Source organism: Clostridium sp. (genome assembly GCF_032576335.1).
Classification (GTDB): domain Bacteria; phylum Bacillota; class Clostridia; order Oscillospirales; family Acutalibacteraceae; genus Faecalispora.
Genome location: NZ_JAWFXC010000004.1, coordinates 1 through 56,950, shown reverse-complemented (window position 1 = coordinate 56,950; position 56,950 = coordinate 1). Strand labels below are relative to the sequence as shown.

At 45.0% G+C, this 56,950-nt stretch carries 60 protein-coding genes and 1 riboswitch (1 of these 61 cut by a window edge); of the genes, 23 read left to right on the top strand and 37 right to left on the bottom strand.

The features are described from left to right. The 4 genes from mutS to E7L17_RS05430 form a co-directional block, all read right to left on the bottom strand. Nucleotides 1-704, bottom strand: the start of a protein-coding gene (gene mutS, locus E7L17_RS05445) for a DNA mismatch repair protein MutS (RefSeq protein ID WP_316322249.1). The gene continues 1,912 nt to the left of window position 1, outside the view; only the first 704 of its 2,616 coding nucleotides appear in the window; it begins with the start codon at nt 702-704; its stop codon lies off the left edge, out of view. 101 nt (nt 705-805) lie between these two features. Beyond that, nucleotides 806-1,216 carry a YlbF family regulator gene (locus E7L17_RS05440; protein ID WP_316322248.1) on the bottom strand — a complete coding sequence of 137 codons (411 nt, stop codon included), beginning with the start codon at nt 1,214-1,216 and terminating at the stop codon, nt 806-808. 218 nt (nt 1,217-1,434) lie between these two features. Next, nucleotides 1,435-2,850, bottom strand: a complete 1,416-nt coding sequence (miaB, locus tag E7L17_RS05435) for a tRNA (N6-isopentenyl adenosine(37)-C2)-methylthiotransferase MiaB (RefSeq protein WP_316322247.1) — start codon at nt 2,848-2,850, stop codon at nt 1,435-1,437. A 165-nt stretch (nt 2,851-3,015) separates the two neighbouring features. Next, nucleotides 3,016-3,963 (bottom strand): glycosyltransferase family 2 protein, encoded by a 948-nt coding sequence (locus E7L17_RS05430; protein WP_316322481.1) that lies wholly within the window; start codon nt 3,961-3,963, stop codon nt 3,016-3,018. Between the two features lie 557 nt (nt 3,964-4,520). Here E7L17_RS05430 and E7L17_RS05425 point away from each other — a divergent pair. The 5 genes from E7L17_RS05425 to thiE all read left to right on the top strand — a co-directional run bounded on the left by E7L17_RS05425 (nt 4,521) and on the right by thiE (nt 9,846). Beyond that, nucleotides 4,521-5,228, top strand: coding sequence for a response regulator transcription factor (locus tag E7L17_RS05425; protein ID WP_316322246.1), 708 nt, complete (start codon nt 4,521-4,523; stop codon nt 5,226-5,228). After that, nucleotides 5,194-7,347 carry a HAMP domain-containing sensor histidine kinase gene (locus E7L17_RS05420; RefSeq protein ID WP_316322245.1) on the top strand — a complete coding sequence of 718 codons (2,154 nt, stop codon included), beginning with the start codon at nt 5,194-5,196 and terminating at the stop codon, nt 7,345-7,347. The genes E7L17_RS05425 and E7L17_RS05420 overlap by 35 nt, the downstream gene beginning before the upstream one ends. Nucleotides 7,348-7,398: 51 nt before the next feature. Beyond that, nucleotides 7,399-7,505, top strand: a riboswitch (TPP riboswitch). Between the two features lie 335 nt (nt 7,506-7,840). Then, nucleotides 7,841-8,392 carry an energy coupling factor transporter S component ThiW gene (gene thiW / locus E7L17_RS05415; RefSeq protein WP_316322244.1) on the top strand — a complete coding sequence of 184 codons (552 nt, stop codon included), beginning with the start codon at nt 7,841-7,843 and terminating at the stop codon, nt 8,390-8,392. Beyond that, complete coding sequence (gene thiM / locus E7L17_RS05410; protein ID WP_316322243.1) at nt 8,355-9,218, top strand: hydroxyethylthiazole kinase; 864 nt, start codon at nt 8,355-8,357, stop codon at nt 9,216-9,218. The genes thiW and thiM overlap by 38 nt, the downstream gene beginning before the upstream one ends. Beyond that, nucleotides 9,211-9,846: a thiamine phosphate synthase gene (gene thiE / locus E7L17_RS05405; RefSeq protein ID WP_316322242.1), complete on the top strand. Its 636-nt coding sequence runs from the start codon at nt 9,211-9,213 to the stop codon at nt 9,844-9,846. Before thiM ends, thiE begins: the two co-directional genes overlap by 8 nt. A gap of 110 nt (nt 9,847-9,956) precedes the next feature. Here the strand turns inward: thiE and prmA are convergent, their stop codons facing one another. Further along, a complete protein-coding gene (prmA, locus tag E7L17_RS05400; RefSeq protein WP_316322241.1) occupies nt 9,957-10,877 on the bottom strand; it encodes a 50S ribosomal protein L11 methyltransferase in 921 nt (306 codons plus the stop codon). Between the two features lie 138 nt (nt 10,878-11,015). On the opposite strand from prmA, the gene E7L17_RS05395 reads away from it, so the two are divergent. The 6 genes from E7L17_RS05395 to E7L17_RS05370 all read left to right on the top strand — a co-directional run bounded on the left by E7L17_RS05395 (nt 11,016) and on the right by E7L17_RS05370 (nt 18,260). Further along, nucleotides 11,016-12,575 (top strand): oligosaccharide flippase family protein, encoded by a 1,560-nt coding sequence (locus tag E7L17_RS05395; RefSeq protein WP_316322240.1) that lies wholly within the window; start codon nt 11,016-11,018, stop codon nt 12,573-12,575. Nucleotides 12,576-12,647: 72 nt separating this feature from the next. Beyond that, nucleotides 12,648-13,649 (top strand): putative ABC transporter permease, encoded by a 1,002-nt coding sequence (locus tag E7L17_RS05390; RefSeq protein ID WP_316322239.1) that lies wholly within the window; start codon nt 12,648-12,650, stop codon nt 13,647-13,649. A 254-nt stretch (nt 13,650-13,903) separates the two neighbouring features. After that, nucleotides 13,904-15,199 carry an O-acetylhomoserine aminocarboxypropyltransferase/cysteine synthase family protein gene (locus E7L17_RS05385; RefSeq protein WP_316322238.1) on the top strand — a complete coding sequence of 432 codons (1,296 nt, stop codon included), beginning with the start codon at nt 13,904-13,906 and terminating at the stop codon, nt 15,197-15,199. 290 nt (nt 15,200-15,489) lie between these two features. Further along, nucleotides 15,490-16,392 (top strand): AraC family transcriptional regulator, encoded by a 903-nt coding sequence (locus tag E7L17_RS05380; protein WP_316322237.1) that lies wholly within the window; start codon nt 15,490-15,492, stop codon nt 16,390-16,392. Nucleotides 16,393-16,613: 221 nt separating this feature from the next. Further along, the gene (gene catA / locus E7L17_RS05375) at nt 16,614-17,261 is read left to right on the top strand and encodes a type A chloramphenicol O-acetyltransferase (protein ID WP_316322236.1); all 648 of its coding nucleotides are present in this window, start codon (nt 16,614-16,616) and stop codon (nt 17,259-17,261) included. Nucleotides 17,262-17,336: 75 nt separating this feature from the next. After that, entirely contained in the window at nt 17,337-18,260 is a 924-nt protein-coding gene (locus tag E7L17_RS05370) for an alpha/beta hydrolase (protein WP_316322235.1), read from the top strand. A gap of 142 nt (nt 18,261-18,402) precedes the next feature. Here E7L17_RS05370 and E7L17_RS05365 read toward each other — a convergent pair whose 3' ends face one another. The 11 genes from E7L17_RS05365 to E7L17_RS05315 all read right to left on the bottom strand — a co-directional run bounded on the left by E7L17_RS05365 (nt 18,403) and on the right by E7L17_RS05315 (nt 26,744). Continuing rightward, nucleotides 18,403-19,257 carry a MerR family transcriptional regulator gene (locus E7L17_RS05365; RefSeq protein WP_316322234.1) on the bottom strand — a complete coding sequence of 285 codons (855 nt, stop codon included), beginning with the start codon at nt 19,255-19,257 and terminating at the stop codon, nt 18,403-18,405. Nucleotides 19,258-19,547: 290 nt separating this feature from the next. Continuing rightward, nucleotides 19,548-19,982, bottom strand: a complete 435-nt coding sequence (locus tag E7L17_RS05360; protein ID WP_316322233.1) for a DUF3887 domain-containing protein — start codon at nt 19,980-19,982, stop codon at nt 19,548-19,550. Next, nucleotides 19,957-20,610 (bottom strand): YhfC family glutamic-type intramembrane protease, encoded by a 654-nt coding sequence (locus E7L17_RS05355; protein WP_316322232.1) that lies wholly within the window; start codon nt 20,608-20,610, stop codon nt 19,957-19,959. The genes E7L17_RS05360 and E7L17_RS05355 overlap by 26 nt, the downstream gene beginning before the upstream one ends. 243 nt (nt 20,611-20,853) lie before the next feature. Further along, nucleotides 20,854-21,384 (bottom strand): inorganic diphosphatase, encoded by a 531-nt coding sequence (locus E7L17_RS05350; RefSeq protein WP_316322231.1) that lies wholly within the window; start codon nt 21,382-21,384, stop codon nt 20,854-20,856. Then, nucleotides 21,381-21,803, bottom strand: coding sequence for an aspartate carbamoyltransferase regulatory subunit (locus E7L17_RS05345; protein WP_316322230.1), 423 nt, complete (start codon nt 21,801-21,803; stop codon nt 21,381-21,383). The genes E7L17_RS05350 and E7L17_RS05345 overlap by 4 nt, the downstream gene beginning before the upstream one ends. Further along, nucleotides 21,797-22,717 carry an aspartate carbamoyltransferase gene (gene pyrB / locus E7L17_RS05340; protein ID WP_316322229.1) on the bottom strand — a complete coding sequence of 307 codons (921 nt, stop codon included), beginning with the start codon at nt 22,715-22,717 and terminating at the stop codon, nt 21,797-21,799. The genes E7L17_RS05345 and pyrB overlap by 7 nt, the downstream gene beginning before the upstream one ends. 162 nt (nt 22,718-22,879) lie before the next feature. Continuing rightward, complete coding sequence (locus E7L17_RS05335; RefSeq protein ID WP_316322228.1) at nt 22,880-23,356, bottom strand: MarR family winged helix-turn-helix transcriptional regulator; 477 nt, start codon at nt 23,354-23,356, stop codon at nt 22,880-22,882. Nucleotides 23,357-23,569: 213 nt separating this feature from the next. After that, nucleotides 23,570-24,529, bottom strand: a complete 960-nt coding sequence (locus tag E7L17_RS05330; protein WP_316322227.1) for an NAD(P)H-dependent glycerol-3-phosphate dehydrogenase — start codon at nt 24,527-24,529, stop codon at nt 23,570-23,572. Nucleotides 24,530-24,667: 138 nt separating this feature from the next. Continuing rightward, the gene (locus E7L17_RS05325) at nt 24,668-25,651 is read right to left on the bottom strand and encodes a DUF6179 domain-containing protein (protein ID WP_316322226.1); all 984 of its coding nucleotides are present in this window, start codon (nt 25,649-25,651) and stop codon (nt 24,668-24,670) included. Next, nucleotides 25,629-26,132 (bottom strand): DUF6323 family protein, encoded by a 504-nt coding sequence (locus tag E7L17_RS05320; RefSeq protein ID WP_316322225.1) that lies wholly within the window; start codon nt 26,130-26,132, stop codon nt 25,629-25,631. Before E7L17_RS05320 ends, E7L17_RS05325 begins: the two co-directional genes overlap by 23 nt. A gap of 6 nt (nt 26,133-26,138) precedes the next feature. Beyond that, nucleotides 26,139-26,744, bottom strand: coding sequence for a TetR/AcrR family transcriptional regulator (locus E7L17_RS05315; protein WP_316322224.1), 606 nt, complete (start codon nt 26,742-26,744; stop codon nt 26,139-26,141). A gap of 161 nt (nt 26,745-26,905) precedes the next feature. Between E7L17_RS05315 and E7L17_RS05310 the strand changes: the two genes are divergently transcribed. Together E7L17_RS05310 and E7L17_RS05305 are read left to right on the top strand one after the other, a co-directional pair. Further along, entirely contained in the window at nt 26,906-27,949 is a 1,044-nt protein-coding gene (locus E7L17_RS05310) for a DUF4272 domain-containing protein (protein WP_316322223.1), read from the top strand. A gap of 124 nt (nt 27,950-28,073) precedes the next feature. Continuing rightward, nucleotides 28,074-29,342, top strand: coding sequence for an O-acetylhomoserine aminocarboxypropyltransferase/cysteine synthase family protein (locus tag E7L17_RS05305; protein ID WP_316322222.1), 1,269 nt, complete (start codon nt 28,074-28,076; stop codon nt 29,340-29,342). A gap of 120 nt (nt 29,343-29,462) precedes the next feature. Here the strand turns inward: E7L17_RS05305 and E7L17_RS05300 are convergent, their stop codons facing one another. From E7L17_RS05300 to E7L17_RS05270, 7 genes are all read right to left on the bottom strand, one after another. Then, nucleotides 29,463-29,888, bottom strand: a complete 426-nt coding sequence (locus E7L17_RS05300) for an HIT family protein (protein ID WP_316322221.1) — start codon at nt 29,886-29,888, stop codon at nt 29,463-29,465. 155 nt (nt 29,889-30,043) lie between these two features. Then, nucleotides 30,044-32,704 carry a translation factor GTPase family protein gene (locus E7L17_RS05295; protein ID WP_316322220.1) on the bottom strand — a complete coding sequence of 887 codons (2,661 nt, stop codon included), beginning with the start codon at nt 32,702-32,704 and terminating at the stop codon, nt 30,044-30,046. Between the two features lie 176 nt (nt 32,705-32,880). Next, a complete protein-coding gene (locus tag E7L17_RS05290) occupies nt 32,881-33,855 on the bottom strand; it encodes a WYL domain-containing protein (protein ID WP_316322219.1) in 975 nt (324 codons plus the stop codon). Nucleotides 33,856-34,030: 175 nt separating this feature from the next. Next, nucleotides 34,031-34,900 carry an SPL family radical SAM protein gene (locus E7L17_RS05285; protein WP_316322218.1) on the bottom strand — a complete coding sequence of 290 codons (870 nt, stop codon included), beginning with the start codon at nt 34,898-34,900 and terminating at the stop codon, nt 34,031-34,033. A gap of 64 nt (nt 34,901-34,964) precedes the next feature. After that, entirely contained in the window at nt 34,965-35,231 is a 267-nt protein-coding gene (locus tag E7L17_RS05280) for a zinc ribbon domain-containing protein (RefSeq protein ID WP_316322217.1), read from the bottom strand. Between the two features lie 67 nt (nt 35,232-35,298). Beyond that, nucleotides 35,299-36,207: a YafY family protein gene (locus E7L17_RS05275; RefSeq protein WP_316322216.1), complete on the bottom strand. Its 909-nt coding sequence runs from the start codon at nt 36,205-36,207 to the stop codon at nt 35,299-35,301. 81 nt (nt 36,208-36,288) lie between these two features. Further along, nucleotides 36,289-37,299 (bottom strand): C45 family peptidase, encoded by a 1,011-nt coding sequence (locus tag E7L17_RS05270; protein ID WP_316322215.1) that lies wholly within the window; start codon nt 37,297-37,299, stop codon nt 36,289-36,291. A gap of 413 nt (nt 37,300-37,712) precedes the next feature. Here E7L17_RS05270 and E7L17_RS05265 point away from each other — a divergent pair, with 413 nt between their 5' ends. Genes E7L17_RS05265 through E7L17_RS05255 form a run of 3 tightly spaced genes read left to right on the top strand, consistent with a single transcriptional unit; the run spans nt 37,713 to nt 39,509 of the window. Further along, entirely contained in the window at nt 37,713-38,273 is a 561-nt protein-coding gene (locus E7L17_RS05265) for a PadR family transcriptional regulator (RefSeq protein WP_316322214.1), read from the top strand. Beyond that, nucleotides 38,270-38,659 carry a DUF4180 domain-containing protein gene (locus tag E7L17_RS05260; protein ID WP_316322213.1) on the top strand — a complete coding sequence of 130 codons (390 nt, stop codon included), beginning with the start codon at nt 38,270-38,272 and terminating at the stop codon, nt 38,657-38,659. Before E7L17_RS05265 ends, E7L17_RS05260 begins: the two co-directional genes overlap by 4 nt. Continuing rightward, entirely contained in the window at nt 38,652-39,509 is an 858-nt protein-coding gene (locus E7L17_RS05255; RefSeq protein WP_316322212.1) for an alpha/beta hydrolase, read from the top strand. Before E7L17_RS05260 ends, E7L17_RS05255 begins: the two co-directional genes overlap by 8 nt. Nucleotides 39,510-39,599: 90 nt before the next feature. Here E7L17_RS05255 and E7L17_RS05250 read toward each other — a convergent pair whose 3' ends face one another. Continuing rightward, nucleotides 39,600-40,247, bottom strand: a complete 648-nt coding sequence (locus E7L17_RS05250; RefSeq protein WP_316322211.1) for a class I SAM-dependent methyltransferase — start codon at nt 40,245-40,247, stop codon at nt 39,600-39,602. After that, nucleotides 40,247-40,789 (bottom strand): PadR family transcriptional regulator, encoded by a 543-nt coding sequence (locus tag E7L17_RS05245; RefSeq protein WP_316322210.1) that lies wholly within the window; start codon nt 40,787-40,789, stop codon nt 40,247-40,249. The genes E7L17_RS05250 and E7L17_RS05245 overlap by 1 nt, the downstream gene beginning before the upstream one ends. A gap of 100 nt (nt 40,790-40,889) precedes the next feature. On the opposite strand from E7L17_RS05245, the gene E7L17_RS05240 reads away from it, so the two are divergent. Further along, complete coding sequence (locus E7L17_RS05240) at nt 40,890-41,483, top strand: PadR family transcriptional regulator (RefSeq protein ID WP_316322209.1); 594 nt, start codon at nt 40,890-40,892, stop codon at nt 41,481-41,483. 118 nt (nt 41,484-41,601) lie between these two features. Continuing rightward, nucleotides 41,602-42,078 (top strand): flavodoxin family protein, encoded by a 477-nt coding sequence (locus E7L17_RS05235; RefSeq protein WP_316322208.1) that lies wholly within the window; start codon nt 41,602-41,604, stop codon nt 42,076-42,078. Nucleotides 42,079-42,111: 33 nt separating this feature from the next. On the opposite strand, the gene E7L17_RS05230 is transcribed toward E7L17_RS05235, so the two are convergent. Then, complete coding sequence (locus E7L17_RS05230; RefSeq protein WP_316322207.1) at nt 42,112-42,936, bottom strand: MerR family transcriptional regulator; 825 nt, start codon at nt 42,934-42,936, stop codon at nt 42,112-42,114. An 88-nt stretch (nt 42,937-43,024) separates the two neighbouring features. Here E7L17_RS05230 and E7L17_RS05225 point away from each other — a divergent pair, with 88 nt between their 5' ends. The 3 genes from E7L17_RS05225 (at nt 43,025) to E7L17_RS05215 (ending at nt 47,789) form a co-directional block, all read left to right on the top strand. Next, a complete protein-coding gene (locus E7L17_RS05225) occupies nt 43,025-44,773 on the top strand; it encodes an ABC transporter ATP-binding protein (RefSeq protein WP_316322206.1) in 1,749 nt (582 codons plus the stop codon). Continuing rightward, nucleotides 44,766-46,619, top strand: coding sequence for an ABC transporter ATP-binding protein (locus tag E7L17_RS05220; protein WP_316322205.1), 1,854 nt, complete (start codon nt 44,766-44,768; stop codon nt 46,617-46,619). The genes E7L17_RS05225 and E7L17_RS05220 overlap by 8 nt, the downstream gene beginning before the upstream one ends. 195 nt (nt 46,620-46,814) lie before the next feature. Next, a complete protein-coding gene (locus E7L17_RS05215; RefSeq protein WP_316322204.1) occupies nt 46,815-47,789 on the top strand; it encodes a serine hydrolase in 975 nt (324 codons plus the stop codon). Nucleotides 47,790-47,874: 85 nt separating this feature from the next. Here E7L17_RS05215 and E7L17_RS05210 read toward each other — a convergent pair whose 3' ends face one another. From E7L17_RS05210 to E7L17_RS05200, 3 genes are all read right to left on the bottom strand, one after another. After that, complete coding sequence (locus E7L17_RS05210) at nt 47,875-48,549, bottom strand: NAD(P)H-dependent oxidoreductase (protein ID WP_316322203.1); 675 nt, start codon at nt 48,547-48,549, stop codon at nt 47,875-47,877. Next, nucleotides 48,546-49,028: a flavodoxin family protein gene (locus tag E7L17_RS05205; protein WP_316322202.1), complete on the bottom strand. Its 483-nt coding sequence runs from the start codon at nt 49,026-49,028 to the stop codon at nt 48,546-48,548. Before E7L17_RS05205 ends, E7L17_RS05210 begins: the two co-directional genes overlap by 4 nt. A 198-nt stretch (nt 49,029-49,226) precedes the next feature. After that, nucleotides 49,227-49,691 (bottom strand): pyridoxamine 5'-phosphate oxidase family protein, encoded by a 465-nt coding sequence (locus tag E7L17_RS05200; protein WP_316322201.1) that lies wholly within the window; start codon nt 49,689-49,691, stop codon nt 49,227-49,229. Between the two features lie 199 nt (nt 49,692-49,890). Here E7L17_RS05200 and E7L17_RS05195 point away from each other — a divergent pair, with 199 nt between their 5' ends. Beyond that, nucleotides 49,891-50,379 carry a low molecular weight protein-tyrosine-phosphatase gene (locus tag E7L17_RS05195; protein ID WP_316322200.1) on the top strand — a complete coding sequence of 163 codons (489 nt, stop codon included), beginning with the start codon at nt 49,891-49,893 and terminating at the stop codon, nt 50,377-50,379. Nucleotides 50,380-50,434: 55 nt separating this feature from the next. Here the strand turns inward: E7L17_RS05195 and E7L17_RS05190 are convergent, their stop codons facing one another. The 5 genes from E7L17_RS05190 to E7L17_RS05170 form a co-directional block, all read right to left on the bottom strand. Beyond that, entirely contained in the window at nt 50,435-50,653 is a 219-nt protein-coding gene (locus E7L17_RS05190; protein ID WP_316322199.1) for a DUF1653 domain-containing protein, read from the bottom strand. A gap of 30 nt (nt 50,654-50,683) precedes the next feature. Next, nucleotides 50,684-51,595: a GNAT family N-acetyltransferase gene (locus E7L17_RS05185; protein ID WP_316322198.1), complete on the bottom strand. Its 912-nt coding sequence runs from the start codon at nt 51,593-51,595 to the stop codon at nt 50,684-50,686. Nucleotides 51,596-51,686: 91 nt separating this feature from the next. Beyond that, the gene (locus E7L17_RS05180) at nt 51,687-52,124 is read right to left on the bottom strand and encodes a YaiI/YqxD family protein (RefSeq protein WP_316322197.1); all 438 of its coding nucleotides are present in this window, start codon (nt 52,122-52,124) and stop codon (nt 51,687-51,689) included. Then, complete coding sequence (locus E7L17_RS05175; protein ID WP_316322196.1) at nt 52,121-52,516, bottom strand: MmcQ/YjbR family DNA-binding protein; 396 nt, start codon at nt 52,514-52,516, stop codon at nt 52,121-52,123. The genes E7L17_RS05180 and E7L17_RS05175 overlap by 4 nt, the downstream gene beginning before the upstream one ends. Nucleotides 52,517-52,549: 33 nt before the next feature. Continuing rightward, nucleotides 52,550-53,896, bottom strand: a complete 1,347-nt coding sequence (locus tag E7L17_RS05170) for a hypothetical protein (RefSeq protein ID WP_316322195.1) — start codon at nt 53,894-53,896, stop codon at nt 52,550-52,552. Between the two features lie 176 nt (nt 53,897-54,072). Here E7L17_RS05170 and E7L17_RS05165 point away from each other — a divergent pair, with 176 nt between their 5' ends. Then, nucleotides 54,073-54,603, top strand: coding sequence for a superoxide dismutase family protein (locus E7L17_RS05165; RefSeq protein ID WP_316322194.1), 531 nt, complete (start codon nt 54,073-54,075; stop codon nt 54,601-54,603). Between the two features lie 103 nt (nt 54,604-54,706). On the opposite strand, the gene E7L17_RS05160 is transcribed toward E7L17_RS05165, so the two are convergent. Genes E7L17_RS05160 through E7L17_RS05150 form a run of 3 tightly spaced genes read right to left on the bottom strand, consistent with a single transcriptional unit; the run spans nt 54,707 to nt 56,612 of the window. Continuing rightward, nucleotides 54,707-55,012 (bottom strand): hypothetical protein, encoded by a 306-nt coding sequence (locus E7L17_RS05160; RefSeq protein WP_316322193.1) that lies wholly within the window; start codon nt 55,010-55,012, stop codon nt 54,707-54,709. A 6-nt stretch (nt 55,013-55,018) separates the two neighbouring features. Further along, a complete protein-coding gene (gene rsmA, locus E7L17_RS05155) occupies nt 55,019-55,882 on the bottom strand; it encodes a 16S rRNA (adenine(1518)-N(6)/adenine(1519)-N(6))-dimethyltransferase RsmA (protein WP_316322192.1) in 864 nt (287 codons plus the stop codon). A 52-nt stretch (nt 55,883-55,934) separates the two neighbouring features. Further along, nucleotides 55,935-56,612: a Crp/Fnr family transcriptional regulator gene (locus E7L17_RS05150; RefSeq protein ID WP_316322191.1), complete on the bottom strand. Its 678-nt coding sequence runs from the start codon at nt 56,610-56,612 to the stop codon at nt 55,935-55,937. Nucleotides 56,613-56,950: the final 338 nt, after the last annotated feature.

The window sequence follows — 56,950 nt, the reverse complement described above, 5'->3', positions numbered from 1 at the left end:
GGATACGATAGAATATCCGAATCACCGAGCCGCTCCGGTGAAAATTGTGCTTTGAGCAGTTCTTCGGTGCCTTTTGTTTCATCCTGCGGTAAGCACTCCAGCGATGCGCTAAGCTTGTCTTTTACAAACTTGCCAAGACCGGTTAATTGCAGCGCCTCTGGGTTAATGAGTATTTCTCGGGGAGAAAAGCGTGCCAGCTCGTTCATTACCTGTGTTTCAAGCTCACGAAGCGAACCTGCCGCAAGCTCTGTGGTATGCAGTTCACCGGTAGAAATATCGGCAAAGCAAGTGCCTGCATTTGTATCCCCAACAAAAACAGAACAAATAAAATTGTTTTTTGCTTCATCGAGCATACTGCTTTCCATTACCGTACCGGGAGTAATAACGCGGATTACCGCACGTTTTACAAGCCCCTTTGCCGCCGAGGGGTCTTCCATCTGCTCGCAGATGGCTACCTTGTAGCCTTTTGCTACGAGACGCGCTATGTAGTTTTCAGCACTGTGAAACGGTACGCCGCACATCGGCGCGCGTTCTTCCTGCCCACAGTCTCGCCCTGTTAAAGTTAATTCCAGTTCCCTAGAAGCCAGCTTTGCATCCTCAAAGAACATCTCATAAAAATCACCCAGCCGAAAAAACAGCAGGGTATCCGGATTTTGTTCCTTAATCTCAAAGTATTGCTTCATCATAGGCGAAAGGTCCGCCATTTTCCCATCCCCCGTCTGTTTGACTGATTCTTAAAAGTAATGCTGTGGAACACTTCCCCCCGCTAAAAAGCGGGGGGAAGTGTTTTCAGCAAAGCGTATGATTAGTGGCAGCCAGAGCAGCCGGAGCAACCACCGGAGCTGCATCCGCCGGCTTGGTAGTCTGCCAAATCGGGGTCTTCTCCATCCGCAGAGGCATTAATAATGGCGCTGATGCGCTGAAGCATCAAATCCATATCTTCCTTGGCAAGGTTAAAATCCATCATAGCAGAGTGGTTCATCACGCTGTCGTAAGCGGTGCGCAGTTCTTCATTGAGCTGCTGCATTTTATCCTCGTCACGGTCAGCCTTACTGCCTTCTTGGCTAATGGCAATTCTCTTGAGGTTAAAGTCAGCAATCATCTGCTGCAGCTCCTCATTTTCTTCACTCTCTTTACGAGCCTTTTGAAAATCAAGGTATCTTTCATCCTTTTGAATCTCTTTGCCGAGCTGGCGTGCCATCTCAATAACATCCATGGTATTGTACCTCCTAAAATCTTAATCACTGTTTTGCGTCGCCGAAAGGCGGCTGTATCCATACCGAAAACACTTCCAAAAAGCTCTGCTTCTCACCCCTGCAAAAGCATGTTTAAAGCTTATTAGGGAATCGATACTAGCATGCCCATAAAAAGCGCAATCGCAGAATCATTCATTAATGTATAACTAAAATTCACCGATACTTAAGAGTAATGTAATTATACCAATTCACCACTCAAAAGCCAAATTCGAGCAGCCGTTACCCGCACTTGGCAGAACTGGCCAATCAACTCATCCCCACCAGCGAATTCCACCATAATATTTCCACCGCTGCGCCCAGCCAAAAGGCCGGTTTTGGGGTTTCTTTCTTCTGCCAAAACCCGCTGTACGGTACCAACCATCACCGCACAGCGCTTCTCTGCAATTTCTTCCTGCACAGAAAGAAGCTCGCGAAGCCAGTGGGATTTATCTTCGTAGGGAATCGGGTCCGGCATTTCTGCTGCACGGGTACCCACACGGGGCGAATAGATAAAGGTATACAAAGAGGTAAACTCCACCTCTTTAATCAGGCTAACAGTCTCGCAGAACTCCTCATAGGTTTCCCCCGGGAAGCCCACAATAATATCGGAGGTCAGCGATAAATCCGGAATTTTCTCTTTTGCGTAGGCCACCAAATCCAAGTATTTTTCACGCGTATAGCTGCGATTCATTGCTTTTAGTACCCGGTTGCTGCCAGACTGGAACGGCAGGTGCACATGGTGCGAGATATGCCGGCTCTGCGCAATGGTATCAATTAACTCATGCGTAGCATCCTTTGGGTGAGAAGTCATGAAGCGGAGCTGAAAATCCCCTTCAATTTCATCTAACTGCCGCAGAAGCTCAGCAAAGCTTACGGAAGGAGTTAACTCTTTTCCATAAGAATTTACATTTTGGCCCAACAAAGTAATATCTCGGTAGCCTGCACTTACGAGCGTGCGTACCTCTTCGAGAATTGCCTCGGGCTTACGGCTGCGTTCTCGACCGCGCACATAAGGAACGATGCAGTAGGTACAGAAGTTGTTGCAACCATACATTACGGTCACCCACGCCTTAAAAGAACCGTCACGACGGATGGGCAAACCCTCTATAATCGTTTTATCCTCACTTTCATCGCCGCGTTCAAAAACACGCCGACCATCTGTGAGAGTGCGATACATTAACTCCGGTAGTTTATGAATCACATGGGTGCCGAACACCAAATTAACAAACGGGAAGCTTTTCTTCATCTTCTCCGCTATATGCTCCTGCTCCATCATACAACCGCAAACCGCTATAAGTAAAGACGGATTCCGGTGCTTTACGTTCTTTAAAGCACCCACATTGCCAAACACACGGTCTTCCGCATGCTCGCGCACCGCACAGGTGTTAAAGAGAATCAAATCTGCCTCTTCTTCATTCTCTGTAAAAGAGAAGCCCATTTGTTCCAATTGTCCTTTTATTTTTTCTCCGTCTGCCACATTCTGTTGGCAGCCGTAGGTTCGCACGCACGCCATTGGTACTGCACCGCGGGCACGGATGGACATAATCTGCGCCACTTCTTCTATATGCTGCTCGCGGGTCAATTCCCGCGTAGTCTCAATCAGCTTCTCTGTCAAAAAAAGCAACCTCCTATGCTACGGTATCCATAGAGTATAACATATTCTGCGCTTTGCGGCAAGACATGTGAGGGTCTGGAACGCCTTAAAAACAGGGGCGAAAAAGCCGCCTAAACCGGCGCGAGAAAACGAACTCGCACGAGCTTAGCGGCTCCAAATTTTTATTCAAATGAGTACGGATGGACGGTACATCCACGGCAGCAGTTTCCACAATCGAATGCGAGCGCGCAAAGCCCGGCTGGTTCTTTTACCCTGCACCAATAGCCGGTCGTACCCCTCTACCCGCAAGTAACCACGTACCGCATTATAGCCTAAACCTTCCCGCAGAAGAATATCTACACAATTCATTACCGTTTCGGGCAGCTTTTGCTCTTCAAAGCTATCGCACAGTTCGTGATTCTCTGGGCAGCGGTTTTCAATTACCGCTTGAACTCGCAGCATTGCTTCAATTGCCTGAAAAATTTCGCGACCCGCAGGCGTTGCCTTTGGGCGCCACAGCTCCAGCTCACTCTTGCGCTTGAGAAGTATCGGAACCTTAGCCGTCTTCGCTCCGGAAAGCAAACAGCAATACATAAATTCCTCACTATAACCGTGCCTACAGCTTTCTTGAAAATAAAGCTTTTGCTGCTTTAAAAACCCTTTTCGAACCATTAGTGCAGCAATATCAATCCGCTGGCGGCCCTGTACCATCTGCAGTACAGTAGAAAGATTGTCTGCTTCGGAAAGCTTCCCTTTTCCCTCGGTGGCCTCCATGCTGCCGTAAATAAAATCGGCCTTTGTTTCCTGCGCCGCTGCAATATAAGAAGCAAGGTAACCGCTGTACAGCCGCCGTGCAAACACAAAGGTAAGGTATTCCCCGGCTGCCTTTTGCATCCCGGTATTCAGTGCGGCAGAAACACTTTCCCTGCCATTTTGAATAACAAAGCCATGCAGTCGTTCTTCCTTAATATATTGCACCGCGCGCAGCACCGTCATATCTTCTGAACCCATATCCACAATAATCCACTCTGCTGCCGTGTCGCCAACTTGCTCCGCTATGGAGCGTAAAATCCCAGGTAATTCTATTTCAACATCCCGTACGGGCAGGATCAAAGAAAGCTCGGGTGTTTGCATGCGCAATACACACTCCTGACTTATGCATGAATTTGGAACCAGAACGCCATTGTTCCGGTCTAATACCACTCTTATTCTTTTATTGCAGCACAACAAACTGCCTGCCGCAATTATACCATATTTGGGGTGGGATAAAAGATGTAAAAGTAACAGAAGCTTTCTCTGTATAAAAATACTTTTGTTTCTTTTCCCGAATACTCGAATACAATGATTTTATCATTACCAAAAAACGCCGGGATGACACAGAAAGCCATGCTGTGCTATAATTATTTTACACGAGTTTTCACTTAAGAAAGAAATATAGCAAATCAGCTTAATCTCATCAAACCATTTTCTTTCGTGTATGGGAAGTCCCTTAGGACAATCGTAAGAGAGCTGTAAGAAAACTGCTTTATTTTTGTCAGGTTTTTGTATTATGATTAATATGTACCATGCTATTTTTGCTTACATACAGGACGCTTTACCGTAAATAGATACATAGCGCAAGGTCAAAACCGCTATACAACGGTAAGCCCATTCTCTATACCAATGTGATTCAGTCTGGAGGAATATCAGAGATGGAAAAACAATGTATTCTGGTAGTGGATGACGACAAAGAAATCGTTCGTGCCATTTCCATTTATTTAGAAAAAGAAGGCTACGAAGTTCTGTGCGCCTACGACGGCATTCAGGCGGTAGAGCTTGCCATGAGCCGGAACATTCACTTAATTTTAATCGATGTAATGATGCCGCGGCAGAACGGGTTAGCCGCCATATTAAAAATCCGCGAGAGTCGCAATCTACCCATCATTGTGCTCTCAGCCAAATCGGAAGACAGCGATAAAATATTAGGGCTCTCTATGGGTGCAGATGACTACGTTACAAAGCCCTTTAATCCGCAGGAGCTGGTTGCCCGGGTGAAATCGCAGCTACGCCGTTACACCTCACTGGGCGATATTCACTCTACGTCGCAAAACCTAATCTCAATTGGCCGCCTTACCTTTGATGCGGACAACCACACCCTAACGGCTGACGGAGAACCGGTTCGCCTAACCGCTACCGAAACAAAAATTGTGGAACTATTAATGAAGAACGCCGGGCGGATTTTCCCGGCAGAAGAGATTTACCGGCGGGTTTGGAATGAACCTGCTTTTTCGGCAGAAAATACGGTGATGGTTCACATACGCCGCATTCGTGAAAAAATAGAAATTAACCCGAAGGAACCCGAATATTTAAAGGTGGTGTGGGGGATTGGATACAAAATCGACAAACCGGAAAAGCAGTAATCTCTTTATTTGGTTTTGCTTTCTACTGAGCGTTAGCATTGCGTTTACTGCGGTAAGTGCCGCTGTACAAACCGTGTTGGCAGGCAGTACGGCTGTGGCACAAGCCAAGCAGTCTTTGACTACCGCGATTGACAACAACCCCCAAGAAACCGAGGCTTTCCGCAAAGATGTAAGCGAAATTGCATATGCCGCTCTTATGGATTTAGCAGACGACGAGCAGCGGGGTACCTTTTCAAAATCGTACCCCAATTTAAAATGGGAAAGCGCAAATATACTGCTGTTTGCACAGGAGAACTCCCGCAATACCTTAAGCAACACCGGCTCTACCGACCCAGAAAGCGCCCGCAATGCTCGGCTGCTGCAAAGCTACCTAATGGGCGCTCCCGACGGCTATAATTTTATGCTGTTGTTTGATGGTGACAGCCTCGTCATTGAGCGGGGCGGTACTCGTGTATACGACACAGACGCAATGATTGATACCGACGGTTACCGTTCTTATTTTTCTGAGCTTGCCGATAAAGACGGGGATTTGTGGTCGGATTACCCCAAGCTTTCCGACCTTTCACTGATTATGGTCGTTTCCCCCAATCTTCGCACGGACCGCACCTCTGCTGTATTATCGAACGCAACCGATGAACTCTTCTCGCTTCAAGTGCTTTGGTTTGGCGGCGCTGCGGCAATCGTTCTTGCTTTGCTTTTATTTGTACTTTACCTATTTAATCGGAATAAAAAGAGTCAGGTGGACCGCCAAATCGCCCAAATAAGCAAAGGGGTTTGGTTCGAAATCAAAATGCTGTTTTTTGCTTGGGCAATCTATACTTGTGCCGTACCGCTTTGGGAAAAGCACAATATGAAATCAACCCTCTTCCCCTTACTGCTTCTTTTTTGGACACTGCTGTTTTTGGTAAATGATTTGCATTATAACCCCGAAGTTTACCTGAACAACAGTTACCGCAGTACAAAAAGCTGGTACCTATCGCACCAGATGAAAAAGCACTTTCAGCAGCGCATGTTTAGCGGGTTTGTTTTATTTGCCGTTACCGAGGGTGTTTTATTCTGGGCATTTCGCATCGTTACTTCTTCCTTTGGTTCCTGGATTATCGCAGCCGGCGCACTCGTAATATTGCTGCTGTACACTCGATTTTTCTCAAGCATGTTGGCCGATTTTGCAAAGCTGACAGACCGTATTTCCGAAATGAAAGCTGGCGCCGAAACACCGCCGCTTCTGCTCCGTGAAGATTCTGCTCTTGCCCCCGCGGCGGAAGACCTGAACTTGATTCAGTCCGGCATCAGTCATGCAGTAGAAGATCAGGTGCGGGCAGAGCGCATGAAAATCGAGCTGATTACGAATGTATCGCACGACATTAAAACGCCGCTCACCTCAATTATCAACTACATTGGCCTCCTGCGGCAGGAAAGTGACTTGCCGGAGCATGTGCAGGATTATATTGAAATTCTGGCAGGCAAGGCAGACCGCCTGAAAAAGATGGTACAAGATATTTTCGAGGTATCCAAAGCCAGCACGGGCAACATTGAGCTGCACCCCGAGCCGTTGATTATGCAGAAGCTCATTGAGCAGACCCTCGCCGATATGGAGGAATCCGTTGCCGCCGCACACTTGGCTCTTCGTTTGGATTTACCGCAGGAACCGGTTTATATATTAACGGACGGCAACCGCATGTACCGTGTGTTCCAAAATCTGATTCGCAACGCTTTGCAGTATTCCTTGGAGGGCTCCCGCGTTTTTATTCAGCTTTCCGTAAAGGACGGCAATGCAATCACACAGGTAAAAAATACCTCTCGCTATATTTTAGAGAATCTACCAGATGTAACCGAACGCTTTGTGCGGGGAGATGACTCTCGCAGTACAGACGGCTCCGGCCTGGGTCTTTCAATTGCCAAGAGCTTTACCGAGGCCTGCGGCGGCAGCTTTGCCGTCCACACAGATGCCGACTTGTTCTGTGCCTCCATTACATTCCCGCTTTTGCCAACCCCCGAACCGGAGGAGACAATTCATTCGAACGAAGTAAATGAAGATTCGAACGAAAGCTTGTTAGAGCCTACGCCTCCCTTGCAGGAGTCTTCCGCCGATGTACCGGATGAGGATTCCCTACTGTAATAAATGAGAAAATTTAATTTGACAGCCCCGAAGGGCTGTGCTATACTGAAGCGGAAATAACAGGGGAGCCCGTGTTTCGGGCTGAGAAAAGGAATGAACCTGATACCCTCAAACCTGATTTGGATTATGCCAACGTAGGGAGTTATACTGTTACCACAACATGTGATACGGGCGGCGCCTTACTTGGCGCCGCCCGTTTTGATTCGCCGCAAAATGGAGAACTCCAAACCAAGAACCCCGGCAGAGGGGGAGCGCCCTATGCCGGTAAAAAAGACAATGAAATAGCGAGGGAGCCCGTGTTTCGGGCTGAGAGGAAGCAATTGAGCTTCGACCGGCCAATATTGCGTTGGTGCCGTACCGGCTTGCTATTTCTTAGTCTTTTTTTGCGCCCATACGAGCCGAAACGCCGCTGAATTCCGCAATATGGTCTTATCTGTATTTCATCAAATGAAACTGAAATACGTGCTGTATTCTATGTTGAGGAGAATGATGTATGAAAGAAAATCCACGTTTTTTAAAGCTGGTTATGCTCGCTATGATGGTCTCCATCGGAGTTGTTATCTCCCCCATTCTGCGCATTGAGGGAATGTGCCCCATGGCTCACCTCATCAATATTGTGTGTGCCGTTTTTCTAGGGCCGGGATATGCGTTTGCGTGTGCCTTTACCATTGGTATTTTGCGCATGACGCTGATGGGTATACCGCCGCTCGCTCTTACCGGCGCAATATTCGGCGCAGCTCTTTCCGGCATTTTGTACCGGCTCTCTGGCGGCAAGCTCATCTTCGCCGTGATTGGCGAGATTATTGGAACGGGAATCATTGGTTCTCTTGCCTCTTACCCGGTAATGACACTGCTGGTAGGCAAGCAGGGAATCGGCTGGGCATTTTACATTCCTCTGTTCTTGGGTGGAACACTAATCGGCGGCAGTATTGCCTTTGTATTTTTAAGTGCTTTAGCGAAAACAGGGATGCTCACCGTGATACAAAAACAATTGGGGGCGAAAGTGTATGATAAATCGCACAAAACCAACATTCGAAACCTCTGAGCTGCTGCAAATCAGGCACCGGGTGCAACAGCAAAAACCGCTAATTCACTGCATAACACACCCCATCGTTATAAAAGACTGTGCCAATGCCTTGCTGTCTGTTTCTGCACGACCCATTATGGCGGAATACCCGCCGGAGGTCACGCAGATTACAAGTCAGGCTCAAGCACTTAGCATTAATTTAGGGAATATCAATGCGGTGCGTATGCAGGCGATGATGCTCTCCGGCAAAGCCGCTCTCGAAAACAACATACCCTGTGTGCTCGATGCAGTGGGCGTTGCATGCAGTGAACCGCGCCTTGCATTTGCACATGATTTCATTCGCGAATGCCGCCCGTGCGTCATTAAGGGCAACAGTTCAGAACTAAAGGCTCTTTCCGGTTTAGAAAGCCATGCCAAGGGCGTTGATGCAGGGGAGCAAGACCGCATTCGTGAAGAAATGCTGGAAGAACACATTGCCGCGCTCCAACAGCTTTCCATTGCTACCGGAGCGGTAATCGCCTGCACCGGTGCGATTGACATTGTAACGAACGGCACAACTGTGGCCATTCTAAAAAATGGCTGCGAAAGCATGTCCCTACTCACGGGAACGGGATGTATGCTCGGTGCACTCACCGCCGGATTTCTTTCCGGGGGGGAGCCTTTTGCCGCTGCGATATTTGCCATCTCGTACCTGAACATTTGCGGAGAGTTGGCACAGGAAGGGCGACCGGGGCCGTCGAGCTTTTTTCTTCGTTTCATGGACTTACTGTACCTTGTTACCGACCAGCAGCTTGAAAACGCAATAAATATAATCATTCAGAAAGGGAGAACACAACATGCTTGATCTCACTGTTTATTTGGTCACCGACAGCACCGGGCTGGATGAATCCATCTTCCTTAAAAAGATTGAACTTGCTTGCCAAGGAGGAGTTACCCTGCTCCAAATACGCGAGAAAGAAAAAACGAGCCGCGAATTCTACCATTTGGCGCAAAAAGTGAAAACGATAAGTGACCGCTATGGCATTCCGCTCCTGATTAACGACAGGGCAGACATCGCCGCGGCCGTGGATGCGGCAGGAGTGCATGTAGGGCAAAGTGACCTTCCGGTTTCCTGCGCTCGTGCGATTCTTGGCTCCGGTAAAATTGTGGGTGCAACCGCAAAAACGGTGGAGCAGGCACAGCAAGCCGCCAAAGAAGGAGCCGATTACCTTGGAGTTGGTGCAATCTACCCCACCACTACAAAGGTTAAAACCGTTTTGACACCCGTTCGCACACTCGATGATATTTGCCGCAGTGTTTCTATCCCTGTGGTGGCAATCGGCGGGCTGAATGCCGATAACTGCGACGTTTTAAAAGGCGTGCCAATTGCCGGTATTTCGGTTGTATCTGCCATTATGAAAGCACCAGATCCCCTGCGAGCCGCCGCAGAGCTTAAAGAGAAATCGTTAGAGTTACGGAGTATACAAATTTAGTTTCGCAATTCAATTAGCACAATTATACAAAATGTATAAAAGGCACGTTTCTATTACTAGAAACGTGCCTTTTTCATTTGAATTCTACTACGAGTAACGATTCGTGAAAGTTATTCTTTTGCTCGAAGAGCCATAGCGACCCATCCTTTTTCTTCCCGGCGCTGAAGAATTTCAAAATCCTTTTCAATGGCGGCAAGAACATCCTGCTCGCGCGTATCAATAATGCCACTGATAAGATACACCGCACCGGGCTTCAGAAACTGGCGAATATCGTTCGTGAGCAAAATGATTACATCCGCTACAATGTTGGCAGCAACTACATCAAATGTACCGCTTACCTTATCCGTCAGGTTTCCATGAATACCGGTAAAGCGGCCATCCATACCATTTATGCGTGCATTCTCTATTGCGGTGCGAACGCCCGCCTCATCAATATCTACACCGATTGCGCGCTTTGCTCCTAGTAAAAGTGCAGCAATCGATAAAATTCCGCTGCCGCAGCCAACGTCGAGCATTTCACTGCCGGGTGTAATATAATCCTCCAGCAGCTCCATGCACAGCCGCGTGGTTTCGTGTGTTCCGGTACCAAACGCAACACCGGGCTCAAGGTGCAGTACCGCACGGTCACCGGCATCGTATTCGTCTTCCCAAGTAGGGCGAATTAACAGGCGGTTCCCCACCGGCATTGGCTTAAAGTATTTCTTCCAATTGTTAATCCAGTCCTCTTCGAGGCACGAACTGGTATCAATGGTAAAATCGATTCCTTCCGCATGGTAGCGCTCGCTTAAAAATGCAACGGCTTCCGAGGGGTTGTCCTTCGGGTCAATATACACATGCACCAGTGCCTTGGTGCGGTCTTTCTTCAATAATTCTTCATCAATCAGGTCTATGTGGGCAATATCCCACGCCTCCTGCTCTAGGTTCGAATAATCTTCAATATAAATACCGTAGGGCACCACCATTTGGGCAATGTCGCCTGCCAAATCCACAGAATCGGCTGGCACGGTAATGGTTACTTCTGTCCATTCCATTTTATACGGCTCCCCTTTCTGTTCTGCACCTTATTGTACACGATTGTGCAGAAATTGTACATATTTTTCCCGGGCGAACGAATACATTTGACCATACGCCTATGGAATTTATGGAGAACAGGATTGGTGCTTTGCCTTATGAATAAACGCAAGTTTCTAATTAACACATTAATCTTAACAGCCGGTTCCCTCTTTATGCGGATGCTGAACATTGGCTACCGCGTTTTTATCACAGACCGCATTGGGGCGGCAGGGCTTGGTCTTTACCAGCTTATTTTCTCTGTATTTATTTTAGCGATTACCATTTCTACCTCCGGCATCAGCCTAGCTGTTACCCGGCTGGTGGCCGAAGCCATGGCAAAGGAAGACCCTGGCTACGCAAAGGGCGCTGTGCGAAAAGGAATTGCCTGCTCGCTTACCTTAAGCCTTGCCGCCATGTCGGTATTATTATTCCTCGCTGAGCCCATTGCCGTGTTTTTGCTCAATGAACCAGCTGCTGCCCGACCGCTGCAAATGCTGGCACCCGGCCTGCCCTTTATGGCTATCTCTGCTAGCTTGCGTGGCTATTTTATTGCTAGGCGCAAGGCACTGCGGCCTGCTACGGCAGAGATTTTAGAACAACTCGCCACCATTGGCATTGCCGTAGCACTTTTTGCCCTGCTGGCTCCGCAAACATTGGAAGGGGCCTGCCTCATTTTAATGTTGGGTTCCACTGCGGGTGAAATGATATCTTGCCTATTTAACGGGATTCTTTACTTTTGGGACATTCGCCGCCTGCGCCACCACCGGGCACGCGGCAAAGGAGCTTTGTGGGGAATTTTACGCATTGCTCTCCCCTCCATGACCGGCTATACAGCCCGCAATATTTTAAGTGCGGTAGAAAACCTGCTTATTCCATCTGGACTACGGAAAAACGGCTCAAATGCGTTGAGTGCAATGGCACAGTACGGTGTCATTCAAGGAATGGTGATGCCAGTTCTGTACTTCCCCGCGGCGCTTCTCTCTGCACTGGCGGCACTGCTGATTCCTGAAATGGCAGAAGCGAATGCCTCTGGAAAAGAACGCACCATTGCCCGTGCGACTGGGCGTGCAATGCAAATGACCTTACTCTTCTCCTTTTTAATCATGGGCATTTTTCTCGGCTTTTCACGCGATATTGGCCTTACCTTTTATAAAAATGAGCAGACTGGTATTTTATTGCGTATTTTAGCACCATTGGTGCCGCTCATGTACCTCGACGGTATTGTAGACAGCATTTTAAAGGGTCTCGACCAACAAATGAGCTCTCTCAAATACAATTTATCCGATTCCGCCCTGCGCGTGGTGCTCATTTACTCACTCATTCCTGTTTGGGGTATGAAAGGGTACATAGGCGTCGTATTTTTCAGCACGATTTTTAATGCAAGCCTTAGCATTCACCGCCTGATTAAAGTTACGCAAGTGCCGATTCAAATGATAGACTGGGTGTTAAAACCAATATTATGTACTTCCCTTTCCGTTTTGCTCGTCACACTTTTGCTCAAGCTATCCCCCTTTATCTTCTTTCTTCCCTACCAGTGCGTGCTCTTACAGGTGTTTGTAACGCCCCTGCTGTATACTTTATTTCTTATTTTGTGCGGCAGCCTTGGCAAGGATGATATTCGCTGGGTGCATTCCTTAACCGGCCGCAACGCACTACCCACAACAAATTCCAATTGACAAACTAGGAGCAAGTCCCTAAACTGAAATTCAGAATCTATTTTTAGAATCTCGGCAGAAAGAGGGCTCTCCATGCAAACGTTTGTAACGTTAACACTTTATTTCTCTGTTTACAGCATGATCGGCTGGCTATGTGAAAGCATTTATTGCTCGATACCCAAAAAAAGATGGATTAACCGGGGCTTTTTAAATGGCCCGTTTTGCCCTGTTTATGGGTTTGGCGCACTGATTATTTTAGGGGCACTAATGCCTCTGCAAGGTGTTTTTTCTTTTCCAAGTGAACTGGTCGTGGTGTTTTTCTCTGCTATACTACTTACCTCTGTTTTAGAATATCTCACCAGTGTTCTGCTAGAAAAACTGTTTCACACCTCCTGGTGGGATTATTCCAATCACAAATACCAAATTAACGGGCGTGTTTGTCTAACGAATTCTTTGTTATTTGGTGTAATGTCTACCTTTGTATTGGAGGTACTGCACCCCTTGGTAAACTCCCTGCTAAGCGACTTACCCCGCACTGCAACGTTCCCGCTCGCGGGAGGGCTTTTTGTGTACTTTATTCTGGACGCAACGGTAACAACCATGGGAATTCTGCGCATGAATGGCAAGCTCGCTCAGCTGCAAATCATTCTAGATGAAATTCGTGAACGCACAGCCACCGCGGCAGAAACCAATTTGGCAGAGCTTGAGCACTCCTTAGATGAGCTGCGCGACAAGGCAGACGAGCTGAAAGCAGAAAGCCTACTCAATCTGCGCCAAGCCCTAGAAGAGCTTCGCCAGAAAAAGGATGAATTGCAAACAGACAGCGTGGAGCGACTGCGCAGCTCTATTCTCGATTTTGTGAATGACGAAAACCGGATTCGGCTTCGTTTGCTGCAAAGCAAGCAGGAGTTTTTGGAATCGCAAACACACCCCATGCACCGCAGAATTATCGAAGCGTTCCCCCGCATGCGCTCCATTCAAAGCCCGGAATCCATGCAGCGTATTCGCCAGATTATAACGACAGCGCAAAAGAAGGTACAAGCCTCTTTTCAAAGCGATACAGAAGAGAATAAAGATTTTTCTGAAAAACATTGACATTTCTGGTGCTTCTCTAGTATACTAGGGAAAACGCATTCATATTAATTATATATGTTTATATTGTATTCAGGCAGTACTCTATTTTTCTCTACATTTTCGTGGTAAATCAGTTTCAGTTATATTTTTAGAAAGGAGCTGTCCGTTATGAAAATAAATTCTTACACACTACTCCACCTGCTTGGTTGTCGAATGTGCGGCATCTCCAGAAAAACGTACTGAAACCCACACTTTAATTTAAAGGAGAATTTGTAATGAGCAATCAATCGAATCACCAGTGGAAATTTGAAACACTTCAGCTTCATGTTGGCCAGGAGCAGCCTGACCCCGCTTCTGATGCAAGAGCTGTTCCCATTTACCAAACTACCTCTTATGTATTCAAAAACAGCAAGCACGCGGCAGACCGTTTCGGTCTGGCGGATGCAGGGAATATTTACGGCCGTTTGACCAACAGCACGCAAGATGTATTTGAAAAGCGTATTGCCGCCTTAGAGGGCGGAGTTGCCGCATTGGCTGTAGCCTCGGGTGCGTCAGCTGTAACGTATACCATTCTTAATTTAGCGCAGGCAGGCGACCATATTGTTGCTGCCAAAACCATTTATGGAGGCACATACAATTTACTGGCACACACACTGCCGCAATATGGTATTACCACCACCTTTGTTGACCCAGATAAAAACGGCAGCTTTGAAGCGGCTATTCAGGAAAACACCAAGGCTTTGTTCATTGAGAGCCTCGGCAACCCCAACTCCAATGTAATTGATGTAGAGAAGCTTGCCGCTATCGCTCATAAAAATGGCATCCCCTTGGTGATAGACAGCACCTTTACTCCCCCCAATCTGTTCCGCCCCATTGAACACGGTGCAGACATTGTGGTTCATTCCGCTACCAAGTTTATTGGCGGGCACGGCACTACGCTTGGCGGCGTGATTATTGACTCCGGCAAATTTGACTGGGCAGCCTCTGGCAAATTTCCCGGCCTTACCGAGCCGACCCCAAGCTACCACGGCTTGAGCTTTTCGCGCGATGTAGGCGCAGCCGCATTTGTTACCAGAATCCGCGCAATTTTACTGCGCGATACCGGCAGTGCTATTTCTCCTTTCAACGCATTTCTACTCCTGCAAGGGCTTGAGACTCTTTCTCTGCGCGTGGAGCGGCATGTGGAAAACACCCTAAAGGTCATTGACTTTTTGAGAAACCACCCCAAGGTGGAGCATGTAAACCATCCCGCTCAAAAAGACAGCCCCTACCATGCTCTCTACCAAAAATACTTCCCCAATGGTGCTGGTTCCATCTTCACCTTTGAGGTAAAAGGCGGCGCAGAAGAAGCCACGAAATTTATTGATAATCTTCAGCTCTTCTCTCTGCTGGCAAACGTAGCAGACGTAAAATCGCTGGTGATTCATCCGGCCTCCACCACTCACTCACAGCTAAGCGCAGAGGAGCTAATCGAGCAGGGAATCAAACCAAATACCGTTCGTCTTTCCATCGGCACCGAGCACATTGACGATATTCTTTACGACTTGCAGCAGGCATTCGATACGATTTAAGCAAATTATGATTTAAACCACAGTCCCAACCTCCAAATAGATATAAAAAAACGGCTGTGTTTTTCATTATCTGAAAACACAGCCGCTTTCTTTCATTTTATGGCTAATTGGTAGACCATTTTAACGAAAGCCTTGGAACGAAACAGAATATTGACTGCCTTTTCCTCAATATTCACGTTGGTTCATTTTCACTTTCATGGTAAAATCCGAAAGAGCAGTTAAAAAGGCATTCCCAATCAAACGAAATACCCTTGCACATGATATTCTGTTATGGAAGGAGGTGCTTTCATATGCACGCATGGGAACAAATACAACAAACGATAGAATTCATTGAGTATCATTTGGATGAAGAAATTAGCATTGAAAGCCTAGCAAAGATGGCATCTTTATCCCCTTTTTACTATCAGCGGCTGTTTCGCCGACTGGTTAGAAAACCGGTTGCCGAGTATATAAAACTCCGTCGTATGGCAAAGGCAACGGATTTCATGCTCCAAAAAGACAAGCGTATTTTAGATATTGCAATAAGCCTTGGATTTTCCTCCCATGAGCACTTTTCCCGCACCTTTAAAAGCACCTTCGGGATAACACCGGACGAATACCGTAAAAACCCGCAAACACTGAATCATATGACAAAGCCCGAGCTTTCGCTTTACTACACTCTGATTGATGAAGGTGTGCCCTTAATCACTGACGGAATCGTTCTGGAAGTAAACAGACGGGAAATTGAGGAGCCGGTTTATTTTACAGGCGTAAAAATGGACATGCCGATTCAGTTTATAGAAGGACTGGGCATTAAATCCGGCATTGACCCGCTGGAAGCTCTTTGGCGTAATTTTCATGAGCAGAAGCAAACCATACTTGGTCTTGCTGAGAATAATGAAGAAATTGGTGTGGCATATCCTTGCTTGGAGGATGGCTTCTTTAGTTATTTTGCAGGTGCAAGGTCTGGTCATGCAAAGGCACCAAGTGGATTTATGCTCTGGGAGCTACCACCAGGCAAGTATGTCGTTTGTTCCTTTGAAGCGGAGAACTTTCAGGCGCTCGTTATGGATGCCCTTTACAAAGCGCAACAATATGTTTACAACACATGGCTACCAAACCACAAGCTGCAAACTGAAGCCTTTTGTGCAGAGCGCTATGCGAGCCATTCCCCCGAAACCACAAACATGGAAGTATGGCTGAAACTAATATAATCATTTTATGTGCAAAGCACTGGGGAGTCGTTATGTACTTTTCGGTGCTTTTTCATATTAAGACGATGGAAGTCTTCCGAAAATTATGGTACGATAATCTTAAACAAAGTAAATCTATATTTTTTATTTAAAGTATTTCTAAAATTAAGGAGGTACATGAATATGGTCAAAACGAGAAATATTGCCTCTTAAAATACAATCTATTTTAGGAGGCAAATATTATGAACTTTATTGAAATACAAATAGAGCAATGGGCAAGAAAAGAGCACTATGATCATTATAAAAACAAGGTCCGATGCTCTTATAGCATAACGATAGACATCGATATTACGAATCTGCTGATTCGCTTAAAAGAACGAGAATTAAAAGCCTACCCTGCGCATATCTTTATGCTTTCCACTGTAGTGAATCAATTGCCGGAGTTTCGAATGACAGTCAATGATGAACAACGTTTGGGATATTGGGAGGTTATCGACCCCGTATATACCGTTTTGAATTCGGATACAAAAACATTTTCTGCTATATGGACAAAGCATACCCGCTGTTTTAATACTTTCCATCGTGCATATTTGCAAGATACAGCACAGTATGCCAATGGGAAACTGTTCCCGCAGGAACATGTTGCACCCAATACTTTTACGATCTCTAGTGTTCCATGGTTGGATTTTTCAGCGTTCAATATCAATGTTTTTTCAGACGGTAACTATCTCTTGCCGATCTTCACCATTGGGAAATATAAAGAGGCAAATAGTAGAATCAAGATGCCACTTGCCATCCAATGCCATCACGCGGTTTGTGATGGCTACCATGTTGGAAAATTTGTAGAAATCTTGCAACAAATGGCTACAGATTGCGATGAGTGGTTGTAGCATAAACTGTTTTAATAAGGTAGTAGAAGTATTTTATGTCTAGTACCGAAACCACATTTGATTCGAGGTGAAGCAGTGGACTATAAAAACGATAGTTGTTGGAAAGATATGCAAAAATATTTACCCTTAGATAATAGACTTACTTCAAACACTGCTCCACTAGAGAAATTTATGTCTATTGGGAACATAAATTTGCATATTGACCATTACATGGTTGAAAAGCCTCTGGCACGTATTGTACTATTTCACGGAGTAGGTGGAAATGGTCGGCTACTTTCGTTTATTGCTTTGCCGTTGATGAAAAACGGATTTGAAATAATCTGTCCAGATTTACCTCTATATGGGTGTACAAAATATAGCGGTATCATTACTTACGATATGTGGGTAAAATGCGGGGTTCAAGTGGTGAACCAGTTTCACCGCGATACGGTACCAATTTTTCTTTTCGGGTTAAGTGCGGGAGGAATGCTGGCCTACCAAGTGGCAACCAGATGTTCCGATATAAGTGGTATCATTGTAACTTGTATCCTCGACCAACGAGATAAGCATATCAGAAAAACGACAGCTCGTAGTCCCTTTATTGAGTTGATTGGAAACGCTTTGCTTTCAGCCACTTACAGAATAATCGGTTCGTTAAAAGTACCTATGAAACTGGTGGCAAATATGAGGGCAATAGCAAACGATAATGATCTTGCAGAATTGCTGATGAGAGACAAAAAATCATCCGGCGCAAGTGTACAGCTATCGTTCATTCATTCCATGCTGAATCCGATGATTGATGTTGAGCCGGAATTTTTTACTCAATGTCCATTTCTTTTGGTACACCCCGAAAACGACCGTTGGACGGATATTCGCCTTAGCAAATTGTTTTTTGATAGACTTGCTTGCAATAAGGAGTTGCACATATTGGAGGGGGCAGGGCACTTTCCTGTTGAAGCTAAAGGGCTAAAGCAATTAGAAGAATTTTGCACTGAGTTTCTATGTAAGCAAATACAATGAGCAAATTCTTTAGCAAGCCGAATCCAGTTCTGGTAAAGCTTATCTAACTTATCAAGAAATTGAGCCGTTGCATCTTCATTAAGATGCAACGGCTCTTATTTTACTTTTATCGTCCATTTAGAATGGGAATATCGGCCATTGCTTATCCCAAATAGTACTGTAGCGCTTTCCCGATATATTCCGATGCGCCTTCACCGTATTTTTTATCCGTAACATTGATAAATACAGGATTGGTAAGGTAGTTTTCGGCCATAAAACCCCAGTAGTTTTCCCCTACATCCAAACCGTTGTTATTTTGGTTGCAAAAATCAATTAGCTCCCGTACCGTTGCCTGAATTTCATCCGATTCTACATCTTTGCTTAAATCTGCCGTAAGCATTCTCGTAAGGTAATCTGTCTTATCAATCAATTGAGCTACATCGATTGTTTCTGCTTCCTCTTGTAAAAATTTCTCTATATTCTTTTCCGAAGCTTTCACATAGTTCTCTACACTCCCATAGACCTGAATGGCTAGTTCCGCAATCTTCGATTCATTGGATTTTAATTCACTTACCATTTCATCAAATTTATCCAAATCGCCAAACTTTTTCACGATTGCATCCGTAAGCGTTCTTTTAAACTCTTCTAGAGCTGTAAAATAATCGTTCATATCAAATTCCTTAAAATCCATAACTGTTTCTCCTTTTTCCAGTTTTTCTAATAAGCTCAGTAGTCGATTGAGTCGGTCCCGCTTCATTTGGATGAGAGTTTTCTGCTTTTTAAATGCATCCAATCTATTAAACGTTGATTTATCCATAATTTCTTTTATTTCTTTCAACGTAAAATCCAACTCTTTAAAAAACAGAATTTGTTGTAACACTACTAAGGAATCGTCATCGTATAATCGGTAGCCTGCATCAGTCACTTGGGATGGCTTAAACAAATCAATTTCATCATAAAATTGAAGGGTTCTAACGCTAACGCCCGTTAACAAAGAAACCTGTTTTACTGTTTTCAATCAAAAGCCCCTTTCTCGGTTTCAATTCAGTTTCAATAAGGTACCATGAAAGATTTAAGAGCTTATTCTTTCATATGACCCTGAATTAAGCATACGTTATCACGTAACGTGAGAGTCAATCCCTTTTTTAAATATTTGTTATATTCTTTCTTACACTGACGATTTATCAAACAAAACGGAACCGATACTCCTTGTCATTAGTGGAGTGCCGATTCCGTTTTATAAATATATTTTATTTGCTAGCAGTTAATATGATTCTCATACCTAGATTTTCTTCTCGAAAGAAAGCGTTATTTATAAAATAGACCGGCAAGCTTCATATCCTTTGTAAAGGAAATGGTGTAAACAAATGCCTTTTTCTCATATTGGGCTTTTGCAACCACCACCGCATATTCCACTTTGGTTTTGGGGTCAGTGGAGCTGGCTACATCCATTTCTTTTAACTCTTGAAAGACACCGCCCTCACCAATTGCTTTATAAATCTGTGCTAATGTTTCATCGGTTAATGCTGTTTTCATGGTATCATCGCTAATTTCACGCAGAGCGTCGCCATCCTGCTCATTTACCGCTGTAATAACCTTTGTTGCCGCTTCCTTTACCTTATCCGAATCAAAATCGGAAGAGAGCTGCTTCTGCCCACCGCACGCAGTAAGAATTGCAACACACAGCGTCAACACCACAGTAATCGCAAATACTTTGTTAAGCTTCCAATTTTTCTGTTCCATTGAGAATTCCTCCTTGTAAATAAAGCTTTCGAGACAGAAACACATATGCACCAATGCACAAAACCATTGCAGCAAAAATCAACTCTACAATTCCAACCGGTATTCCATATTTCGTAAGCAGAGGCAAAACGGAATCAACCACACCATGCAACACAATGGCTACCAAAAGATAGCGAAAACGCTGTCCGGTTTGAAACCCATTCCAAACAATTACTGTTAAAAACAGGTGGAGCAGCACAGCAAGAGACCGCTCAACAAGTGCCATCTTTAATTCGCCAAATGTATAGCCTTGTAAAAACAGAGGAACCAATACAAGAGATGCTTCCATGCCTCCGTGGCCCAGCCCAAACAACAAGGGCTGCGCGATAGTGCACTTGGCAGGTCGCAGCAAAAATTGTTTGCATAAAAAGCGGAAGCCCTCTTCAAACACACCAGCAGAAAGGCCGATAACCGCTACCGCTAATACGGGGTGCAGAGTAACAAACATGGTAAACCATACGCTTTTGCTCAATAGCGCCAACAGAGGGATACGCAAAAGCGGCTGTGAAACGAAATAACACGCTGCTCCCAATAAAATCCATAATAGGACTTTCAGTAGCTTACTGTATTTACGTTTGTTTGTATTCAACTCCTTTTCTCCTCTCTATAAAATAAAAAAACGCCAACCGGCATTTTGGCGGCAGCCAGCTTTTTCAAGCAGGTTACCAACGCCAGTGCCGATTAGCGAAAAAACGTCCGGAAGCATCGGTGAATCCCGGCAAAATACAACAGAGTAAGCGGAACATTCCGCTAATAGCCGGATATTTCTATTTTAATACTCCTCCCAAACTCTATCCATTAACAGGATTCATCAAGAGAGCTTCTTCGTTTTTTATTTGCAAAAATTTTCTAAATAGCTGTCCAAAGCAGCCTCGATAATTCGAATTGCCTCTTCACGACCGCTGACTTCTTTAACAGCAGTCTCTTTGTTCTCCAGTTCCTTGTAAACACGGAAGAAATGTGACATCTCATCAAAAATATGAGTAGGCAGCTCATTAATGTCTTGGTATTGGTTATAGGTGGGGTCGTTAAACGGAATTGCAATAATCTTTTCGTCACTGCGGCCACCGTCTAACATAGAAATAACACCGATTGGGAAGCAGCGAACCAGAGTGTGGGGCTCAAGCGGTTCGGAGCAAAGTACAAGAACGTCGAGCGGGTCACGGTCATCGCCGTAGGTTCTGGGGATAAAGCCATAGTTTGCCGGGTAGTGCGTGGAGGTATAAAGGATACGGTCCAAAATAATTAAACCAGTCTCTTTGTCCAACTCATACTTTTTCTTACTGCCCTTCGAAATCTCGATTACCGCAATAAAATCGGAAGGGTTAATTCTTTTGGGAGACATATCATGCCAAATATTCATTTTTGAAACTCCTGTTCACAGTATATGCAGCGGTAAAGCTGCGATTTTTCATCACAAAGCCGAAAAATATGATCAACGCCCTCCTCCGCATTGCTGATGCAGCGCGGATTTTTGCAGCGGATCACATTCGTTACTCGCTTTGGAAGCTCCAAGCTTCTTTTCTCAACGATTTTCCCCATATCAATCACATTGATGGTAATATTATGGTCTATTACCCCCAGAATGTCAAGATTCAAATCCGTTTTTCCTTCAATCTTGATGATGTCTTTTTTACCCAGTCGGTTGCTTTTGGCATTTTTGATAATGGCGATACTGAAATCAAGAGAATCCAGCCCTAACAGGTGGTACACCTGCATACCAGAGCCTGCTTGAATGTGGTCGATTACAATACCGTGCTCGAGGCTGTCTATATTTAGCATACCGTCACCTCCAAAAGCTTTAAGATTAAGGCCATTCTTACATAAACGCCGTTCTGTGCCTGTTCAAAATAGGCCGCTCTGGGGTCGTTGTCTACCTCCGGCGTAATTTCATTGACTCGGGGCAGCGGGTGCAGTACGGCAAGGTCACTCTTTGCCGCGCGAAGCTTGTCCGCTGTTAAAATGCAGGTATCCTTCAAACGAACGTAATCTTCTTCGTTAAAGAAGCGTTCTTTTTGAATACGGGTCATGTATAGAATGTCCAGTTCCGGCATTGCTTCTTCAAGCGTTAACACCTGCTCAAACGAAGCATTGTTTGCCAGCAGAACATCTTGCATAATATAGCTCGGTACACGCAGCTCTTCGGGTGAAATGAGAACAAAGTGAATGTCGCCGAAGCGCACGAGAGACTTCATAAGCGAATGCACCGTTCTACCAAACTTTAAGTCGCCGCAAAGTCCAATCGTCATTTGGTTCAGACGGCCTTTTTTACGGCGGATTGTCATTAAATCCGTTAATGTTTGGGTCGGGTGTTGGTGGCCACCGTCCCCCGCATTGATAACCGGAATGCTGGAGTAGTGAGAAGCAACCAGCGGTGCACCCTCTTTAGGGTGGCGCATAGCACAAATATCTGCATAGCACGATACGGCACGAATGGTATCTGCCACACTTTCGCCTTTGCTTACCGAGCTGTTTTCTGCTGAGGCAAAGCCCAGTACACTGCCGCCAAGGCGTAGCATAGCAGATTCAAAGCTCAACCGGGTCCGCGTGCTCGGCTCATAAAACAGTGTTGCCAAAATCTTGCCGCGGCAAGCCTCGGCATAGGTGGAGGTGTCCAGCGCAATTTGATCTGCCACTTTAAGCAGCTCAAGCGTTTCCTCCACGGTAAAATCCAACGGGTCTATCAGGTGCTTCATTCCGGTCTTCCTTTCTTTTCCCGCGTGCTCAAAAGAAGCACACCTTGAAAATCATGGAGCTTTCAAAGTGTGCCTGTTCTGTGCTATTGTTTCACTATTTTTCTATCACCCAGTAGTATAGCGGAAAAAGTGCCAACTGTCCATACTTTTTAAATAGGCAGTTTAGAATTTTTCAGGCTGGTCTGCGCGTACACGTTCTACGGCTTGTCCCAAATCCTCCAGCAACACGGTAATTTGGTGAATCTTTTCTTCTCCAAAAAGTGACGCTACCGCATCCACACGATCCAAAAAGCGGTCAATCGCGTTATTAAAAATCGTTTCACCCTCGGGTGTGAGCGCTACATAGACCACACGGCGGTCATCGGTTGCAGCGGTACGGGTAACTAAGCCTTTTTTTTGCAGAGATTTCAGCATTTGAGATACCGCCGGCATCGACATTCCCATATTCGTGCTTAGTTTTGATACCTTAACACCCGGTACACTTTTCTGGCAGCCACACTCCTGCAAGCAGCAATGTATTTTGTGCAGCATCATGAATTCACCCTGCGGTACACCTGGTACCTCAGGAATTAAATCCTTCATTCTTTTTAAATAATGTAACACGACAAACAACTCGTCTGTACGTTTTTTGGCAGACATAATAGCCCTCCCCCATTTTGTTGAACCCTTACTTTACAAATGCCAATAATAGTAAAACCATGTACGCGACCCTCTTTATTCGGGGGGGCGAAACTACACCATTTAATCTCAATCACTTCATTAATTAGTTAAGTATATGAAATAGTATAGTTTGTTTTTTGTATTTGTCAAGAAAGGAACGGTAAATGGATGATGAGTTATTTAGTTTCTCCCTTAAAACTCCGCCTTTTGGCTGCGTAAAAACAAGTCGGAAAGAACCTTGTCCGCCGCTTGCCCGCTGTGAATGACCGCCTCAACCGCTTTGCAGATAGGCAGTTCCACACCGTATTGCTCGCCCAACCGAAGCATAGCGCGGGTGGTGGCAACACCCTCCGCCAATTCTCCGTACGGCTCTCCTTTTACAAAACGCTCACCAAAGGCACGGTTGTGGCTATAAGGAGAAAACACGGTGGCCTGGTAATCGCCCAGGTGAGCCAGCCCATAGGCAGAAATCTCATTGCCTCCCATCGCTTTTATCAAGCGGGCAATCTCACGGGTCCCACGAGACATCAACGCGCCCTTTAGTGCTGTTTTATTCAGACCGTCCAGCATACCAGCGGCAATGCCGATAACGTTTTTTGAGGCCGCTCCCACTTCATTGCCAAGAAGATCTTCCCCATAATAAAAACGAATCATACTACCGGAAAACTGCTCGATTAAAAACCGCTTGGTTTCCTGGCTTTTGCTATCGATTACCATGCAATTGGGAATCCCGGCAGTAAAGTCCTGCACATGGCCGGGGCCAACCCAAATGGCAACTCCCGTTTCAGGCAGAAGGAACTCTTCCGCTACCTCTGTTAGGCGCTTACCAGTAGAGGCTTCAATGCCTTTCATGCAAAGCACCACCGTCTTGCCTTGCAACGAGAAAGACGAAAGCTGCTGCATGAGCCCGCGCAGGCTTTGCGAGGGAATAGAAATTACAATTATTTGCGCTTCTTGCACCGCTTTTTCTAAATCATCGCAAAACTGAACAGACTCAGGGAAAGTGACAAGCCCATTTGTGCGGGTTTGCCGCAGCTTTGTAAACTGCTCGCTGGTTGGTCTTCCATAGATGGTGACTTCTTTTCCCAAACCAGAGAGATACCATGCGATAAAGCCGCCCCAACGCCCACTGCCGATGACTGTTATTTTCATTCGCTATTGCTCCTTTTGCATTCCCATTTTAAGCTGATTCTGCCCAAAGTGACAGATTGCCGTTCTCTTAATCATCATAGGGGGTTTGTACTCTCTTGTCAATTCTGGCTCAAAGCATCCGATTCCCATTTATTTGGGTCAATTCCCGCTCTGTCGAATACGTGAAACATAGAAAATACTGCTCATTGTATTATTGCGCACCGCATTTTCTACTTCAGTGCATATTCCCGGTAGAGCCGTATTCAAGTATTTATTTGTTCTCTCTGGCAGGGAAAGTGATTTGCAGATTTTATGAAACACAGCTTCCAATATCCTCAGCAGCTCTTCTTTTGGCATTGAGATTAGTTTATCCCTTAATGCCAGTAAATCCTGCTGTGTTACACGCAGGGTTAAAAAGTTTTTCTCGCATAACGCACAACCGATTGCCGCGGTGAGAACAGGGCCGCAAATATTTACGGGAAGCTGCCGGTAGTCTACGGGCAGGCCGCATAGGAGTGCATCCACCGCAGCCGGGTTAAAACAGGCACAAAACTGATTTTCACTGTCTGCCCTCTCCAAATACTCTCGTATAAATTCAATACCAGCCAAATCTTCCACGGGTTGAAGCAACGGGTAATCAGCTGTGATATGGATTTGCTGTGCCGAAAACTGCGGGCGGTACAGCTTAAAAAAACCGTTGATACCATCTTGGAGAGTGGAGCGATAAAATACATTCGGTGTGACAAAGAGGCGGCGCAGTAAGCCCACATGTATCAGCTTTGTTGTTTTGAGCATTCTCTCTATTTTTTTAGTCCCTCGAAGAAAGAACGCTTCTGCCCCTTCATTAAACAACGCTTGTGCAGCGTCGTCGGGATTTTCATATTCCTTAATGCCAACACCAATGGTAAATAGGATGGATTCCATAATTCCCTCTGCCTCCTCCACCCGAACCGAGCTGCTATCAATCCCATTATAAAGCTGGGTTTGGCGTGCCAAAACCGAAAGGCATGCAAGCTGTATGGCCTCAATTTGTGCTACCGTAAGCACTTCGGTATCGTATGCCTGCTCGAGCAAGGAGGAAACATAATGCGCGCCACTAAGCTGTGAGCGGTCTATACGGCTAATTCGTTCCAGAGAGTTCATCCTCATCCTCCTCTTCTTCGTTCACCAGATCCTCATTGTATTCGGCAGGCCGCCGCCACCGTAAATTCTCGGCAAGGCGGTATAGCTCCCTACCTGCTAAAAGCTGTAAAGAGCCCGCACAGGGACCATCATACGCTTTTTTCATGTAATCAATCAGCTCGTCATCGCTGATGCGGTCTTCCGTTTCATTCTTATAAAAATAAAATAGCTCCACAAGCTCGTGAAGCGTAGACTCATAGTTTTGATTCATCAGGTAAGGGGAGTCACTGAATGCGTAAATGAGTTTTTGTATGACCCCACCGCCGAACTCCACTCTCCCCGCTGTTTTTAATGCAAACGCGCGGGTTTCAACCAGCTGTACTGCCTGCTGTTCCGTTAACTGCAAGCCAAAACGGGCAGAGATTTCATTGCACTTTAAAATATCCCCTACGGCCTGTTTTTGAATTAACCCCTGATTCAAAAATCCCAATTCAAACCCCAAAACGCATCACTCCTCCTTTAACAGCAGCATGGTGCTTCGCACGGCTTGTCGAACAACAGAACGACAAAACGCCTCATCCTCTTCTATCAATTGGCGACCAGAAATATAATTCGAGATTTCTCCAATGATATAGCAGTGTACGAAATGCACCGTCTCTTCCAACTTTTCATTTAAGGGCGGTGTGCCGCCAAGCTCCTGCCAAATCTGTGCCACTATACTATTCATTTGCTCCCGAGCCGCCGCCACAGCAAACGCATTATTCTCCGGCCGATGCTCACCCAAATACTCAACCCATACCAGTCGGAACCAGCCCGTATTTTTTAAATACACGCGCACCACGGCACCAAAAAAAGCCTGCAATTTACACTCTGCTACAAGCTCTGTGTTAACTGACATGCGGATCTGTTCTAACATTTTCTCCATACAAGCAGCGTGCGCTTCCCACAAAAGCTCTGTATACGACAAAAAATAGTTATACAGGTTCGTATGGGCGCAGCCCAAATCCCGTGCAATTTCACGCAGATTCAGGCTCTGCACATTGCGGCGGTTTTGCAGCAGCTCCAGTGTTCTATTAATTATCTGTTCTTTTGAAATGGGCTTGCGGCTTGCCATGCGTTCTCGCTCCAATCTATTACCATTGGTAATTACCGTTGGTAATAGATTGTATCACTCCTTTTGTGTGCTGTCAATGTGTTTCATGTCAACGCTCTCCTTTTATTAATAAGAAATATATGGTAATATACTTACAACTGAAAAAGAAAAGGAGCGCAAACATGGACCATAATCAAATGGAAAGCGCCACAAAAGCTATGATCGCGTGGCTAGCAGATGAGCACGAACTTGGCACGGCTCCCTCAATTATCGATTGTGCAGGAGAATTTGATTTGCACGAATACCATTACTATATCTTTAAATATAAGAAAAGCTTTTTCGGCAAATGGCTTCTGGGTGTTTGCGGAGGCTATGAGCCTGGCGATACAGAGCACTGCGGGCATGTGTTTAGCGAGATGGAGCCCTATGACTCCAAAACAGCCGTAGAAAAATCCATTCAAATGGTCGAGAAAATACGTGCATATTGGATGCAGCAGGCCGCGGAACTGCAAAAGCAGCAAGCACAGCAGGTTCCCCCTCCTTATGACAGGGACTCGGTTACTCCCGAACAAGAGGAACGCAAAGCGCGTTCCATTGCCATCTTAAAAGAAGAGGGCGTTCCTTACATAGAACATCTTCCCGTTATTGAGATAGATGTAACCCCACGTGCTCCGGAAGAAATTGCAAAGCGTGCCATCGCCTGCCTGCTGAGTGTACAGGTTGCCTGCGACTTTGCCCATGAAGGGGAAGTTGAGCAATCCCGAAAATTTTTCCTAAAGATGCTGGACTCTTATGGTCTTACAGAAGAATTAACCCCATTAGAGAAAAATATTTTCTTCGGTAAACCAAGTAAACAAGAGGCCGCAAATGCGGGTTGGAAATATGAAGCCTATTGGCCATTGATTTGGGCGTTGGGATTAGTGGATGAGCTAAAATACCCAGACCAGATTTGTGACTGCGAGCATGCGATTGAAGTAGTAAGCTCCTGCAATAGTTTTAAGGAGTTTTTACAAAGCACCACACCACGCAGTATAGAAGAAATTTTAGATGAAGCCGATTTGATTTTCCGTTACGACTGGGCATGTGTGGAAGCCCGTATACACGGTAAAGAAGCACCTGCAGGTCTAGATTCCGGCGTTGTGATGGAGCGGCACTGTGGACTAAACTGGCTGATTGGAAAAAACACCGATAACGACGATTGGGACACCGTATCTACCAATACGTGATACTACCAAAACCACTTTGCTGCCATCACAATATAGATAGGCATTGCCAACAGCCGCTATATTATGGTAGGTTGGACTTATAAAGTAAACTCAGTTGAAGTTTATAACAGAAGGGAAATATAGCATGAGGGACGAAACAAAGTGCATTCACAGCGGGTATACTCCTAAAAATTCGGAACCAAAAATGGTTCCCATTGTTCAAAGCACTACCTATGTATTTGATTCTACCCAAGAGGTAGGTGACGTGTTCGATGAGCCAACCAAAGCTCTCATTTATTCACGTTTTGCCAACCCAACCGTAATGGCGGTGGAGCAGAAAATTGCAGATTTAGAGGGCGGAGTGGGCGCCATGTGCACTTCCTCTGGTCAAGCCGCTACCCTGCTTGCTATTTTGAACCTCTGCAAAGCAGGAGACAGCTTTATTAGTACCTCTCAAATTTACGGCGGTACGTTAAACCTGTTCGCCGTTACTTTGAAGAACTATGGTATTGAGTGCATTTTTGTGGATGCCGATGCAGACGAAGAAACGATTGGTGTCGCAGTGCGTGAAAACACCAAGCTTATTTTTGGTGAAACCATTGCAAACCCTGCTTTAAGCGTGCTCGATATTGAAAAGTTTGCACGCATCGCGCACAGCCACGGCATTCCTTTGGTTATGGATAACACCTTTGCCACCCCCATTCTTTGCAAGCCGTTTGAATATGGGGCAGATATTATTGTGCACTCCACTTCGAAGTATATGGACGGTCACGCAGTGCAAGTTGGCGGCGTCATTGTAGACAGCGGCAACTTTGACTGGACGAACGGTAAGTTCCCCGATTTTACCGAGCCAGATGAATCTTACCATGGCATTACTTATGTAGGGAACTACGGCAAAGCGGCATACATTATCAAAGCCAGAATGCAGCTCATGCGCGACTACGGCGCTTATCCGGCGGCAAACTCTGCGTTCCTGTTAAATATGGGGCTTGAAACACTCGCCGTTCGTATGGAGCGTTACTGCAAAAACGCGCTTGCTGTGGCAAAATACCTTGAGGCCTCCGATAAAATTGAGAAGGTTATTTACCCCGGCCTAGAAGGAGACAAATACCATTCACTGGCGAAAAAGTACCTAAAGGGAACAAGCGGCGTTATCACGTTTGTAATTAAAGGCGGCAAAGAGAATGCCGTTCAGTTTATGGACGGCCTGAAGCTTGCTTCCATTGAAGTGCATGTGGCAGACATTCGCACCTGTGTGCTGCACCCTGCCAGTGCAACGCACCGCCAGTTAACCGAAGAACAGTTGGTTGCCGCCGGTATTAACCCGGGTATGATTCGTTTCTCGGTTGGTCTTGAAAATGTAGAGGACATTATTGAAGATATTGAGCAGAGCCTGCAAAATATTTCAGTTTAATCTAGTTTTTGAGTTAAGAGGAAAGAAGCTTTTCAACATTATCGTAAAAAATGTTGAAAAGCTTCTTTTTCTATCTGTGATTAAAATTTTTATATCTTAATTATTTTGCTATAATAGAATTTATTTTGCTAAAAGTGCTTCACGAATGCGACCAATGAGCTCTGCGTTCTTCTGCTCATCAAAATAAACCTGATCGGGATTCATTGCAAACGTGCCGCCCCACTCCGCACCGTCACGGTACTTGGGAACCAAATGAAAATGCAGGTGGTGACCAGTGTCTCCATATGCGCCGTAGTTTACCTTTTCCGGGTGAAACAGCTGGTGTATCACCTTTGCTACGCGGTTTACTTCCGCAAAATAAGCATTTCTTTCTTCGTCGGTAAGCTCAATCATTTCACTTACATGTTTTTTATGAGCGACGACAACTCGTCCCTCATGAGATTGCTCTTTGAACAGATATACTTTTGAGGTATCGAGCTCACAAATTTTAATACCGAACTTCTCTAGTAGCTCGCCTTCTACACAATAGGCGCACGTCGCATCCATTTTAACCGCTCCTTTATTAATTCCATTGTAAAGCCTTTACCCCGCTTTCGGGAATAATAAGCTCACTGAAAATACCATTGGCAACAGCCGTTATTTCTATTTTCGAATTTATTATAAGGCGGAAGTTGCCTTACGTCAACTAATCTACTGTAATTTTAAGAAAGACTTTTCTTTTGTTTTGTCTCCTTACGACTTTGTGCTTTTTGGTATGCGGCATGAATGGGCTGTGACTTTTCCGTTCGATTAATCTGAGCGAGCAACTCTGCTATTTGACCTCCCACTGCCTCCACCTCTTGGTGGAACATGCGAGCAGACACCCGAAGTGCTCCATGCCCCAGAATAATCATTTGCTCCATACCGTCAGAGGTTGCTACGCGAACACGGTATTTGCGTGCCAGCTCATAGGTCGTTTTCTCAATATAAGCGTCGGCAGTTTCTGCCTGCTTAGTATATACCACACTAATATTGTGGTAACGCTGCACCTCGCCGGTATTCCGCGGAACACGGTACGCATCAAATACCAAAATAACCTCACATTTGCGGTAGCCTTGATAATTGCTGAGCAAATCCATCAGCAGCTTTCGTGCGGTATCAAGGCTTTCGCGCGCCACTGTTTTCAGCTCATCCCATGCAAATATAATATTGTAGCCGTCTACCAGTAGGTACTCCGGCCCGGTAGGAATCGGGCGAATCGGCTCCGCTGTTTGGGCAGACTGGGTTCCCGAAAGTGGCTTTTGTGGCCTCATCTCACGCCGTTTTACCGTACCATAGGTGCGCTCAAATATCTCTTGCAATTCCTTGTCCTGCTCCAAAGCACCTGTGTAAGATACAGGTACTCTTCCGGTAACAGGTACTACTTCTTTCTCTTGCACTGTTTCCTCGCCGAGTTGCCAGCCGCTCTCTACATGCATGTATTCCCGTACTTTATTCCATGGTACGGAAAAACCCGAACCGTGCGAACAAAAAATGGAATCCGCCGGATGTGCAAGGTCACGCTCTGCATCGTAGCCAATTTCGGAGATTACTTCCTCCGCATTCTGGCACGGCTCATATCCATGATAAAAGCAAGACAGCTTTGCTCTGCCCCGTGTATAGGACAAAACCTCCCGCCCGTAGTCCCTCAAACCAGCTACGGGCGCACTGCCTGCGAGAAGTGTCAGCTCCCCCTCCGGCTCCGGCGGGATACAGCTCCCACCCATGCGCTGAATATCCGTCATTGCACGGCCTACATTTTCAGCGGGAAGCTCCAAGCGGAAATCGTACCATGGCTCTAACAAAACACTTTCGGCACTCATCAGCCCTTGCCGCACTGCACGGTAGGTGGCTTGGCGAAAATCGCCGCCTTCCGTGTGCTTTACATGCGCACGCCCAGCAACAAGCGTAATGCGCAGGTCAGTAATTGGAGAACCAGTTAATACACCGCGGTGAACCCGCTCCTCTAAGTGAGACAGAATCAGTCTTTGCCAGCTTCTTCCGAGCAAATCTTCGGGGCAGGTGGAAGAAACATGAACGCCGCTTCCCCTCTCTCCCGGCTCCAGCATAAGGTGCACCTCCGCATAGTGGCGCAGCGGTTCATAATGCCCCACCCCCTCTACGGGTGCGGCAATGGTCTCTTTATACACAATACTCCCGGAACCAAACTCCACGCTTAGGTCGAAGCGCTCTAGGATAAGCGTTTTTAATATTTCTAACTGAACCTCACCCATTAATTGCAGTGAAATCTCACGGTGCTGCGCGTTCCAAACCAAGTGAAGCTGTGGGTCTTCCTCTTCTAATACACTTAGCTTTTGCATGGCACTGTGGGGGTCACACCCCTGCGGCAATAAAACCCGGTATGTCAACATAGGCTCGAGTACGGGAAGTTCCCCTGCCTGCTGTTCGCCCAGCCCCTGCCCTGCACGGGTTTGGGTTAGCCCCGTTACCGCACAGATAGTTCCGGCAGGTGCCTGCTCCACCGACTGATATTTCACACCGGAGTAAATACGGATTTGATCCACCTTTTCTTCGCTCTCCTGTGTCTTTAGTGACATTTTCACGCTCAGGGTGCCACCGGTTACCTTTATATGTGTTAAGCGGTTCCCCTGCGAATCGCGGGTGATCTTAAACACACGGGCGGCAAAGCGCTGCGGGTATTGCGGAAGCTCTGTGTATAACGAAAAACCTTTCACTAACTCTTCTAACCCTTGCAGGCGCAAGGCAGAGCCAAAATAGCAAGGGAACACCTTACGGCTTGCAATGAGTTCGGCAATCTCTTCGTTTGAAAGCGAGCCGTGCTCTAAGTAACGGTTCGTGGCTGATTCGTCACACACCGCAACGTTTTCCATCCAATCATCGCTGCTTTGCTCTGCATCAAAATCGACACAACCCTCTGAAAGAGTAGCTCTTAACTCCTGCATTACATGCTCACGCTGTGTTCCAGGTAAATCCATTTTGTTGATGAATAGAAACGTTGGAATCTGGTAGCGGTTTAGAAGCTGCCAAAGCGTTCGGGTGTGGCTTTGAATCCCGCTTGCACCACTGATGACAAGAATCGCGTAATCAAGCACCTGCAAGGTACGTTCCATCTCACTGGAAAAATCCACATGCCCCGGTGTATCGAGTAGTGTCATTTCTAAATCGCCAATTGGCAGAACCGCTTGCTTCGAGAAAATGGTGATTCCACGTTCCCGCTCCAAGGCTTCCGTATCTAAAAAAGCATTTTTATGGTCTACCCGCCCCAATTGACGCAAACGCCCGCAGGAATATAGTAACCCCTCGGTAAGCGTGGTTTTTCCTGCGTCTACATGAGCCAAAATTCCAACTGCCAGTCGTTTCATATTGCTCCCCAATACCCATTTATTAAAAAGCCGCTCCGCCGATATTCCGCAGAGATGATACGGCACGTTTTTCTTTCGTAATCATACCATTTCAGGGCGAGTGAAGCAACTGCCACGTAAGCTGCCTGCGCAAAAAATGCACCCCCGAATATACTTCGGGAGTGCATTTTTTCTTATCATTTATATTTTGCCGTATGCTGCTGCAATAGGGCTTTCATGGATGCAATGAGGCTTTTGGGGGCTACAATTTCTGCCTTGTCTCCAAACTGAAACATCCAGCTTAAAAAGACGGGACTGCTTGAAACCTCCACACAAATTTCAATAAAATCTCCCTTTTTGCAAAACGGAACGTCAGGACCAAAACGGTCCATCACAGAATTTGCAAGGCTTTGCTCGAACCGCAGAGTAGCCGTTACCAACTCACCGCTGTGCATACCAAACATTTGCTTTGTGTACTCTGCTACATCAAAATCCTGTGGTTTTTGTGCAATCTCTTCACAAACGGTAACGTTATTCATACGGTCGACTCGGTAGTTTGCAAAATTCTCGTATTTTGTGCTGTAACAAATGAGGTAGTATTTATCATCTTCCCAGCAAAGCGCCATGGGGCTTTGACAATAAAAGTCTCCCTCTTTGCGGTAAATTCGCTCCTTATAAGCATTGTAATCAAAATACTGAAAACGAATATTTCGACCCAACTGAATTGCCGTATGGATGGCATCAATATTATAATAAATACTTTCATTTATCGTTTTGGGCCGGGATGCTCCGTAAACCTGCCTGCAAAGCTGGCTTGCCTGCGGTTTGCTCGTTAACGCTGCAAGCTTTTGAATTAACTCGTTGCTTTTTTTCGCAGTAATAAAACGGGAGCTTTGTACCGCGTCTACCAGCAGTTTTAGCTCTGGCAATTCAAACTCTCGTGCATCCAAATAATAGCCAACCGTTTTGCTTCTCAATATTTCAATGTCGAGCCCAAACTCCCGCAGCAGCTCAATATCGGAATAAATGGATTTTCTCTCGGCCGAAATGCCATGCTCTGCTAATGCCGCTATCAGCTCTTGGATGGACATAGTGTGGTCTGCATCTGTGCGTTCCATAAAAATACGCATTAAATACAGCAGCTTCATTTTTTGACTGGATGAACTGGGCATGCTTTCACTTCCCATACCGATGTTTTCTATGTTTCACAATGCTTTGCTTTCGTAAAAAGTAAGCACAGTATACCATAACTACCAGTATTTGGAAATTCTATATTTTAAATATAATATATTCTATTATGAATAAACAAAAAGCAGGCGAAAAATCACTTCGCCTGCTTTAAAAAACTCAGGAACTAAATAAGGAAAGCTGACCTCCGGTATCGTCAAAATGAGTAAGGTACTCAAACACCGAATTCATTCCAAAATTCATATGGTTTTTCTTGCAAAAGTCTGCTACCATGGCGTCAAGCTCATATGAATTTGGTAGACCAAGCTGATAGCTTGCACCGTATTTCCGCATATATTGCTCTTTCACACCGGGAAAATGCTCGTCCAGCTTTTGGTAATAGTACTCTCGGTTACCGCTTCGCAGAGTGAGTCCCATACCAAACGTTAAAATCCCCTGTACACCAGCTTCCCCGCAATACTCCAGCAGCCCTTGTATATTTTGCTTAGTACCGTTGAGAAATGGCAAAATCGGCGTCATCCAAACTATGGTAGGAATTCCCGCTTTTTGCAGCTCTTTCAACACTTGGAAGCGCCGCGCGGTAGTTGCAACGTTTGGCTCTAGCTTACGGCACAGCGCTTCATCGTAGGTGGTGAGAGTCATTTGAACCACACACCTTGCTTTACGATGGATGTTTTGCAGCAAATCAATGTCTCGCAGAATCAAATCTGACTTTGTAATGACTGTATACCCAAATTCGTAGCGGTCAATAAGTTCAAGACTACGGCGCGTTAGCTGCTCCGTTTTTTCAAGAGGAAGATATGGGTCACTCATCGAACCGGTGGCAATCATACAGCGGTTTCGCTTTTTTCGTAGGGCTTCTTCTAATAGAGGAATTGCATTTGCCTTAACCTCTATATCCTCAAAACGGTGCTCCATTTGGTAGCAGTCGCTGCGGGAATCGCAGTAAATGCACCCATGGGTACAGCCACGGTATAAATTCATCCCGTTTTTGGGGGATAAAATTGATTTCACATGTTTATAGTGCATTTTTCTTCTCACCCCAAAGGAAAAAGTTGCCCACCGCGGCAAGCGAAGATTTGGCAAACGATTTTTATTCTTTCTTCCAGCGCTTTAGCAGCGGGAAGAACTGGTTCATCATACCGCGTGCCTGCTCTGCATTCATACTATGGTTGTTTTCTACCATAGGCGGCACACAGATTTCAATCATTTCCTCCATGCTGCCGTTGAATGTGAACTGTCCATTTTCGTAGCAATAGCTGCAATAGTCTTCGCTTTTACTGCCGTTTGCCTCCGTACCGTATAGATCCTCTCCGGTCCCCATTGGCATTCCACAGCTTTGGCAAAATTTTTGTTCCATCGTATTGTCCTCCTTATGTGTTTGTTTGGTAAAATCATGGTATCACACATAAGTTGACAGCTGTATGTCATGTTCTGTGGTGCATACAAATCTTTTCTGCATACTCCGCTACTTCAACTTTTATCTCTTCGGGAGTTAGAACCGTAACCTCGGTTCCAAATGAGAAGAGATAGCTCACCACCCAATCATCCGGAGGGAAAACAACCTCAACCCGTAAGCTACCATCTTGTTGCGGTGTAATACAGCTACGCTCAAATTCATCGTATACCCGAAAGGAGATTCGTTTCGAGAAAAGCAGTTCTAGAGTAACACCATTACTGCTTTCTCTTGGTAATTCCATGGGAGATGGAAAAAGCTGCGTTTCGTCCTGTTCAAATCGTTTTCCGGTAGTGTTCATATCAATGATACGGCTAACCTTAAACACACGGTAATTCTGTGCTTTTAAGCAAAAGGCTTGCAAATACCAGTATTTATCCTTATAAATCAGCTTGAGCGGATGAACCAATCGCTGACTGGTTTCTCCGTTTGTTCCACAGTACAGCAGAGAAAGCTCCTGCTTGCCCAGAATTGCATTTTTCAGCAGATCAAAACGAGCGGTATCTATTTGCCGCATTCCCCAGCGTGAAAAATCCACTTCAATCCAATTTTGTGTGGGCTTTTGAAACGCCGAGCCCAGCTTGCTGAGCAGTGCGCCAACCTCTTGGTCCGCGGCCTGAAGGCTTTGCACTGCAAACAGAAGCTGATTTTGTTCTTCACCGGAAAGCAGCGCTTTCTCAAAGGTGTACCCCGGCATCAGTGAGATTCCGCCGCCTTTGCCCACCGCAGTACAAACCGGTATTCCCGCCATAGAGAGTGCCTCAACATCGCGGTACACGGTACGTACCGACACCTCTAGAAGTTTTGAGAGCTCTGGAGCGGTACAAGTACCTTTTTCTAGCAACAGGTACAATAATTGAAACAAACGGTCATTTTTCATTCGGGCAAATCCTCGGCTTTCTCTCTCAAAATTCAACGTATATTTTTATTCATTCATCTATGGAACAATCATTTTGAAAACTCAATAATCGAGTTTCATTCTTTTATCTTCTTGAAAAGGCTTTCGGGCTGGGTTGCCCTCCACCCTCCAAACCTGCTTACGCTTCAAATCGTAGACCACCGACCAAACCGTGTCGGCATTTTTCTTTCGGTCATATTGGCACATAAATCCGTATTTCCCGGATAAGATGTCCTGTGCAAACGGTACAGTATAACTCCCCCTGTTTTGCTCTAATGCGTTTCGTGCGGTTTGATAGCGCTCATCAGAACGCCAATCGTCAATGTCTGGGTTACGGAACTTGTACATAGAAGCGGAATTAAAATTGTTCGCCGTTGCTACAAATACCTCTCCCTCGCGAGGGCGAATCACTTCTATGGCAACGGGGTTGCATTCCACTACGGCGATTTCGCCGCTTTTATCTGCAAGGGTAAGCGTTTGAGCAGAAGCAATTGGCAGAGAGTGTAGCAATTCGATTGCCTGTGCGGTTGTACTGCATTTTTCAAGCAGACAACGTACCAGCATACCGGAATTAAGCCCTGGCTTGCGAACATGAGGGTAAACGAAGGTAAGGCCAACTGCTAAGCCATGCTCATTGACTCCATCCTCCATTTGTACAAAGGCGGTTGTGTTGCCGTTAAAGGCAAAAGCACCCTCTAAGCGGTACAGGCAATTCATATAGAGCTTTTCAAGGTTCACCAAAAAATCGCTGTTTCTACCAAATACAATCTCATCCTGTGTATAAAAGGCAAAGCAGGTGCATTTGTTGTCAAACGAAAAGCAATACATACTGAATAGTAAGGCCTGCAGGGTCTCTACCGGAACTCCGTTTCCCTCCGCAATTCCTTTTATTTCGTCCAACACCTCGGGAAAATGTGTTTTGTATTCCGCCTCACATTTCTTTGCAAAAGCATAGGTTTCTTCCGTAAGCTCAAAGGTTGGGCAATGGTCTAGCTTATTCCCGTTTTTGAGCATTAGGTTACCCCAACGGTACCCCGCTTCGTAATGTGTTCCACTACATCTTACATGATACATAGATGTAACTCTCCATTTCATTCAATTGAGAGTTGGCGCCATCTCTTGCATTTAAGCGTAGCCGAATAAAAATTTTATGTCAAGAAGAACATTTTATTGGAATACAAAGCTGGATTCTCTTGATTTTTTATGATACAAAGCTTCTCATTATATATCGGAAATGAGGGGCTTTTCTATTTTCTCACAGGCATTAACCATTTTCTCCACTCTTGCATTATTGGTTCCCCACTTATTTCAATTGTTATTATATACAACATAACTTAACACATTACGCCAGGTTATCAATTTTTTATTTCTGTAGCTGTTAAAAAAGATATTCCAAAATATTGGACTCATAGTTAAAAAAATAAATTGACAATTAGATTCAGCTATGTTACTTTTAACATATAGTCTTAGTAACAGGAGGATTCTCAATGTCGATTAAATACGCAATTTTAGGTCTTTTGAGTTGGAAATCTTTAACCGGGTATGATATAAAAAAGTTAATGGAAGATTCTGCGATTCTTTATTGGAGCGGCAATAATAATCAAATATATAAATCTCTACTTCAGCTTCTTGGGGATGGACTGGTAAGTTCAATCGTAGAGCAGCCAAAAAGCGGACCTACTAAAAAAATATATACCATTACAGAATCTGGTCAAAAAGCTTTGAAAGATTGGGTACTCACCGCACCGGAAGCTCCAGAATTTAAAAAAGCATTTTTTGTTCAGCTAGCATGGTCCGGTGTTTTAGATGACGAAGAGACAATACACCTGCTTTGCAAATATGAGGAGGAACTTACTCTTCAGCTTGCTTACCAAAAAGAAAAACACTTGCGTCGTAAAGGATACCCCGACCGTAACGAAAAAGAAATTCTATTGTGGAATAAAATGGCGCAAAACGTAATTTCATCCTGTGAATACGAAATTAACTGGGTAAAGTCCGTGCGAACCGAACTGTTGGAACAAAATAGAAAAGGAGAGAATCCCACATGAATTTCACATATCAAATCATTCCCTGTAACACAGGAAGCTACCTTGATATTATTGCAGCCAAAAATCGTATTGAAACAGAGCAACACGCAATTGACCTGATGTGCCTATGTACCGAAAACAATACAAACAATCTTTGTGTTCATTCGCAGGCTCTCTCCGACCAATTTTTTCTGCTCTCTTCCGGCTCTGCCGGAGGAATTCTTCAAAAGTTTGTAAATTACCATATTCGAACCGCCATTGTACTCGAGACAGGAATGGAACTACCGGTTCGTTTCCAAGAAATGATGCTCGAAGCAAACAAAGGCAACGAATTCCATTTCTTTTTCTCCAAAAACGAAGCAGAACAATGGCTTATGTGCGTTCAGGGGAGGTTGTCACATGGGTAACCGAATGATTTATAAGACTGAAAAAGGACGCATTGCAGTGCAAAACGCTTATAACAACATGCTCTCCAGGTGGCCGGTAGCGTATGAACAGCATTTTATCAACACTTGCTTGGGGCACACCTTCGTGCTGCAAAGCGGAGAAAAGCAAAACCCACCTGTGATATTGCTTCATGGCTCCGGTTCTAACTCTGCCATGTGGATGACAACCGTAAAGGAGCTATGCAATACCCACTGTGTTTATTGCATCGACATTCCCGGCGAGCCAGGAAAAAGCGCAGAGAATCAGCTTACAATTGCCAGTAAAGCATATACCGATTGGCTCGATGATATCCTGAAAGGTCTAGCTCTTCCCAGTGCAGCATTTGTGGGTATTTCTTTGGGTGGTCATTTATCAGCAGCGTTTGCCATTCGTTTCCCGCAGAAAGTATCGCAGCTGGTTTTGCTCAATCCATCCGGGTTTGGGAAGCAAAGAGCCTCATTTATGCTAAAAGCGCTCCCGCTCATGCTACTCGGAAAACCGGGCAGGTTCGTCATTGCTCACTCTTTGTACGGTGATGTAATGCCACCAAAATCGGCAATTCACTACACCACTTCAATCGCAAGGCACTTTAAACCAAGGCTTGAGAAAATCCCTTTGTTTAAGAGCAAAGAAATGAGTAAACTAACAATGCCTGTACTTTGTATTCTGGGGGAAAAGGACGTCATGCTTTACACCGAGCAAACGGAAAGGCGGTTAAACACCCTGCTTCCCAATGCAGAGGTAAAAATGATACCGGGTGCGGGACACGCACTCATCCACATAGCAAAAGACATCGCTTACTTTTTAAACCATAGCGTACAAGCGAAATAACCTTGAATTGTCCCTATTAATAAAAAAAGAAGTGGTTCTTCTCTGAAATGAGATTCGAACCACTTCTTTTTTATCAATTAGAGCAAGTGCTTATTTCTTCCCGGCAATGCAAAGTCCAAAGAAATCAGCTGTTACAGTCGCTTTGTTTAGGTTAGTGTTGCGCAAAAGCTCTGTAATTTCAGATATAGTATAGGCGGCATTTAATGAGCTAATAAACCCGGGGCGCATTTCCTTTGGTTGGGTACAAGAAAATATCATCGCCTTTTTCAGAGGGTGTACGTCGCGCCGCAAATCCGTAATACAATACCGCCCTCCGGTGCGTAGAACGCGGTAAATCTCATGAAAGGCACGTATGGGATTCTCCCACTCATGCAATGAGCCATTTGAGAAAACCGTATCAAAGCTCTCATCCTCAAACGGCAGTTGCATGCAGTTCCCCAACACGTAGTTGGCTTTTATTCCATATTCTGCGGCGTTTTTTTCTGCATACTGAATCATGGCGGGGCTAATTTCACACCCGGTAAGGCTAACCGCATGCAACTTTTTGGCCAGTTCTAACCCTACATAGCCAGGCCCCGGGCCAAGCTCCAGCATATTGCCGCCGGTTAGACCGGAGGCCGCCATTGCTTCTACTCCGTTCCATCCCTTGTCGCGCATACCGCGTGCAAACTGATCAAACATTTCTACGGTCACTTCATTCTGGATTCCCTCATTTGTTTCAATCACGCGCATTTTCATTATTTCTTAGCCTCCTCTATTAAACTGTTTCGAGATTGCATTGCCCATTCCAGCTCCGCTTTATAGTGCAGAAGGTGATGTTCAAAAATAATTTTAGCAGAGGTTCTGTATTGCTCGGGAATATATGCTAAGGTTTCTCTGCAATGTGATTCAAGACCCGTAATTATTTTTTGCAGATTATTTATGTGGGCACTTAGGCTATCTACCAAAGCCCCTTCCTTTAGAGAATCGGAAAAATAAATCGTTCCATCAATGTGAAAAGTTGGGCGGTACTCCATTTGCAGTGATTGTAAAAGAAGCTCCTGAAAATGCTTTACACCTGCCGCCCCTACCTCATACACCGTTTTTTCCGGCCGCGCACCCTGTTTATCGCTGTGGGAGGTAATCAGTCCTTTGGCCTGCATTTTTTCTAGATGATAATACACCGTTGGCAGCTTAATCTGCGTGAAATCTTCAAGCTGCTCCTCCAGCATTTTTTTAATCTGGTACCCATGCTGTGGGCCATAACGCAGTAAAAGGCCCAAAATATAAAGTGGTATCATAATTGCATCTCCTTTAGTCAGCACTGACTATTTATAGTATACTCAGTGCTGACTAAATGTCAATAATTTATTGACATTTTTAAAACATTGATATATCATTATGATATGTTATATAGGAGGGGTCGTCATTAAAGAAAACACAGGACTATCAAAATTTGTAATATTGGGTATTTTGGCGCACTCACCGCAAACCGGCTATACCATAAAAAAATGGATTGAAAACGAATACAGCCATTTTTGGCAGGAAAGCTACGGTCAAATATACCCGACCCTAAAAAAACTGGTTGCAGAGGGGTTTGCCGATTGCGAAACAGAGGCAAAGCCCGAAAATGGGCGCGGGCAGATTTTATACCATATTACCGATGCAGGACGATTCGAGCTAACCAGCTGGCTGAAAAAAGAACCACAAATTGAAAAACTGCGCTACGAAATACTGCTCAAAATCTCCTTTGGTAAAAGCGCAGAAACAAAAACGCTCCTCACTCATCTGGATGAATTTAAGGCTCGAAACGAAAGGCTCGTTCAAGACATGAAGGCTTATATGGAGCAAATGGATAAGCAACCGGAAGAAATGGATTGTTTTTACAGCGAGCTTACGGCCTTGTGTGGCGTTTATGTTTATTCTGCTATGGAAAAATGGGCAGAGGAAGCCAAAAGAAGAATTCTCGAAAGAAATACCGGAAGAAACGGATAAAATAATACTGTACTTCCCATATTCACTTATAAACTTGTTTTAAAAAATCGGCTCCGAAAAAACCGAAGCCGATGAAAATGCAATATAAAAATAGGATTATAGAAAAGGAGATTTCTGTATGGCTGCTTTAGTTGTTTATTTTTCATTCGAAGGCAACACAAAACTAATTGCTGAAACAATTGTGGAAACGATAGGTGCCGATTTAGCAGAACTTAAAACCAGCAAAGAATACCCTAGCGAAGGATTTAAAAAGTTCTTTTGGGGAGGAAAAAGTGTTCTATTTGGTGAGGAACCAGAGCTTACAAATGCTCCTTTCGATTTAAACCGCTATGATACCATTATTATAGGAACACCTGTGTGGTTTGGTTCATTCGCTCCCCCTATAAAAACCTTTCTCAAGAAATACCACATTACCGGCAAACGAATCTCTTTATTCGCCTGCCATGGTGGCGGCGGCGCAAAAAAGTGCATGGCAAATATAAAAGCCGCCATTCCCGATAATGATTTTATTGGTGAAATTGAATTCCATGACCCCAAGAAAAATCCGGAAGAAACCGCTGCCAAAGCAGTGGAATGGGCAAAAAAGCTACGCTAAAAGCCAGCAGTTTTCCATATTCGTATCATATCATTATTTTTTCTTTTCAACTGCAATGTTTATCTGCATTAAATAGCCGTCTTCCTTTTTTTGAGATACATTGTCCAGCAAGCTATCTTCAAACGAAAAATTGCCTATTTGATAGGAATTTTGCGTACAATAGCGTTTGATTCTTTCATAGGTATCGCCAATTGTTTTATAGCTTCCACGGTGATAGGCAATAAGGTAAAGCGCTTTGGGCTTTATGAAAGTAGCAATACTTTTCTCCGTTGTTCTGGCAAAGAAATAAATGTTGTTAAAGTAGTTACGATTGAGAATATCCTCTCGGCTCAGCATGGTACCTACAAACGAAGTGTTTTCCGAAGTAATCTTATCCTCAAAGCGTTTAAATTCGTGCATCCACTGAATCGAATCATTTACACTAATCTCGTAAAGCAAATCGCTGAGAATAAGGTATTCTTCTTCCTGCTCTTCCAGTAAAATTTGTTGGTCGTCCACATGTATTCCTTTGTTGGTAACCTGAATGGATTGTTCCAGCAGGTGCCTAATCTGGCGAAGCTTCGTAATTTTTTGATCGATTTCTACGATCTTTTGGCGAGATAAGCTCTGCAATTTTTCCGGTGTTCTTTCATCAAGATACTGCTTCATTTCATTTAATGGAACACTCAGCTCTTTGAGCATTGAGATAATTAGAAAAATATCGAACTGCTCGGAAGAATAATAACGGTACCCTTTTTCATCGGTAATGGCGGGCTGAAACAGCCCAATGTCATCGTAGTGAAAAAGGGTTCTTTTATTAACTCCACATATTTTTGCAAATTCGCCCGTCGAAAAATAGTTGCTTAAATATTTAGCCATAATAAATTAAAATACCCCCTTGACTATCTGGTTACGTTATACCTTATTATAAAGAGCGAAATCAATTATTACAAGCAGGGAGTTACTTATGATTCAGCTTTTTCGTTTCTTAAAACCTTATAAAGTCCCATTGATTACACTCATCGTATTAACCTTTACGATGACAGTGGGTACCCTGTATATCCCTACGCTCACAGCAGATATTGTTAATAAGGGAATTTTAGTCGGCAATGTGCCTTACATCATCAAAACAGGCGCATTCATGCTGCTTGTTTCTGCTCTTACTGGAGGGGTAACGGTTTGGAGCAATCGCTTGGGTGCAGATATTTCTGCCAGACTCGCTCGAGATATTCGCGGGGCCATTTTTACCAAGGCACAAACCTTTTCACTCAACGACTTTAACAAAGTGGGTACTGCATCTATGATTACCCGTGCAACCAGCGATGTAACCCTCATTGGCGACAGTACCGTTTTATTTGTCCTGCTGTTGCTGCCCGCCCCGGTAATGGCCGTTAGCGGGCTTATCCTAGCATTTGCAAAAGATCAAGTTATGTCGCTTATCATTGTGGCAACTATGGTTGTTTTTGTAGTGGTTGCGGCACTATTGGGCAAAAAAGTGATACCGCTCTTTCAACAAATCCAATTAAAAATGGATTCCATTAATCGCATCCTGCGGGAAAGCATTATTGGCGTTCGCGTCATTCGCGCATTTCACCGCGAAAGCTACGAAAAAAAACGAATTGATGCGGCCTCCGTTGATTATGCGGAGAACAATATTCGCATTAATAAAATGATTGCGGTTTTACAGCCAATTGCAATGCTGATTATCAACGGCGGCATTATTGGTGTTTTATGGCTAGGCGGTGTACGTGCAGCGGACGGTGCCATTTTAATTGGCGATATTATTGCAATGGTGGAATACTGCTTCCTCATACTTATCTTTCTCATTATGGGTGTTATGATGTTTATGTACATTCCTCGCGCGCAGGCATGTGCACAACGAATTAACGAGGTTCTCTCCATAGAGCCTACCATTACAGATCCAACAAACTCCACGCCCCAAACACAAGAGCACGCACACTTGGAATTTAAAAATGTTACGTTCCGCTACCCCAATGCCGAAGAAGCCGTATTAAGCGACTTAACCTTTGAATCAAAATCCGGTGAGGTAACTGCGATTATTGGCGGAACAGGAGCGGGTAAATCGACCATTGCAAACCTGATTCTGCGATTCTATGAAATAGAGAGCGGAAGCATTCGACTCAATGGCGTAGATATACGAGAAATGACACAAAAAGAGCTACGAGATAAAATTGGCTTTGTTCCGCAAAAAACCTTTCTTTTTAGTGGTTCAATTGCAGAAAACATTCGCTATGGGATGGAAAGTGCAACCCAACAGCAAATTGAGCACGCCGCCAAAATAGCACAGGCGCACGACTTTATTGTCAAAATGGAGGATGGCTATAACTCCCCTGTTGCACAAGGCGGTGGGAATCTTTCCGGCGGTCAAAAGCAGCGCATAGCCATTGCCCGTGCTATTATTCGCAAGCCCGAGTTTTACCTGTTTGACGATAGCTTTTCTGCCCTTGATTTTTCTACCGATGCGAAACTGCGAGCGGCACTCAAAGAAGAAGTTGGCAATTCGACCCTCATTATTGTTGCACAGCGCATTAGCACCATTATGGGAGCTGACCGTATCATTGTGCTCGACGACGGCAAAATTGCAGGCATTGGCAGGCACAAAGAATTGATGAAGCACTGTGAAGTATACCAGCAAATAGCGGCTTCTCAGCTTCGCGAAGAAGAATTGGCATTAGGGGGTGAAACCGATGAGTGAAAACAACAGCCCAGAAATTGGCGCTCTTGATTTGGGCATGGAGAATTCCGTAGAACGAGCGAAAAATGTAAAATTAACTACCAAACGTTTACTAAAATACTTGTTCCAACAAAAAACAAAGCTGTTAGTCATACTGGTTACTGTTCTCGTTAGTTCCGCGCTTACCATTGCGGCACCCTTAATTATGGGTAGTATTATTGACCAGTTGGCCATAGGCATAAAGACATCTCTGTTAACAGGAGTAAAATTTCAAGTAGACATTACTACCATCGGGAAGACCATTCTAATTCTGCTGGGAGTTTACCTTTTCACCGCCCTGTTTATTTACCTTCAGCAGTTTCATATGGCAAGCGTGGCACAAACCCTTACTTTGGGACTTCGAAAAGAAATTAGCCACAAGCTCAATCGTTTACCCTTAAAGTATTATGACGCCCATAAAAAGGGAGATCTGCTGAGCCGTGCCACCAGTGACCTTGAAAAAGTAGCAGATAGCCTCCAGCAAGGGCTGATGCAGCTCATTACCTCTGCCGTCACCATTGTGGCAGGTGTGATTATCATGATGATCATCCACCCTGTTCTTACACTAATTATAATTGCGGCACTTATACTCTCTATGGTTATCACCACCAAAATCGCACAAAAGGTGGAGGGGCATTTTGCAGACAACCAAAAACACCTCGGCGATTTAAACAGCCTCATAGAAGAATCCTTTTCAGGGCAAGTAGTGGTAAAGGCATTTAGCGGGGAAGAAAAAACAATCGACGCTTTTGCGCAGGTAAATGAACAGCTTTGCAACGCCAACCGAAAAGCACAATTTACCGCTTTTTCGATTGAGCCACTAATTCGCTTTATAGGTAAAATCGGATATGCAGTAGTTGCTGTTTTAGGCGGTATCTTTGCTGTGCAAGGCACGATTACTCTTGGCAGTATTCAGGCATTTTTTCAGTATGTAGACATGTGCTCCGAGCCCATGACGCAAATCTCTTATATTTTAAATATGCTGCAATCAGCTGTTGCTTCCGCAGAGCGTGTTTTCGAGCTTTTAGATGAAGATGAAGAGGTACCCGATTTAGAAGCCACCAAGCACCTTGCGCAGGTACACGGTAAGGTTACCTTTGAGAATGTAACCTTTGGCTACCGGGAAGATGCCATTCTCATTGAAAATATGAACGTAGCGGTAAAACCTGGCAGTACCATTGCTATTGTTGGCCCTACCGGTGCAGGTAAAACGACTCTGGTAAACCTGTTAATGCGCTTTTACGAAATACAAAGCGGCGCAATTAAAATTGACGATGTGAATATCACAGAGTTTCAGCGTGGTTCGCTGCGAAAAATGTTCGGCATGGTTTTGCAGGACACTTGGATTTTCCAAGGTAGCATTCAAGACAATATTGCTTACAGCCGCCCCGACGCAACGTTAGAAGAAGTGATTAGCGCCGCAAAAGCCGCACACGCAGACCACTTTATTCGTACCTTGCCGCAAGGGTACCAAACCATCTTAAACGAAGACGGAACCAATGTATCACAGGGACAAAAGCAGCTGCTAACCATTGCCAGAGCGATTCTTGCAAATCCCTCCATGCTAATTTTGGATGAAGCCACCTCCAGCGTTGATACCCGTACCGAGACAGAGATTCAAAAGGCGATGAAACAGCTCATGCAGGGACGAACCAGCTTTGTAATCGCACACCGACTCTCAACCATTCGGGATGCTGATTTAATTTTGGTCATGCAAAACGGCAGCATCGTTGAGCAGGGCAACCACCAAGATTTGCTTCGTAAAAAAGGATTCTACGAAGAGCTGTACAACAGCCAATTTGCAAGTAAAGCAGTTATTTTAAATTAAAAAACTAAATTTCATCTGGCATAAATCATATTTTAGAAAGGGCATTCTGCATTTAAAATGTAGATGTCCTTTCTAGTTTTTAAAATAAAGCTATGAACAAAATATATTTTAAAATAGGGCTTGCAAATCATTTTTAATGCCTTTATGCTATGTAACAAGGATATCCTTTTTCATTAAAAAGGAGGAACAAACCGTATGAAAAACACAAACATTCTACACCTAGAGCAATTAATTAAAAATGACTATAGCAATATAACCGGGGTCTTGGTACAGAAGAATGGCAGCAAGGTGTACGAGCAATATTTTAATGGTTATACCCCCGAGGATGCCGTTCATATCTTCTCTGTAACAAAGAGTGTCTTTTCCGCTTTGATTGGCATTGCCATTGAGAAAGGCTATATTAAAAGTGTGGAGCAAAAGGTGCTTGATTTTTTCCCGGATTACACGATTCCAGAAGGCGAACACACCATACAAGACATTACAATTCGGCATTTACTCACCATGACGGCTCCCTACAAATACACCCAAGAGCCCTACCAGGAATATTTTACAAGTGAAGACTGGGTAACCGCCGCTTTGGATTTATTAGGGGGAGAATATACCGGAGAATTTTTATACGCCGCGATTATTGGAACACATATCCTATCTGGAATTCTGGCAAATGCGACGGATACTTCCACACTTGACTTTGCCAACGAAAACCTGTTTATCCCCTTAGGGATTCACGTACCCCACAATGTGTTTTTGCGCTCTGAGGAAGAGCACAACACCGTAATGAACACCAAAGGCACCTGTGGGTGGGTGGCAGACCCGCAAGGACGTAACCCAGCGAGCTGGGGGCTCTTCTTAACACCGGAGGAGATGGCAAAAATAGGCCAGCTCTATTGTAACGGCGGAATATGGAATAATGAGCAGATTGTACCTGCCTCTTGGGTGGCGGAAAGCACAAAGGAGCACAGCCGTTGGGGCGATCTTTCGTACGGCTATCTCTGGTGGGTGATAGACGAAAACGAGCACATCTATGCCGCTATGGGAGACGGCGGCAACGTGATTTACATCAACAAAAAGAAAGGCTTGGTTGTCTCCATTGCGTCTCTTTTTCTGCCGAATGTTACGGATCGAATTTGTTTGATTCAAGAACATATCGAGCCGCTTTTCGAGAGCTTGTAAGAGCAGCGCTTCAAACTCAATCACATCTCCCAATTATACGATTGGCTAGAAAAGACCCCCGTGATTTACACGGGGGTCTTACTTATTATGAATCGCTCGAATCAAATTGAGGTGTTGGGGCAAATGGCGCATCCAACCGCTTTTCATAGCCCCCATGCTTTTTCTGCAACTTGTGCCAGCCAATTTTAGTAACACCTATTTTATCTAACATGTTTAATTTGCGAATGGTGGAACCGGAAAGCCGATACGGTTCTCCGAACTCCTCAATAAAGCTATTTGAAAAGGCACCGGTTTGCTCATAGTCCTTTCCAAATGCGGCAAATCGCTTGGCGAGCTTATGGTACATATTCGGCATCATGGCTATTCCCGCGCACTCCCCTTTTATTACGGTGCCTATACTATTGTAGCCTAATCTTTTTACCAATTTCCTAACGTATTTGCAGATCAGCTCACTTTCGGCTGATTCCGGGTAGCCCGACTGTATGATAAATCCAAATGCTTTTTGAGAGTCCGTTTGAGTGGTGAGCTTCTCCAAAAACTTGATTACAATACCGGGTAGGGCATGCACGTAATTGGGGCTAATGAGGATAACGTGGTCAAAATCTTCTATGTACTTTACCAGCTCTTCCAGATTTTCAGCAGCAATGGAGCGTATTTCACAAGACTGCTCCATTTGACTTACAAATGCTTTGGCAAGAAAATAGCTCCCGCTCTTTTCGGAATTCCCTTTGGGCGAGCCATTTAGAATAATCGTTTTCATACCGCACCCACCTCACTTGCATCATAGTTTGACAAAGGGGCAATTTGAATTTGCGGAGAATAGAACTGATAAAACACTTTTTGGATATAATCTGTAAATAGTGCACGGTCTTCCTCATCTTCAAACTCGCCATCGTAATAAAACACAATGCTTGGGTATTTTTTATATCGTGGTGAATGCCGAGTGCCACCGTCCTCAAAAACGCAGTATGGCAAAAAATGAGGAATCATTCGGTCGAGCAGTGTTTTCATATTTCCACTCACAAAACCACGGTTTAGCTTTGCAAAAAAGAGTACCTTGTCTGCAGCTAGATACTCATTATAAAAATCATCTAAATCTTTGTGCACGCACCTGCCTGGCGTTGACCACCAGCAGCTCCAGCAGCCAAGGCAGTCTTTTACTGTTGTAGTACACAAATTCAAACTCGGCTTAGCCAATGTTGGGAAATCCTCAATCTCATTCACAATTATCGTTTTCATAAGCATCTCCTTTTCACAGCTAAACTAACTTCTTAAAACAAAGTATAATGGAAAATAATAGCAGTGTAAATACGGATTGCACTCTATATTCATAAAACCTTACTAACTGAACTACCTAAATTGAAAATAAAAAGCGCTCCCACAGCTTTGATACAAACCAAAACTATGGGGGCGCTGGCTTACAGAAAATCAACCGGATTAGTCATCTCGGTTTTTCTTACCTGTCAGCTTTTCTACATGAATTTTCACAATGCTGACTGCCGGTAGCTGCCGGCGTATCACTTCATCCCGGCGCTCCAGAACACCGGGAGCAAAAATATCGCATAGCTGAATCAAGCGTTTTGTTTTTTCTTCTGGGTCCGAAATGATTTCAGCATGACCTTCTACCATAACACTGTCGTAATGGGTGACGAATCGTTCCGGCATAACGGTCTCTTTGCCAATCACAACAAACGCTACGCGGTCGTTTTCTTTTAAATACTCTATTTTTCTGCCTTTCACAAAGCAGTGAAAGTAAATCGCCTGTTCTTCTGGCATATAAAAATAGTTGAGCGGTACTCCGTACGGTTCCCCTTGTTTGGTGGCAACTGAAAGCACCCCGTGGGTTCCCTCGTGCAAAAGCTGCTCCGCTTCTTCCTGCGACATTCTTCTGCTTGGTCTCATGTTAAACCTCCTATTTTCTAAATCCGGTTTACTCCGGCTGAATATTTTTCTTATGATTTAAGTATACCAGTGAAAGCAGCTCGGGGCAACCTTTCCCATTTACCATCCTTTTCCATGCTTGTTGGAACTCTTTGATTCATGTTATAATGGGCTCAAAAGCTTTTATTTTCACAATAAGCGAATCTGTTAGGAGACTATTATGGTACGAGTATTATTTGTTTGCCTTGGGAACATCTGCCGTTCGCCCATGGCAGAATTTTTACTAAAGCACCTTGCAAAAGAACGCGGCTGTGATGACCAGCTTATCATTGACTCCGCCGCAACCAGCCGAGAGGAAATTGGCAACCCGGTGCACAGTGGAACGGTAAAAAAACTTGCGGAACTGCATATTTCTTGTGCGGGCAAGCGAGCGGCTCACATTACGCAGTGCAACTGGGAATCGTATGACTATTTATTGGGAATGGAAACCTCAAATCTAAATAACATGACTCGTATACTCCGTGAGGCGGATACGAAAAAGATGCGCCGATTACTCGACTTTACAAAGCGTCCGCGAGACATTGCAGACCCATGGTTTACCGGTGACTTCGAAGTTACTTATAATGATATTATGGAAGGCTGCCTTGCATTTTTAGATGACCTTGAAGCAAAAGGACTCATTCAATATAAACGCAAGGTGCAAAAATAACTGTCATCTAATCACTAAAGCCATTGCCCAGAAAAATTGGGCAATGGCTTTTTTATTAATTGCCTATATAAGTAAAGCGGGGCGTAACCATTTCGTCTCTTTCAACGGTTTCACTCCACATTTGGGCAGGGCGCACCCAGACTCCATGTTCCCCATACAATGCACGGTAAACCACCATTTCCTCCAAGGTTTCAGAATGCGTTGCAACATAAAGTAATTCATACTCATTGCCCTTAAAATGCCGGTATCGCCCCGGTTTTAACGTATTCCCCATATTCTCTCCTCCTGAAAAGTACGATTATTTCTAGTTGGGTTCTATTTTATTTTGCTTTGAGTAGATGAGGTGGGGCATCTCTTTGCCATGATGGTGTTTTGTGAATTCACCTACTATTTTCATGCCTAGCCCCTCTGCCACTTTGCGAGAAGCTGTGTTCTCTGGGCGAATTTCCGCAATTACCTGTTCTGTGCCTAATTTCTCAAAGGCATATTGCATCCAGGCAGATGCGCCTTCCGTCGCATAGCCCATTCCCCAATATTTTCGAGCAATGATATAGCCCAGCCCCCAAAAGCGTTCACCATTGATTTCTTCTGGTAAAATTCCCATTAGCCCAATCAGCGCTCCGCTTTCTTTCTCTATAGCTGCAAAGTAGGAGCACCCACCGGACTGATACCTCTCTTTTGCCCGCTCAATCCACTCGGCGATTTGCTCATCCTTAAAGCCATATTCCCACGCGTACATCGTCTGAACATCTCCCAGAATGGGCCGCAATGCCGCAAGATCATCCTCCTGCATACGGCGAAAGGACAGCCTGTTCGTTTCTAGCTCCCATACCGTTCCATTGCTTGTTTGTTGGCTCATAGAAGCACTCTCGCCGCTCTTTTTTCTTTTTCTCGTGGGTTTCGTCAGCTTGTAGCTTTTATTGACCATCTCTTTTAGCTCCTGTAATGGCACGTCACTATCGAGCAACACCGTATTCCAATGCGTCTTATTCATGTGGTAAGCCGGAATAACACCCGAATAAACAGAACGAAGAAACTCCCCTTCCATTGGCTCACATTTCAAATTGGCACACAAGTTGCCCTTATGCTCATAAATAAATGCAAAGGTCTTACGGCTTTCCCTATGCCGTATCGCTGCCCATACATCATCAAACGGATAGTCAATATAGCACCCGCCAAGCTGTAAGCACAACGAAATTAACTCTTCTTTCTTCAAGGGGGTTCCCTCCTTTTCTTATTGCTTATGCGACCTTATTTATAAAAGTTAACACCTCATTCTGCCATGTGACAGCATGAGGTGCATTCGCTTAAGCTTGACGGAGCAATTGTTCCAGCGCATTACAAAAAGCCGAGTCCTGCTCGCTGGACCGTTTGCGCGGTCCTTTGAGTCGACCGCCGGATTTCCGTATCTTTTTTGCTGTGTGGCGGGCAAGCAAAAGCGCATCAATATTCTCCGCTGTGTATTCCATTCCATCCTGATTTAAAATTCTTGCTCCACGTGCCAAGCACATCGCGGCAAGACCATAATCCTGTGTTACAACCACATCACCGGGCTGAAGCAAATTTACCAAGGCAAAATCCACACTGTCTGCCCCTTTGGACACCACCAATGTTTTCGCACCCTCTTTTTCAAACTGGTGCGAGGTATCACATAAAATCAGGCATTCCAGCGTATAACGGCGGCAGAGCCGCACGGCTTCTTCTACCACCGGACAACCGTCAGCATCAATTAACACACGGGTCATTCCAAATCTCCCAGTAGTTCCTTTTGCAGTTTTTTCGTTAGCTTCCCAAATACCAATTGATAGGAAGCATCACACAATTCCTTTATCAGCTCTGGGGTCAAATTTCCCTCCAAGGAAACTGCAATCCAATTTTGTTTATTCATATAAAAGCCGGGCAGTATTTCGCTATGCTCTTTGCGCAGCAGATCTGCAAGCATGGGTTCACATTTTACATTCATCAGGTCTTTTCCCGCATACATTGGGTCATGCTCTGCACCGGGACGCATTCTAGCCGCAAACAGCTTGCCCCCTACTTGGTAGCGCAGCCATCCCCACTCTTTTTTCAGATCTTTGGTGACACCGGGCTTTGAGAGCAAATAATCATCTAGCCATGGCTGTGCATCGTTTGCCATTTCGCTATTCTCCTTCCTGCTAAAAATCCTATATTAATATTCCAGCAGTATTTTATAAATATTAACCGGTCTGCCCTTTGGTACAATTCGTTTCTGACCGATTACCTCTGCCTTGCCATACTTTAATAGATTGGCAAGAAAGCGGTTGGCAGTACGAGTGGAAATCCCTAACCGATTGATTAAATCGAGAGATGAAATTTCATCGGTACCTTCTTCTTTGAGTACATGAATGATTTTTGAAACGGTTTCGGGCGAAAGCTTTACCTGCGACGCCATACGGTAAATATAATCGCTCTCCACGTCTGAAATTACAAGGTCTATCTCGTTGCTGGGTGTCATACAAACAATCTTGTTTTCTTCGTCGATCAGGAAGCTTCTGTGCGTATCGTCGCCAAAATTTTCACCGTGGCGAACCGCATCCATCGCATTCATGCGCGCCTGATAAAAGTTGCGGCCGATACCATAGCCAATTGCACCAGTAAAATTCAGTGTTTTTTGCAGGTGGTTATAAAAAGGGCAGCCCAAAAAATGATCGGTCAGCTTTGCAAGGGTATCGCAGTCTGTGTAAATCTCAAAGCCATCCCGGCTGTCTTTTACGGTAAGACTTCCACTGTAAGGACTAACTAATGTTAAAATTTCTTTTTTGTAGGCCAAAAATTTCATTTCTGAATTTCCGTACTTTCGCGTCATCATTTCCGCGCAGGAGATTAACACGTTGGCAGGGTAGCTTCTTCTTGCGCGAGTCGCATCAATTTTTGACACCAGCTCTTTTACCGTGTTCGTAAGTGCATTTTGGCTGGGGTAAATGTAATAGCACGAATAGCCCAGCTCTTTCATCCGCTGTGCAGTTGAATAGAGGTAGGTTACGGCAAAATCGATTTCCCCCGCGCGGAACTTTTCTTCCACATAATGGGAAAACCTCTTTTCCTCTTCTTCTATAACGCTTAAGCTATAGTGACGAAAAGTATTGTCGTATTCCCTTGCAATGGAATCAAGCGCATTTTTCTCAATGGCTTGTGTGAGCGTCATTTTATCTGCTATAAAATCTACTGCTACACGCGAGAAATCTTGCTGATTGCGGCGAATGCTTTCGCGCAGGAGAATACGGTATGTGTTTTCAATATCAATATCCAAATAACTCAGGCATGGGGAATCCCCTTGGCGAAGCTCTTCGAGTACATGGTTAGGAATTACACCGCTCGTAATGATTCCCTGAAAATCGCCGTGAATTTTCTCATAAATTTCGCAAAGCTGTTCAATGGTCTCGTAAATAAAATATGTGATTTCAACGTGCTCTGGGAACTGCAATTGATACTCCTGAAGATATGTGACCAGATGCTGTTTCATTGGCATCGCTATCCGATAAATCAACCCAAGCACCTCTCCTTTGCATATGAATTAGCTTTAGAATACGATGATTTTGGGGAGTTGTCAACTAATGGCTTTTTCTATGCGCCACTTTGAGTAACAAGGGTTCTCTCCTGCCCTTTGCACTAGGCACACTTTGGTTGTCACTTTCTTTTAGAGAAGCATACAATAGAGCAGGAGGTGCTGTTGTGCTCGATTTATATACATTTCAGAATACCGCCAGAAGATACCCCGATGCAAAAGCCATTATAAAAGGAAGTAACGCATACCCACAGCTGCGCGGAACCATGCAGTTACACCAAATGGAAAACGGTGTTCTTGTTACCGCTTTGGTAAGCGGATTGCCGTTAGTAGAAAGTTCATGCCCAATTAACGTGTACGGCTTCCATATTCACGAGGGAAAGGCATGTACCGGGAACGAAAAAGACCCTTTCGCAGACGCCGGTGGGCACTTTAATCCGGGAAACTGCCCGCACCCGGCACACGCAGGTGACATGCCGCCGCTATTTGGCAACAACGGTGTTGCTTATTTGTCTTTCTTTACCGACCGTTTCACGGTCTCACAGGTGATTGGGCGTACCGTTATCGTCCACTCTCATCCGGATAATTTTACATCACAGCCATCCGGGGATTCCGGCAGTAAAATTGCATGCGGACTAATTGAACGTACTGCCCCGCAAAACCGGCGCGGCTGTATGGCGGCACAGCCCTATTGCTAAGCGGAAAAACCGGCAGGAGTACCTCCCTGCCGGTTTTTGTTTTATGGTTGAATTCTACTCATACTGCCCTCTTCAGAGTCAATTAAAAGAGTCGTTTGTTGGGTTAGGCTATTGGAGGCTCCTCATTATTGGAAGCTTCTTCACTTTCCTCAAAGGATTGCTGAATTTCAGGTAAAGCTTGCTCATTTGTTCGCACCGTCATTACCGGCTGTTCTATAAACACTTCATCTGGCTCGTTCCAGCTTTGCAAAGCAAAAAACATACCAGCCAGCGCCACAAAAGACGCTGTTACTCCACATGCGATAGACCAACTACGAATATCCAGTGGGCCGAGAACCATCGAACCTAAGGCAAGCAATAGCCCAAAGGCAAAAAAGAACTTTGCAATTTTTTCATCTGTATTTAGCACTCAGAATCACTCCTTTTGTGAATTCAAGCAAGCGAACAGATCCGCAAAATTTTGCATGGTAAGTTGCTCGGCGCGCACGCGGCGGTCAAGCCCCGCGGCGTCGAGCGCAGCGCCAACCGTTTCTTTTGGCAGAGATAAGCCCGCCGAAACGGAGTTGAGCATCGTCTTTCTTCTTTGCCCAAACGCCGCACGTACTAATTTAAAAAAGCCAGCTTCATCTGCTACTTTTACGGCTGGCTCTTTGCGCAAGGTAAGGCGAATAACGGAGGAATCCACATTGGGAGCCGGCATAAAGCTGCCGCGAGACACCTCAAATAAAATCTCCGGCTCGGCGTAATAATGCACTGCTATGGTAACTGCACCGCATTCACGTGTGCCCGGCTTCGCGCAGATGCGCCTTGCGGCCTCTTTTTGTACCATAACGGTCAAGGCTGTAATATCGAGCCGCTCTTCCAAAAACCGCATGATGACCGGTGAGGTAATATAGTAGGGCAGATTCGCACAGACCGACACCGGCATACCAGCAAATTCACGCTCAAGCAGCTCTTTGATGTCGAGCTTTAGCACGTCTTCATTTACAATGGTTACATTATCATAATCCGCTAGCGTTTCTTCCAATACCGGCAGCAAACGACGGTCCAGCTCAACGGAAACCACCTTCTGTGCACTCTCCGCAAGTTCACGCGTTAGCACTCCAATTCCCGGGCCAACCTCTAACACACCGCTCTCAGGTGAAGCACCGCTTTCTTCCGCCATACGCGGACAAACCGTAGGGTTAATGAGAAAATTTTGACCCAAGGCCTTGCTAAAATGAAACCCATGGCGACCTAATATCTCTTTGATTGTAGAAATGTTGGATAAACTGTTCATGAAACCTCCGCTATTTTATGGCCCTTAGCCATGTGTTGGTCATTGCTGTATGTTAGTCCGCACGCTTGTCCGGCGATAAAATAAATTGATTGCGGTGAAAACGTATGATTTTCTCTTTTTGCATGCGCCCCAATTCTTTAGAAAGCGCACTGCGGTTTACACATAAAAAATCGGCAAGCTCTTCGCGTGAAAAGGGAATCACGGGAGAATAGGTTCCCTGCCGCTGAGCCTGCTCACCAAGGTAAGCCATCACCTTTTCTCGCGTCGTCTTCTGCGATAGGATTTCCATTTTTCGATTTAAGTACACATTTTTTTCAGCAAGAAGCTGCATCATATTACGCAGCAAGGTAGAGTGATGCCCACACATAGCAGGGCATGGCGTAAGTAACCGCTCAGCGGAAAGACGCATTACCTTGCAGTCTGTACTGGCAATTACGGAAACCGGGCTTTGGCGCACCTGTGAACAGGCCAAGGATTCCCCAAAAATATCTCCCGCACAAAGCTCTGTAACAATGGAGCGACTACCAAACAAATCTTCTTTCACCACTTGCACTCGGCCTTTTAAAACAACTCCAATCCACTCCACTGGATCGCCCGCCAGCAAAATGACCTCATTCTTGACGCATTCACGAACGCCGCTGTTCAGGCACGAAACAATTGCCTTCTGGTCGCTTTCCTCTATATCTCGGAACAAAGCCGTTTTTTGTAAGATGGAATACGCTGTACTCATCGCTTTGCTCCTTTCTTAATTGTAGTAAATAGAGTTTTTAGAGCGGCTAGTGCCGCGGGGAATTTGTTCTTTCTCTTACTTGCCCCTCAGGCCGGTGAGGGCTATTAGAAATAATATATAATTCATATAAAAGAGACGGCCATTGACATGAGGGGCAAAGCCCTGCGCCAGCAGAATGTCCTTGCGCCCAAGCGCAAAAGCTTTATCTTACTAAAATACATTTAATAAATGCAATTTATAGCGGCTTGCGCCGCAGGGGATTTCTTCTTTCTTTCATTCGCCCCTCAAGCCGGGGCAGGCTCTCCTTTTCTTGATGAGAAGAAAAGGAGGAAAGACTC

Coding starts and splice junctions, on each gene's coding strand:
- E7L17_RS05440 (WP_316322248.1), bottom strand. CDS start 1,216: ATGGATGTTATTGAGATGGCACGCCAGCTCGGCAAAGAGATTCAAAAG.
- E7L17_RS05430 (WP_316322481.1), bottom strand. CDS start 3,963: ATGCAAACACCCGAGCTTTCTTTGATCCTGCCCGTACGGGATGTTGAA.
- E7L17_RS05425 (WP_316322246.1), top strand. CDS start 4,521: ATGGAAAAACAATGTATTCTGGTAGTGGATGACGACAAAGAAATCGTT.
- thiW (WP_316322244.1), top strand. CDS start 7,841: ATGAAAGAAAATCCACGTTTTTTAAAGCTGGTTATGCTCGCTATGATG.
- thiM (WP_316322243.1), top strand. CDS start 8,355: ATGATAAATCGCACAAAACCAACATTCGAAACCTCTGAGCTGCTGCAA.
- thiE (WP_316322242.1), top strand. CDS start 9,211: ATGCTTGATCTCACTGTTTATTTGGTCACCGACAGCACCGGGCTGGAT.
- prmA (WP_316322241.1), bottom strand. CDS start 10,877: ATGGAATGGACAGAAGTAACCATTACCGTGCCAGCCGATTCTGTGGAT.
- E7L17_RS05395 (WP_316322240.1), top strand. CDS start 11,016: ATGAATAAACGCAAGTTTCTAATTAACACATTAATCTTAACAGCCGGT.
- E7L17_RS05390 (WP_316322239.1), top strand. CDS start 12,648: ATGCAAACGTTTGTAACGTTAACACTTTATTTCTCTGTTTACAGCATG.
- E7L17_RS05385 (WP_316322238.1), top strand. CDS start 13,904: ATGAGCAATCAATCGAATCACCAGTGGAAATTTGAAACACTTCAGCTT.
- E7L17_RS05380 (WP_316322237.1), top strand. CDS start 15,490: ATGCACGCATGGGAACAAATACAACAAACGATAGAATTCATTGAGTAT.
- catA (WP_316322236.1), top strand. CDS start 16,614: ATGAACTTTATTGAAATACAAATAGAGCAATGGGCAAGAAAAGAGCAC.
- E7L17_RS05360 (WP_316322233.1), bottom strand. CDS start 19,982: ATGGAACAGAAAAATTGGAAGCTTAACAAAGTATTTGCGATTACTGTG.
- E7L17_RS05350 (WP_316322231.1), bottom strand. CDS start 21,384: ATGAATATTTGGCATGATATGTCTCCCAAAAGAATTAACCCTTCCGAT.
- E7L17_RS05345 (WP_316322230.1), bottom strand. CDS start 21,803: ATGCTAAATATAGACAGCCTCGAGCACGGTATTGTAATCGACCACATT.
- pyrB (WP_316322229.1), bottom strand. CDS start 22,717: ATGAAGCACCTGATAGACCCGTTGGATTTTACCGTGGAGGAAACGCTT.
- E7L17_RS05335 (WP_316322228.1), bottom strand. CDS start 23,356: ATGTCTGCCAAAAAACGTACAGACGAGTTGTTTGTCGTGTTACATTAT.
- E7L17_RS05330 (WP_316322227.1), bottom strand. CDS start 24,529: ATGAAAATAACAGTCATCGGCAGTGGGCGTTGGGGCGGCTTTATCGCA.
- E7L17_RS05325 (WP_316322226.1), bottom strand. CDS start 25,651: ATGAACTCTCTGGAACGAATTAGCCGTATAGACCGCTCACAGCTTAGT.
- E7L17_RS05315 (WP_316322224.1), bottom strand. CDS start 26,744: ATGGCAAGCCGCAAGCCCATTTCAAAAGAACAGATAATTAATAGAACA.
- E7L17_RS05310 (WP_316322223.1), top strand. CDS start 26,906: ATGGACCATAATCAAATGGAAAGCGCCACAAAAGCTATGATCGCGTGG.
- E7L17_RS05305 (WP_316322222.1), top strand. CDS start 28,074: ATGAGGGACGAAACAAAGTGCATTCACAGCGGGTATACTCCTAAAAAT.
- E7L17_RS05300 (WP_316322221.1), bottom strand. CDS start 29,888: ATGGATGCGACGTGCGCCTATTGTGTAGAAGGCGAGCTACTAGAGAAG.
- E7L17_RS05295 (WP_316322220.1), bottom strand. CDS start 32,704: ATGAAACGACTGGCAGTTGGAATTTTGGCTCATGTAGACGCAGGAAAA.
- E7L17_RS05290 (WP_316322219.1), bottom strand. CDS start 33,855: ATGCCCAGTTCATCCAGTCAAAAAATGAAGCTGCTGTATTTAATGCGT.
- E7L17_RS05285 (WP_316322218.1), bottom strand. CDS start 34,900: ATGCACTATAAACATGTGAAATCAATTTTATCCCCCAAAAACGGGATG.
- E7L17_RS05280 (WP_316322217.1), bottom strand. CDS start 35,231: ATGGAACAAAAATTTTGCCAAAGCTGTGGAATGCCAATGGGGACCGGA.
- E7L17_RS05275 (WP_316322216.1), bottom strand. CDS start 36,207: ATGAAAAATGACCGTTTGTTTCAATTATTGTACCTGTTGCTAGAAAAA.
- E7L17_RS05270 (WP_316322215.1), bottom strand. CDS start 37,299: ATGTATCATGTAAGATGTAGTGGAACACATTACGAAGCGGGGTACCGT.
- E7L17_RS05265 (WP_316322214.1), top strand. CDS start 37,713: ATGTCGATTAAATACGCAATTTTAGGTCTTTTGAGTTGGAAATCTTTA.
- E7L17_RS05260 (WP_316322213.1), top strand. CDS start 38,270: ATGAATTTCACATATCAAATCATTCCCTGTAACACAGGAAGCTACCTT.
- E7L17_RS05255 (WP_316322212.1), top strand. CDS start 38,652: ATGGGTAACCGAATGATTTATAAGACTGAAAAAGGACGCATTGCAGTG.
- E7L17_RS05250 (WP_316322211.1), bottom strand. CDS start 40,247: ATGAAAATGCGCGTGATTGAAACAAATGAGGGAATCCAGAATGAAGTG.
- E7L17_RS05245 (WP_316322210.1), bottom strand. CDS start 40,789: ATGATACCACTTTATATTTTGGGCCTTTTACTGCGTTATGGCCCACAG.
- E7L17_RS05240 (WP_316322209.1), top strand. CDS start 40,890: ATGATATGTTATATAGGAGGGGTCGTCATTAAAGAAAACACAGGACTA.
- E7L17_RS05235 (WP_316322208.1), top strand. CDS start 41,602: ATGGCTGCTTTAGTTGTTTATTTTTCATTCGAAGGCAACACAAAACTA.
- E7L17_RS05230 (WP_316322207.1), bottom strand. CDS start 42,936: ATGGCTAAATATTTAAGCAACTATTTTTCGACGGGCGAATTTGCAAAA.
- E7L17_RS05225 (WP_316322206.1), top strand. CDS start 43,025: ATGATTCAGCTTTTTCGTTTCTTAAAACCTTATAAAGTCCCATTGATT.
- E7L17_RS05220 (WP_316322205.1), top strand. CDS start 44,766: ATGAGTGAAAACAACAGCCCAGAAATTGGCGCTCTTGATTTGGGCATG.
- E7L17_RS05215 (WP_316322204.1), top strand. CDS start 46,815: ATGAAAAACACAAACATTCTACACCTAGAGCAATTAATTAAAAATGAC.
- E7L17_RS05210 (WP_316322203.1), bottom strand. CDS start 48,549: ATGAAAACGATTATTCTAAATGGCTCGCCCAAAGGGAATTCCGAAAAG.
- E7L17_RS05205 (WP_316322202.1), bottom strand. CDS start 49,028: ATGAAAACGATAATTGTGAATGAGATTGAGGATTTCCCAACATTGGCT.
- E7L17_RS05200 (WP_316322201.1), bottom strand. CDS start 49,691: ATGAGACCAAGCAGAAGAATGTCGCAGGAAGAAGCGGAGCAGCTTTTG.
- E7L17_RS05195 (WP_316322200.1), top strand. CDS start 49,891: ATGGTACGAGTATTATTTGTTTGCCTTGGGAACATCTGCCGTTCGCCC.
- E7L17_RS05190 (WP_316322199.1), bottom strand. CDS start 50,653: ATGGGGAATACGTTAAAACCGGGGCGATACCGGCATTTTAAGGGCAAT.
- E7L17_RS05180 (WP_316322197.1), bottom strand. CDS start 52,124: ATGACCCGTGTGTTAATTGATGCTGACGGTTGTCCGGTGGTAGAAGAA.
- E7L17_RS05175 (WP_316322196.1), bottom strand. CDS start 52,516: ATGGCAAACGATGCACAGCCATGGCTAGATGATTATTTGCTCTCAAAG.
- rsmA (WP_316322192.1), bottom strand. CDS start 55,882: ATGAACAGTTTATCCAACATTTCTACAATCAAAGAGATATTAGGTCGC.
- E7L17_RS05150 (WP_316322191.1), bottom strand. CDS start 56,612: ATGAGTACAGCGTATTCCATCTTACAAAAAACGGCTTTGTTCCGAGAT.